Raw genomic sequence first — 54,316 nt, 5'->3', positions numbered from 1 at the left:
GTCGATCGAGCTTTGGGACGAGCCGAAATCGCCGAGCGTGCGGAACGACAGGTTGAAGCCGACATTCTGCGACACTTCCTTGGTGTTGATGTCGCGTGATTCCGAGTACGTCATCAGGTAGGTGAAGCAGGAATCATTGTAGGCAAAGCCGACGCCGTCCTTGACCAGCACGCTTTGTTGCAGGTCGTAGGTGCCGGTGCCGAAGACGCGCCAGTTTTCGGCCAGGTGTGTCGAGGCGCCGAGCGTGACTTCGTGGCGGTCGGTGGTGAAACCATAGAGCGGCTGCGCCTGGATGAAGGCGTATTTGGCGCTCAGCGAAACCGGCAGCCCGGAATAGGCGGCCTTCACCTCGGCACGGCGAACTTCGAAGGTCTGCTCGTCGAAGCGGCCGCTGAGCGAACCGGAGAAGCCGCTCGGGCTGCTGAAGCCGACAAGGCCGACATAGTCGGAGGTCGAAGTCTCCAAGCCGGAATCGGCGCCCGCATTGACCAGATCCGGTGAATCGAACGAGTTGCGCCCGCCCAACTGGTAGGATTGGCCGAAGATCGCGTTGGTGCCCCAGCCACTGTCGTAGGCGCCGGAATAGCGGAACCCGACATTGGCGCGGCTGCCGCCTTCGACGCGGTCGTAGTCGGAGAACTTGTCGCGCTCGAACAGGGTCGTGGCGTCGAAGACGAAGCTCTGTGCATCCTCGTTGGGAACGGCGAGCCCGCCGACATACTGCTCATTCGGGCGCATGAAGACCTGCGCCATCGGCTCGACGATATGGCTGGAGCCGGTCATCGAGAACAGCACCGGCCAGCGCATTTCAAGTCCGGCGGTCGCCATGTACCGGGCGAAGGAAGACCGCATGTCGTCGGCGGCACCGACATTCGTTGCCATCTGGTTTACCGCAGTCAGCGAAGCCGAAGAAGCGTTGAGATAGTCGACGTCGCCCTGCAGAGCCAGAAGGGGCGTCAACTGCAATCCGCCGTCCGTGGTGAAGGTACGCTTCCATTCGGCCTCGGCGGTGAGGCGACCGGATTCGCCCTCGATGCCGCGCACGCGCTGGACGCCTGAGCCCGGCACATAGGGGGTAAAATAGGCCTGATCGAGATCGTCGCGGCGGATGATGCGCGCATTGACGTTGAACGACAGCTGGCCGCCGGCCACCGACATGTCGGGGATGTAGGCATAGTCGAGCGACGGCAACACCCAGGGCTGCTTGTCGCTGCGCGATGCGACGTTGCCGTCCGGTGTGTTCTCCTGAACCTGGAAGCGCATGGCGCGCACATCGAAATAATTGCGGTCGTTTAGGCCGGTCAGGTAGACCGACGATTGATGCACGGCGTCGTTGTAGCCTTCGATCGTATAGGTACGCGAAAAATTCTTGTCGGTCTGAAGCAGGATATCCCAGCCGAAGTCCCAGCGCGGATTGATGGCGAACTGGCCCTTGGTGCCCATCATGCCGCGGAACTTGTTCGGATCGCCTGCTGGCCCCGAATTGACATTGTAGCCGCCGGGGAAAGCCGCGAAATCACGGAAAGCGCCAGGGTCCTGCTGGTTGATTCCGGCAAGCTTCAGCGTGTATTGGCCATTGTTGAAGCGCTGGCGCCACTCGGCCTCGCCGAGGAAACCCTGCTTGGTGTAGCCGCTGCCGGTAACGGTGAGGTCGTAGGTCGGCGACAAAGCGAAGTAGTAGGGGACTTTGACGCCGACGCCGAGACGATTGTTGTAGCCGATGCTGGGGATCAGGAAGCCGCTTTTGCGCTTGACCGTCGGGTCGGCGATCTCGAACGCCGGCAGATAAGCCAGCGGGAAACCGAAGAATTCGAAATTCGCGTTCTCGAAGCGAACCGTTTTCTTTTCGCCGTTCCAGATGATCTTCCTGGCTTTGATCCGCCAGGTCGGCGCCTTGTCCGGCTTGTCTTCGCAAGGCTCGCAGGCCGTATAGACGCCGTTGTGGAACGTTGTCAGCACGCCGCCCATGCGCTCGGCGCTTTCGGCGGCGAAATAGGCTTTTTCGGGCGTTTCGACGCGCAGCGCATTGACGAAACCGTCAGCGAAATCGTCGGTAATATCGATATGCTGCGAGTTGATCTTGGTGCCGTCGCTGTTGACGATCTCGACATTGCCGCTGGCAACCAGCCGCTTGGTGTTTCGATCATAGACGACGCGCTGGGCGACGAGCTTGTTGCCGCCATAGTCGATCTGGACGCCGCCGATGGCGGTGACCGTCTGGTTGTCGTTGTTATAGACGAGCGTGTCGGCCGCCAGCAGCATCTGGGAGCCGGAGGGAACCTTCGTTGCCACGTCGGTAACGTCCTGCGCCAGCGCAGGGCCCGTCAGCACGCCGCAGGCGAGCAGGCATGCCAAGGCGCTCGCCGAATAGAGGCGCGCCAAACCGGCCTGCCTATGGCTGCGCAAAGCCGCCTCCCTCACTAGCCGTCTTCCTTGTATAGCAGGAATGTCACCCCAAAGAACATAGCCACGACAACCGGAACCCATGCAGCCACGGCTGTGGGCACGAATCCCGCAACGCCGAATGCCTTGACCAATACCGAAACGACATAAAGCAGAAAGCCGGCGAGGACGCCACCCAGAATCATCGTTGCCGACTGCCCCATCCTCGCAAATCGCATTGAAACTGTTGCCGCAATCAGCGTCATGGCCACAAGCAGGAACGGTAACGCCACCAGCGAATCGAACTGCATGGCGAAGGCATTTGCCTTGAGGCCGAAGGAGCGGGCAACCTCAATCTTGCCGGGAAGGTCGTAAAACGGGATGGTTTCGGGGCGCGCCAGCCGTTCCTGCACGAATTCCGGCTTGAGGTTGGTCGGCAACTGGTCGGTCGTTTCGGAACGGATGTTGCCGTCCTTGAACACCTTGACGTCCTGCAATTCCCAGTAGCCGTCGCGCAGAAAGGCCCGGGCGGCGTCCTTGCGCTCGACGATATTGCCCTGCGGATCGAGGACGAAGAACACGGTGTCGGCCATTTCCAGGCCCTGGTTCAGGATGGCGCGGGCGCCGATGATGGTATCGCCGGAGTTGGTTTTCTGGCGGATCCACGGCGTGGCATCGGCCGCCACCGCGTTCGAATTGCCGGATCGCAGCTGGTTTTCCATCTGCTCCGACCATGAGAAGCCATGCGCGGCGATCGGATTGAGCACGCCGACCGACAATATGCCGAATAACAGCGCACCGATGCAGCAGGGCAACAGAAACTGCCAGGCCGACACTCCGGCCGAGCGCGCAATCACCAGCTCGTATTTTCGGTTGAGCGAGACCAGCGTCGCCATCGCCGAGAACAGGCCGACGAACGGCACCGTCTGCAGCATGATCATCGGCATCCTCAGCGCCGAGATGGCGACCGCCGTGCCGTAGGTGAAGCCCGGCAGGCCGGTGATGCGGCCGGACAGCTCGGTGAAGTCGATCAGGAACACCAGCGCCAGAAGGCCGATGAAGAACCAGATCGTGATCGACACGTAGCGAAAGAAGAAGTAGCGGCCCAGGGTCCAGCCCATCGTCAGGCTCCCTGGCCGGATGTGTAGCGCCGATTGAGGCGCAGCTTGAGCGCCGTCCAGCCATCGCTGACGCGGCCGGCGAAATTCGTCATCCAGTCGGCCCAGCTGCCGGGCAGTTCCATGCTTCGCGAGGTGACGATGAACCAGATGGCGACCGCCGAGGCGATGACCGGCACGCCATAGACCATATAGGCGTATTGCGGGATCTTGTCGGCCTTGCCGGCGGCAAAGAAGCCCAGCCAGCGCACGAACAGCGCAATGGCGATGGCTGTGATCAGCGGGTGGATGCGCGCCTCGCGGTGTGAGCGCGCATCGCCTGCCACGGCCAGCGCGATCAGCGCGAACACCAGCGAATAGGACCATTCGGAAAAGCGCTGGTCGAGCTCGGCCTTGTAGGCGCCGGGCCTGCGCTGGAAGATCTTGTCGTTCGGATCCGGGTTGAGCAGGTATTGCGTCGTTCGGTCCTTGGGCAGGAGCATGATATCGTTCGCCGCCGACATGAAGGCGGAAAGGTCGAAGGCGTAGGACGTGAAGCGAATGACCGACAGGTCGCCGGTCAGCGTCTTGCGATGAATGACGCCGTCATTCATCATCAGCACCTTCTCGTCACCCTTTTCGACGACGCTGCCGCTCTTGGCATAATAGATCAGATTGGCGCCTTCCTCGCGCGAATCGGCCACGAAGATGCCGCCGAGCCGGTTGTCCGGCAGCCGCTCGCCGATCTGCAGGAACAGCCCGTCGTCGATCTTGCGGAACGTGCCTTCCTGGATGATCAGCGACAAGAGATCGGCGCGCGAGGATGCTATCAGCTGGCGGTTCTTCTGCCTGGCATAGGGTTCGACGCCATTGTCGACCGCGAAGGAAAAGACGCTGGCCGCCAGCGCGATCAGCAGGACCGGCCGCACAATCGTCCAGCGCGAGGCGCCGGCGGCGTTGATGACGGCCAATTCCGAATCGGAGTTCATGACGCTGAGCGTCTGGGCCACCGCCACCACCAGGGCGAATGGCACCACGATCGGGATGATGGTGGGGATGATGAGGCCCGCGACCTCGAAAAAAGTGAGCGCCGATTGGCCACTGTCGGTGACCAGGTCGATGCGGGCAAGCACCTGCGTCGTCCAGACAATGGCCAGCGTCCAGATCAGCGCAGCGAGAAACACCGCCAGTGCGCGACGCATGATGTAGCGTTCAACGACCTTCATGTAAGGCTTTTCTCGATTTGCCGAACGGCATCATGCCCGCCGACAAGGTAGTCGTCCGGCTGCGGCTGTACAACTGGGTGCGTTTGGCCATTTCTTTCAGGCGGTTCGATCCGATTCTCCGTCCCACATCGCCCGTTCCGCAGGCCGGAGTGTCGGCGGCAATGAATAAGAAAGGGAGAACATCAATGGTTAACAAAAGGTTGCGGCAGGAAAGCGGAGCCGTGCCGCGACGAATCGTTATCGATTCCGCTGCGCATATGAGCCCTGATTCCGGCAAAGTCTTGCCAAATCAAGGAAAACGACCAAATGTCGCGCATCTTCCCTGAGAATGCATTTTTCCTGAAAATCTGAGCCGTTTCCCGAAAGCAGGACCTGATGACTTTGAGACCATTGATCGCCTTCGCCAAATTTGCCGCACCCAAAAAGGGCAGCATCATCGTGCTGGCGGCCGACGATGGTGGTCTTGGCGAACCGGCAAAGGCCTGCGACCCCTCAGGAACGCTGGCGCGGGCGTTTCCGGTGGCGGAGTTTTCCGGAAAATTCGCCGGTGTCGTCGAAGTGCTGGCGCCGCAGGGAACATCGCTCGACCGACTGGTGGCGGTCGGCGCCGGCAAGGTCGCCGGCCTCGATGACTTTGCCTGGCTGAAGCTTGGCGGCACCATCGCCGCGTCCCTGCGCAAGGCAGCGGAGGTGGCCGTCATCCTCGATGTGCCGGGCGCAAAGATTGGCGGCAGGCAAGCGGCGAACCTTGCCGCCGGCATCATTCTTCGCAGCTACTCCTTCGACAAATACAAGACCAGGAAAGACAAGGACGATGCCGAGCCGAAGAAACCGGTCAAGGTGACCATCCACACCGCCGATCCTGCCGCGGCGAAAAAGGCCTTCGCCGACGAGGTTGCGGTCATCGACGGCGTGCTTCTGGCGCGCGACCTTGTCAACGAACCGGCCAATACGCTCGGCCCGATCGAATTCGCCGCCCGCGCCAAGGAACTGGAAGCGCTCGGCGTCGAGGTCGAGATCCTCACCGAGAAGGAAATGAAGAAGCTCGGCATGGGCTCGCTCCTCGGTGTCGCGCAGGGTTCGCCGCGCGGCGCCCGGATGGCTGTCATGCAATGGAAGGGCGGCAAGGCCAAGGACGCACCGGTCGCCTTCGTCGGCAAGGGCGTCACCTTCGACACCGGCGGCAATTCTATGAAGCCGGCCTCCGGCATGGAAGACATGAAGGGCGACATGGGCGGTGCCGCGGCCGTCATCGGGCTCATCCAGGCGCTGGCCGCGCGAAAGGCCAAGGCCAATGTCGTCGGCATCGTCGGGCTGGTGGAAAATGCCGTCGACGGCCATGCCCAGCGCCCCGGCGACATCGTCACCTCGATGTCGGGTCAGACCATCGAGGTGCTCAACACCGATGCCGAAGGACGCCTCGTTCTGGCCGACGCGCTGTGGTATTGCAACGACCGCTTCCAGCCGAAATTCATGGTCAATCTGGCGACGCTGACCGGCGCCATCATGGTCGCGCTCGGCCAGCATTATGCCGGCCTGTTCTCCAACAATGACGAACTTTCGGACAGGTTGACGGCGGCCGGCCAGGCGAGTCAGGAGCGGCTGTGGCGCATGCCGCTTGGGCCCGAATACGACAAGCTGATCGATTCCAAGAACGCCGACATGAAGAACATCGGCGGCCGCTATGGCGGCGCCATCATCGCCGCGCAGTTCCTGCAGCGCTTCGTCAAGGAAACGCCGTGGGCGCATCTCGACATCGCCGGCACCGCGATGGGCTCTCCGCCGAGCGAGATCAACCAGTCCTGGGGCTCGGGTTTCGGCGTCAGGCTGCTCGACCGGCTGGTGCGCGACAATTACGAGGGATAAGGCAGGGAATGGCCGATGTCCTGTTCTACCACCTGACCGAATCGACGCTGGAGGATGCGCTTCCCGGCCTGCTCGAGCGCAGCGTCGATCGCGGCTGGCGCGCCGTGGTGCAGACAGGGACCGAGGAGCGGCGCGATGCGCTCGACCTGCATCTGTGGACATTCAGGGACGATTCGTTCCTCGCGCACGCGACCGACCGTGAAGCCCATCCGGCCGAACAGCCAATCCTGCTCACCACGAGCGACGCCAACCCCAACCAGGCGCAGATACGCTTCCTCGTCGATGGCGCCGCACCCGCCGATCTCGCCGGCTACGAACGCGCCGTGTTCCTGTTCGACGGCCATGACGCGGCCCAGGTCGAAGGGGCGCGGACGCATTGGAAGGTGTTGAAAGAAGCGGGCCACGCTGTCACCTACTGGCAGCAGACGCCCGACCGTCGCTGGGAGCGCAAGGCGTAAGTCGCGTTATCGGTCGCTGATCGTAACCTTGTTTATCTTCGCGCCCTGCGGGAGATCTTTCACCTGCCGATGGATTTGGCCGGCGATATGCACCTTCACAACGAAAAACGTCGTTTCCATCTCTCGCAGACTCATTTCGCCGCCAAGCACCGGCGGCTTCTTGAAATCATAGCATTGGCCGGCTGCCGGAATCAGTCCGTTCTTTCGGGCGGCAACGACAAGGCCCGCCAGCAGCAACTCGTCGCGGCGCGCTTCATTCTGCAAGTCGGCCTGAAATTCCGCCCAATGACCCGCAATTCTGGTCAATTTCCCGTCGAGCATATCGAGATGACGAACCGACCCGTCGCCGGCACGGAAAAATATGTCGCCGAAAGCTGACACCGCAGCTGGTTCAAGGCCATCCAGTCCGATCCACTTCCAGCCGTCCAACGCTTCCGCGACTTCGTTCGCAGGTGGTTCGATAAAGAGGAACTGATAGTCATGGGGCCATTCGGCTCTGATCAAGCCCCCTGTATTGGCTCTGTTGGCCTCGGCTTTTCCTTCCTGTCTGGCGTCGGACGCGCCAAAAATTGAAGAAATAAAGCGGAAAAAAGATCTGGCCATAATCGCCCCCGTACGGGTCTTTATACTTGCGAGAGATTCTAGCCGCAATCCACTGAAGGCTCCATAGTTCCCACGCATTCGTCTTGATGATGGCCATCACATTGGATCCGTTTTATGGATTGACTGGATGCAGGCTCATTGGGCGGGCTGAGAATGCGGATCAGGATCATCGGAACCGGGCGGGCCGTGCCGGCTCGATGCGTGACGTCGCGCGCCCTCGATGCGCGGCTGGGGTTTGGCGATGGACATTTCGAGGCCGCGACCGGCGTCATCGAACGCTATGTCTGCGACGCCGAATCGCAGGTCGACCTTGCTTGTGCCGCAGCCCGTCTGGCGCTTGCCGATGCCGAACTTGAGGCAGGCAGTGTCGATCTGGTCATCGGCGGTTGCGGCGTGCCTTACCAGCCGTTGCCGTCGACGGCGCCGCTGGTCATGCAGCGCCTCGGCCTTGCCGATGGGTCGGCGGCCGCTTTCGACGTCAACAGCACCTGCCTGGGCTTCCTCACAGCCTTCGAGACCGCGTCGCGCCTGATCGAGGCCGGGCAATGCCGGACGGCGCTGGTGTTCTCGTCTGAAATCGCCTCGCGCGCGCTGCCGTGGCAGGACCAGCCGGAAATTGCGGCCCTCTTCGGCGATGGCGCGGCGGCCGCCGTGCTGCAACAGGCAGCCCCTGCCGAGGGTCGAGTCGCGGCCAACCTGATGCGCACCTACCCTTCCGCCTATGAGGCCTGCAGCATCGGCTCCGGCGGCACCCGGTTCGACTTTCATCGTGAGCCTGAGGAATTCGCCCGCCACAGCCTGTTCCACATGGAGGGTAAGGAACTGTTTCGCGTCACGTCACGCCATTTCAACGGCTTTGTAGCGGAGTTGCTCGATCGCGCCGGCTGGCGGCACGACGATGTCGACCTCGTCGTGCCGCATCAGGCGAGCCCTTTGGCGCTCGCCCACATGGCGCGCCAGACCGGCTTCGCCAGGGAAAAGCTCGTCGACATCGCGGCGCGCTACGGCAATCAGATCGCCGCTTCCATCCCGTTTGCGCTCGATGTCGCACGCCGCGAACAACGCATTGGGCCGGGCGCCAAGGTGCTGTTCCTCGGCACCTCGGCCGGCGTGTCGTTCGGCGGCATGGCGCTGGAAGCATGACCGTGGGACGCGTCCTCGTCACCGGCGCCAGCGGCTTCCTCGGCGCGCATATTATGGCGCGGCTGGCGGCAGTGGGCACACCGGCGCTGGGTCTTGGCAGGGACGCCAAACGCTGCGCCGCGCTCGAAGCCGCTGGTCATCGGGTCGTTCGGCTGGATTTGTCTCAACCATTCGATGCAGCTGCCGCGCGCGCTCTCGACGGCGTCGATGCGATCATCCACTGCGCGGCACTTTCCGCGCCCTTCGGCAGGTTGGCGGGTTTCCAGACGGCAAATGTCACAGCTACCCGCAACCTCAGCGATTTCGCGCGCGGGCAAGGCGTGCGCCGCTTCGTCCATATCTCCAGCCCGACGGTCTGTTTCGCCTACCGCGATCAGCTCGATGTCAGCGAAGATGCGGCCTTGCCGCCTCCAGTCAACCACTATGCCCGCACCAAGCGGCAGGGCGAGGAGATCGTTCTGGCGGCGCCCGAAACCGGCCCGGTGGTGCTGCGGCCGCGCGGCCTCTACGGTCCCGGCGATCGCACGCTGCTGCCGCGTCTGCTGCAGGTGGCACGGCAGCGCCCGCTGCCGCTGTTTCGCGACGGCAGGGCGCGCATCGATCTCACTTATATAGAGGATGTCGTCGATGCGGTCTTTGCCGCGCTGTCCGCCGGGAGCGCTGCCGAGGGACAGATATTCAACATCTCCGGCGGCGAAGTGGTGCCGGTCCGCCGCATTGCCGAGGCGGCCTGCGCCCGCGCCCTCGTGCAGCCGCGCTGGCGCAGAATGCCGCTCTGGCCCGCCATGCTGACGGCCGGGATAGCGGAGGCGGTAGCGAACATATTGCCCGGCCGCCCGGAACCGCCGGTGACGCGCTACGGTCTTGGCCTGTTCGCCTATGCGCAGAGCCTCGATCTTTCCAAGGCAGGCCGCATCCTCGGCTGGGCGCCGAAAGTGTCGTTCGAGGAAGGGCTCGATCGCACATTCGGCAAGGCGATGGAAAGCAGGAGGGCAGCGTGAAGATCGTCTTCGCCAACAGCGCCTCTGTCAGCGCAGCTGAGCGCCTGATCCTGCGCGGCGGCAGCTGGGCGAAGGTCAGGCTACGTGTCCGCTACGGCCTGATCATGCATCCGCGAGCCGGCCCCGTCCTGATCGACACCGGCTACACGCCGCATGTGACACAAGGCAGTGGGCGCAGCACGGCGCTGCGTCTTTACAGTGCGATCCTCCGGCCTCAGCTCAACGAAGCCGAGCAGCCGCTCGCGGTACTGGCGCGCTTCGGCCTGTCTTTGCAGGATGTGCGCACCGTCATCGTCACGCATTTCCATGCCGACCACATGTCGGGCCTGTCGCTGTTTCCCAACGCTCGGCTTATCGCCAATGACACCGCCTGGGCGCGGGCGAAGGCCAAGACTTCCCTGCAGAATCTGCGCCACGGCCTTTTCAAGGAACTGTTCCCGCCCGATTTCGAGAGCCGGCTCGACGTGCTGTCGTCGAAGCGGCGGATCGAACCTCGCGGCGGCGTGCCAGGCGGCGCCGATCTGTTCGGCGACGGCAGCGTCGTCGCAGTCGATCTGCCCGGCCATGCCGATGGCCAGTTCGGCCTTTTGTTCCCCAATCTGGAGCGGCCACTGCTCTACGCCGTCGATGCGCAATGGCTGATCAGAGCATTGGTGGAAAACCGGACGCCCGGTCTGCCGGCTACTCTGCTGGCCGAGGACGCCACGGCGCTTGAGCCGACCAGCGCAACGCTGCGCCGGTTTATGGCGTCCGGCGGCGAGGTAGTGCTTTGCCATGATCCGGCGTTGACGGCGTATGATCTTGCCGGACGGGGCGCATGAACGGGCCGGCCGAAGCGATCCGCTCGTTTGCGCTGACGCAATGGGTTTCGCGCAAAAGCCGCGAGAGTTTCGAGCGCTGGCAGGCGCAAGCCTTGCGCCGCTTTCTCGACCGCGACCTGCCGCGCGCGCCGTTCTACGGCAAGGCGCCACGTCACCTCGGCGACCTCCAGGTGATCGACAAGGCGACGGTGATGGGCAATTTCGAGCGCTTCAACATTCATGGCGGCTCGGCCGCCGAGGCCTGGAAGGCGCAGGCCGGCGATGGCCGCATTGGCGAACTGACAGTCGGCGCCAGCACCGGCACGTCGGGCAATCGTGGCCTGTTCATCATTTCCGAAGCGGAAAAATACCGCTGGCTGGGCACCATCCTGGCCAAAGCCGTGCCCGATCTGCTCTGGCGCCGGCAGCGCGTTGCGGTGATCCTGCCGCAGAACACCGGGCTCTACGACAGCGCGCGCAAATCGCGGCGTATCGACCTGCGCTTCTTCGATCTGACGCGCGGTCCGGAGAGCTGGCGCGGCGCTCTCGAAGATTTCGCGCCGACGGTGATCATCGCGCCACCGAAGATACTGCGGCACTTCGCGGCCGAGGGCTTTCGGCTCAAGCCGCAGCGTGTCTTCAGCGCCGCCGAAACGCTCGACCCGGTTGACCGGCCGGTCATCGAGGCATTCTTTGGTCGTCAGCTCGACCAGATCTACATGGCGACGGAAGGGCTGTTCGCCGTCACCTGCCGCCAGGGCGGGCTGCATCTGGCCGAGGATTCGGTGTTCTTCGAGTTCGAACCGGCCGGCGACGGCCTGGTCATGCCGCTGATCACCGCCTTTCGCCGCCGGACCCAGATCATGGCGCGCTACCGGATGAACGATCTGCTGCGGCTGTCCGAAAAGCCATGCCGCTGCGGCTCGCCGCTGCGCACGCTGGACGAGATCGTCGGCCGCATGGACGACGCTTTCCGGCTCGCCTCGCCGCACGGGCAGCTCCTCGTCACGCCCGACATACTACGCAATGTGTTGCTCAAGGCCGACCGGCGCATTGACGATTTTCGCCTGGTCCAGACCGCTGAAGATGCAATCGAACTTAGCCTGGCCCCCGGGCTTGCCGACGAAGCCGCCACCGCCGCCCATCAGGCCGTGCGCAATTTGCTGGCGGCGCGCCAGGCGACAGCTTCGGTCAGCCTTGTTCGCAGGGACCTGCCGTTGGAGACCGGCCGCAAACTGCGTCGGGTCGAATGCCACCTGGGAGCGGCATCATGAACCGGCTCGCTATGTTGCCACTCGATCAGACGAACCGGGTAGAAAACAACCCGCGTGAGGTCGAAGCCTTCGTTCAGCTTTTTAACGAGGTGCCGGTGCGCGACCTCGTGCGAAATCTGACGGTCGCCGTCGAGGCCTTCGAGATCGCTGGCCGCTTCTTTCCACTGACGCTGAACGACAGAAGCGAGGCGCCGAACTGCTATATCTGCTGCCCGTCCAGCGCCTATATCGACTACGCCATCGACGAGACCCGCAATTTCGTCTCGTCGCCCATGCTGCAAAGAGCAATCCGCATGTTGATTGGCCTGTGCGCGCCGCTGGTCAGGATGAGCGGCCTCGACCATCAGGTTCAGGTCAACAACTGGCTCTATTCGACCAATCCGGTGCCGCTGCTCGATCGCAACGCGGTCGCTGCGATCCGCGACGATCTCACGGCGCGTTTTCCCGATCGCGCTGTTCTCATCCGCTCCCTGAACGAGATCGCCGATCCCTCGACAATCGCAGCGCTGAAGGCAGAGGGTTTTCGAATGCTGGCGGCGCGGCAAATCTACATCTTCGCCGGCCGCGGTTCGGCTATGACCAACGACATGAAGCGCGACCGCAAGCGGCTGCGCACGACGCCGTTCGAGTGGGTCGGCAATGGCGACTTCACCGAGGCCGACTATGCGCGCGCCGAAGCGCTCTACCGGATGCTCTATCTCGACAAATACACGCCACTCAACCCGCACTACACCGCCCGCTATATCGGCGAGACGCACCGTCGCGGCATCCTGCAACTGGCAGGCCTGCGTCGTCCCGGCGGTGAACTGGTCGCCGTCGCCGCTTTGTCTCAGAACGGCAGGACCTTGACGCAGCCAATCGTTGGCTACGACACAAGTCTTCCAGTGAGCGAAGGGCTCTACCGCATGATGATGGCGATCGCACAGGACCATGCGATGGCGCACGGCCTGTTCTTCAACATGAGCGCCGGTGCCGCCGCCTTCAAACGCTTGCGCGGCGCCGTGGCAACGGTGGAGTACAACGCCGTCTATGCCGGCCATCTTCGGCGCCGCCAGCGCGCTGCAGTGCGTATCATGGAATTTGTGCTCGCGAAGATCGGCATCCCTCTGCTCAGGAGATTTGAACTTTGAGCGAAGCCCAGCAGCAAAAAGACAAAGACTATTGGCAGGCGGTAGTGCGGTCAGTCGATATCAAAGGCAAGCCGAAGCGCATCCTGTTCGATGGCACGCCGCTGGTGCTATTCCGCTCGGCGCAGGGGATTGCAGCCCTCTTCGACCGCTGCGCTCACCGCCTGGTCGAACTCTCGACCGGCAAGGTCGTCGGTGGCGAGATCGAATGTCCCTATCATGGCTGGCGCTACAATGGGGAAGGGCGCTGCACCGCCATTCCCGGCCATGTCGGCGACGTCCCGCATTACCGTATCCGCCGCTACAGCACGATCGAGCGCGACGGCGTCGTCTTCGTCTCGGCAGGCACGCCTGAGGGCGAGCCCTATCTCCATTGCATGCAAGGCAAGGATGTCGTCGTGAAGCGGGTGCGAAGCTCGGCGCGATCGACGGTGCTCGACGCCGCCGAGAACATTCTCGACGCCACTCACACCCACTTCACCCACAAGGGTGTGCTGCGCGGCCTGACCGCAAAGCGCCATCTCGTGCGCGTCGAGGTGACCGGCGGCAAGGGTTGGGTCGAAAGCTGCTACACCGGCGAGGACCGCCAACAGGGGCTGGTCAGCCGGCTGCTGGAAGGCGAGCGCGCCAGGACCATCGGCCGCTACCGCCATCCCGGCATCGTCGAACTCGAATATTGGGGCAAGGGCGGCTTGGCGCTGGCGACCACTTTCCATTTGCGTCAGGCGGACGAACGGACCGTCGAAGGCGTCGGCTGGCTGATCGGCCCGCGACAGGGCCTGTTCGGCGAACTCAAGGCGCTTGCTTTCCGGCCGCTCTTTGCCTTTGCCCTGCAGCAGGATCGCCGTGTGCTGAAATCGGCCAGCGCCAACGCCCGTATATGGCCGCAGGTTCAGCCGGCGATCGGCCCGCTGGATTTCCTGCGCCGCGACATAGCGGCGATCATCGACGGCAAGATGCCACCGACGGCGGCAGAGCCGAGGGTGTACCAGATCGAGCTGTAGGAAAGCGCTCTATTCAGTCCTGCTCCGGCCCATTCCACTCGATATCGCGCGTCGACGCGGCCTGAAGGCTGATGCGCTGGCGCAGTGCTGTGCCGGCGATCTCGGCCAGCGTGCGCCACTGCGCCCGCTTCGGCGCGGGGTCGCCCGGCCAGTCGAGCAGCTCATCGGCATCGTGCATCGCCTGGCGAAAGCTGCCGAGACCACCGGAGCGCAGTGCCGCCGGCATCCCGTAGATCCACATCGCAAGCCTCACCGTCTGCGGCGCCGTCACGTCGGGCTTCACCTCGGCGCCATCCTCCAGGACCGCGTCGGCGAAGCGCCGCGGATCGCGAAAGAAGTGCAGGCCGCTCACGGCGCGCGGATTGCACTCCAGTGGCAGCACCCTGCCGTTGTTCTCGCGCATCAGGTCGAAGGATATCTGGCCGGTCCAGCCGGCGCCGGCGACGAAGGTTTCGACGAAGCGCCGCGCCGCGATATCCTCGACCGGCTCGAAACAGATGCCGGCGCCCTTGCCGGCGCGATAGAGCGAACGGTAGAGCGCCAGCGCTTTGAGTTCACCCTCGATCGCCACCGCATAGGCGCTGATCTCTTCACCGGCGACGTAGCGCTGCGCCACCCAAGGAGCGGCGGGCGAGGGGCGGACGGCGTCGAGTTCGTCCGGCGATGGCCGCAGCAGTACGTCACGGGCAAAACGTGACCACACAGGTTTGAACACCAATTCGCGCGATTGGCCACGAACGCCGTCGAGATCGGCCTCGCTTTGCAGCAGTATCGTTTCCGGCACGTCGAGCCCAAGGCTCTGCGCCAGCCGGATGAAGGCATGCTTGTCGTGAACGCGGGCGAGCATCGCCATCTCGGGTGCGAAGAGGCGGGCCGGCATGGCGCGGTGCTGCCAGAGACGACCGAGATAAAAGACTTCCTCGCAGGTCGGGATAACGAGTTCAATGCCTTCCGCGCGGACAAGCGCTTCCACCGCCTTGGCATAGGCGTCGGCGGCAAAGCGCGGCGGCGGCAGGCGATGGTAGGCGGCGCAGGCCGTGCTCGCTGCGGCGATCGGCCGGGCCGGGCTGTCGGCCAGGATCACCCGGCGACCGGCGCCATGCAGCAGCCGCGCCAGGTGCAGCGCCACCGGCGCGCGGGCACCGGTGATCAGCACGGTGCTATTGGGCATGAGCCACCGGCATCGGTTGGAAAAGACGAGTCGATGCTTCTGCGGAAGGCTTCATTCGCCATAAGTGCCACATGGCTTGCGTGCCGCCAACGCACTCCACAAAGGTGGCTCCGCTGCGTCAGCCATCGCTTTTTGGCCTTCGGGGCGTTATTGGCAATCTGTCGAACACCCGGATCTCCTCAATGCGCTTTCTGTTTGTCCTGATACTGCTTGCCGGCGCCGCCATTGGCTTCGTCTATCCCTGGGCCATGAGCAATTTCTCCGGCCACGAGATCGGCACCTGGCGCGTCTACGACCAGGGACGGTTTAGGCCTGTGACGGTGACGCTGAAAGCTGGCGACGCGCCGGTCAGAGTGCTGGTCGACCTGACGGCAAAGGCCGAGCGCATTGTCTCGCAGCAGCGCACCGTGCTGACGCTGACTGCCGCCACAGCCGGGCGCACGGTGCTTGCCTCGACGCTGCAATTCAACCACGCCGACAATCCGCGCCAGGTCAGCCCGCAACTGCCCGACAAGATCTTTCGCGACGAGGCCGGCGTGATCGAAACCGTCAGTCCAGGCGCCTATCTCTTCACCGCCGGCCCGGGCGACGCCGACGATATCCCGATACGCGCAGTGGATCTGATACTGCGCTCCGGCGCCGGTGAGATCGATCAACGCGCACGGCCGGTTGGCTATGGGCTGATGGCCGTCGGCCTGATCGGCTTCCTGCTTACTCTGGCTTTCGGCGGTCGCCGGCCGGAGAACCCGAACTCGAAGCCGCCACCGCCGCGTTGGGGCAGAGGCTCCTCGACATGAGCGCAGCATGAACTACCGTCACGCCTATCACGCCGGCAATTTCGCCGACGTCGTCAAGCATGTCGTGCTCAGCCTTCTGCTCGACTATCTGAAGCAAAAGGACAAGGCGTTCCGTGTCGTCGACACTCATGCCGGCATTGGCCGCTACGATCTTTCGTCGGCGGAAGCGCAAAAGACCGGCGAATGGCAAGGCGGCATCGGCCGCCTCATCCACGCCCCGATCGAAAAATCGGCGGCTGCGCTGCTTGCCCCCTATCTTGAAGCGGTGCGTTCGCTCAATCCCGATGGCGGGGTGAAGAAATATCCGGGCTCGCCATTGATCGCCAGGTACCTCATGCGAAAGCAGGACCGGTTGTCGGCGATCGAATTGCACGACGCAGATGCTGCCAGGCTGAAGACGCTGTTTGCCGGCGATTTCCAGACAAGGGTGATCGAACTCGACGGCTGGCTGGCGCTTGGCGCGCATCTGCCGCCAAAGGAAAAGCGCGGCCTGGTGCTGATCGATCCGCCGTTCGAAGAAGCCGGCGAATTCGACCGCCTGGTCGACGGAATGCAGAAAGCGCACAGGCGCTGGCCGGGTGGCATCTACGCGCTGTGGTATCCGATCAAGGACCGCAAAGCGATCATCGCCTTCCGCAAGGCGCTCAAGCAATCCGGCGTTCCAAAACTGCTCGACATCGAGTTCGAGATCCGGCCGGCATCGCGTGAACCAAGCCTCGACGGCAGCGGCATGGTGGTGGTCAACCCGCCCTTCACGCTGGAGCGCGAACTGCGCATCGTGCTGCCGGTCCTGCACAGATTGCTGGCGGTCGAAAAGCCGGCGCACTGGTCGCTGGAATGGCTGGCCGGGGAGTAGCGACGCTTCGCAGCGGGCGACGCCCGCGGCAAAGACACAAAGTCGCTAGAAGTTTTGACGGTGGCGCCATCCGCGAATGCTCAGCTGTGTTCAACGAACCGAAACCATGGAGATGCACATCTAATCGGCTTGGCGTTGACGCTAATCCCAGAATCAGATAGATAGATGTCTAATTATTAGATTTCGAATCGAAGCCAAGATCGACAAAAAAGGAACGGGTCAACGCGATAGGCTTCGCGATGTCGCGCTGGCAGGATGCCGTTGAAACGTTCGATGGGACCGTTGCCGAAATCTATGTGCTGAGCGCTGCCGAGCGCCGCTGTCTCGGCGCGATCAGTCACGGCCCGCGGCCGGCAAACGTCGTAGCGAGGGAGACAAATCTCACGCCGGCGGCGGTTACGACGTTGATTGACCGGCTGGAAAAGCGCGGCTTCGTCAGCCGCCAGCCGGATCCCGATGACAGGCGCAAGGTCATGGTCGCGGCGGGCACCGAGGAACTCGTCCGGCGCTGCTACCATCCGATCCTCGAGGCGGGCGACGCATTGCTGGAGAAATATTCGGCGGCCGAGATGCAGTTTTTGCTCGGCTTATCAAGAGGTCGAAGCGATGCAGAAGGCGCAGACCGAGAGGGTGCGCGGCAAAGCAAAACCGGTGCGTTGAGAGAAGGCATCGGAGGATGGTCCGGCGCAACGCCGGTCCGGTTTCAACTGTGTACTGTCAAGGAGACGCTATGCCCCGTATGATCTTCGTCAACTTGCCCGTCGCCGACCTCGCTGCGTCGATGGCCTTCTACAAAGCTCTCGGTTTCGACAACAACCCGCACTTCACCGACGACACCGCAGCCTGCATGGTGCTGAGCGAAACGATCAACGTCATGCTGCTCACCCATGCCAAATGGCGTCAGTTCACCGATCGCCCCATCCCACCGGCCACCTCGAGCGAGGTCATGCTTGCCGTGTCCTGCGACAGCCGCGCGGCGGTCGATGCGATGAATGAGGCGGCGGCTAAAAATGGCGGCGCCGCCGACATCAACGCCCAGCAGGATTATGGCTTCATGTACAATCGCAGCCTGGCCGATCCTGACGGCCACGTCTGGGAAGCGATGTGGATGGACCCGGCCGCCATACCGCAGGGCGACGCCAAGCAAGGCTGAACCGGGTTTCGGCGGCCCGCCGGCCATGGGCAGGCCGCTTTTCCTAATGGGCAAGGCGAGCTTTTTCAAACGTCAGGACGTGGTTTCGCAGCTTCGCACCGGAAAAACCGGTTGCGGAGCGGGAAACCATCGGCAGCGCGACCGCTTGACCGCGCGCCGCCGAATCCGCAAAGTGGGCGCAGTCGACCTTTGAGAGGCTGCCATGACTCGCTTTGCCAAATCCGCTCTTGCTGCCCTGATTTCGCTTTGCACGCCGCTGGCCGCACCCCTCGGCCAGCCAGCGCAGGCCGCCGATCTTTCCGTCTATTCCGACGAGGACAGCGGCGTTTGCGGCGAGGCCTGGGTGCTAAGCAAGATCTCCAGCCGCTTCTCCTACCAGGTGCATCACGTGCCGCATCTGCCGGATGTTTCGATCACCGATTTCCAACGCATCCACCAGCATCGCTATCTCCCGGCCAGCGAAGAATGGCCGATCGGCCGCCGCTATTGCGGCGCCACCGTCAGCCTTTCCGATGGCCGCGCCCGCACCATCTGGTACTTGATCGAGGAAGGCCAGGGTTTTGCCTCGATCGGCGACAATGTCGAATTCTGCGTCTCGGGCTTCGACCGCTGGATGGTCTACAACGGCCGCTGCCGCGTCCTGCGCTAAGGTCGGATAAGAACCGCCGTTGAACCTGCTATCTCCCGCAAGGGGGAGATCTGATGTCGCTCCGGTTTCGCCAATCTCCGAACTGCTGCCGCTGCCTCACATCGCCTTCCCACCAGATACGTAAGCGCAGATCAGCTCGACCAACTGCTTCTGCAGTTCCGGCAAGTCGAGCATGTCTCGCCGCGCGGCATTGTGGATGACGCCCTCGACCGCTGAGGACAGCACCCGGGCCACGGTCTCATTGTCCTTTCTGCGCCTGCGATATTGCGCCACCGCCGCCGTGTAGTGATCAAGATAGCGCGACTGGAACGAGGCATGGGCGGCGCGTGAGCCGCGATCGCCCGGCGCCTCGTCGAGCAGCACCTGATGCAGCGTCGGATGGATGCTGTGCGCATCGATCATGCCGCGCACCAGCTCCTGCGCGAATCGTTTGAGCGGCTTGTCGCCTTCTGTTGATTCGGCGATCACCGACAGCACCTGATCGAAATGTCGCCGGCGAATTGCTTCGACCAGCGACAGCTTGTCGGGAAAATATTGATAGAGCGAGCCGATGCTGACGCCGGCCGCATCGGCCACCTTGTTGGTGGTGAAGCCGGCCCAGCCGAGCGCGCTTAGAACATGAGCACCGGCTTCGATGATCGCCTCGACCGTCGCTCTCGAACGCGCCTGGCGCGGCTGCTTGCGCATGCGTGAGCGCGGCTTTGCAATGCGAGTAGACATGTCTGCTCCAGCAGCCAAGAATATAGATAATATACTCACATTTTTTGCAAAGGATACAGACCATGGACGCGCTGGATTTGCTCCGCAGCCTCTTCGTTTATCAAGCCTGGGCGAATGGTGAATTGCTGCAGAAGCTTGCGGGCCTCGACCAGCAGGAGCATGTCGATCAGCGCCACACGGCGACCCGTCTCATCAACCACAACCTTGTCGTATCGAAGATATTCGCCGCGCATCTTTCCGGCACGCGTCATGGCTATGCGTCCGACAACACCGAGGACACACCGGCACTCGATGAATTGAGCGCTGATGTCGCTGCGGTGGATCGTTGGTATCTCGACTATATCGAAGCCGTCTCGCCAAAGCTCATGTCAGAGCCTGTGCCTTTCACCTTCACCGACGGCGACAGGGCGATGATGTCACGCCAGGAAATGCTGACACATGTCGTCACGCATGGCGGCTATCACCGCGGCGAGATCGGGCGGATCCTGATGCAGATCGGCATTGCGCCGCCGTGGGATACGTTTGCCGTCCACCTCCACCACGCCGAGCCTTCGCGCCGGCTGCAGGTGCGCGAACGGGTTGGCGCTTAGGGGCCCGCACCCGTTGGCTTCCAAGGGACCGCGGCTTCCCGGGAGGAGGATTCCCCGATCTTTCGTTTCCCATTTCCGTTGGGCATCTCTTGCGCCGAAGCTGGCGACCTCCCTTCTCGTCTGGGAAACGTCCAACACAACAGGCTGTCCCTTCAAGTACTGTCTTTCCTGGCTTCCATCCAACCACTTTCGATATACGAGTAAAAAGCTCGCGTTTAGTTTAGTGCTGTTCCTGCAACCGTGGGGATGAAGCAAGATCAGCCTCTGCGGTGCGATGATTGTTGCCATCCAATAGGCCGCCGATGACCGCGTGAGATCGACGGCGTTGCAAGAGAATGTGAGCTTGACGAGAAGAACGTGTGAGTCGCGATATCAGAGATTTCTCTCGCAACAGTTCGCTGCGAAGCGGGAAGATTTCTTGCCGATTTCTGTGCCGATCATTGCGATCATGCTCTCAGCGTAACCGAAACTTAATCTGCGAAATTCTATGTAATGCTTCGCTGGCTAGATACGCACGAGTCAGATATGCATTAGCTCGCCGGGTCACTCACGGCCATCGGCACAAACGCAAGGGGCATCGCATGGCAAAGACCACGACGAAGGCGCCGGCGGCGAAAGCGCCGGCAAAGAAAGCGGCACCGAAAGCTGCCGCGAAACCTGCAGCAGTAAAGAAGGCAGCACCGAAGGCAGCGGCAAAGCCGGCCGCCAAGGCAGCGGCAAAGCCGGCAGCTAAGGCAGTAGCAAAACCCGCCGCCAAGGCAGCAGCGAAACCCGCCGCCAAGAAGCCGGCCGCCAAGGCTGTGGCGAAGCCTGCTGCGAAGGCAGCAGCCAAGCCCGCCGCCAAGAAGCCGGCAGCCAAGGCAGCGGCAAAACCCGCCGCCAAGGCTCCGATGAAGGCCGCCGCCGCCAAGTCGACGGCAGCTGTGAAGAAGGCTGCACCGGCCAAAAAGCCAGCCGCCAAGAAGAAGTAACGACGTTCCATCTCAAAGCTCCCGGGAACTTTGCCGACTGGCAGATTCCCGGGAGCTTTTTTGTGGTGATTTAGGCCTTGTTTTGATCCATGTCGTTCTCTCGAAATTGAGGCCACTTCTGTGAGACATGCATTGGCGATTTCATTGTCGGCGGATTGGCCGCCTGGTTTTGCCCTTCTGGCAGTTGCTCCCTCAGGGAAGATCGGCCAACACTAAGGCGGTCGCATTCGATGGGGTTCAGGCGACGCGCTCTAGACCTTTGTTTTACGCGCGTCGTTCTCAAGACCGGAGCCGCATTGTTGAGCGACATGCACTGGCCGTCCGAAAACAGGGAACCGATCATGCCGAAGCTGCTCTACGCGTCCTCATCCCCCTACAGTTCCAAGGTGCGCATGGCAGCACTCCATGCCGGCATTGCCGTCGAGCTGGTGCCGGTCAAGACCGAGGACAAGCCTGCTGAACTGATGTCAGCCAATCCCCTCGGCAAGATTCCGGTGCTGGTGCTCGACGACGGCCGCTCGATCCACGACAGCCGCGCGATCACTCAGCATCTCAACCGCGCTTCCAAGAGCCTGTTGTTGCCGCGCAATGCCGACAAGCGCCTCAAGGCCGAAGTGCTGGAGGCGCTGGCCGACGGCATATGCGACTGCGCGCTGTCGATGGTCTATGAGCGGCGCACGCGTCCGGAGGAGATGGTCTATCAACCCTGGCTCGATCGCCAGTGGACCAAGATCACCGCCGCACTCGATTTCCTCAACGCCAATCCGCCGAAGCTGCCGAAGAAGATCACGCTTGGCCAGCTGGCGTTGCGTGCCTGCCTCGGCTATCTCTCTCTGCGCTTCGCCGGCAAATGGGAAAAGGGCCGCGGCCGCCTGACCCGCTGGGCAGCGCGTTTCGATGAGAAGTTTCCGGGGCTGAAGGTGGCTGTGCCGGCCTGACGGGCGAAACAAAAAAAGCCGGGCGCGAGGCCCGGCTTTCTTGTGTCGTGGCTTGAACGACAGTTAGAACTTCATACCGACGCCGAAGGTGACGCGGTTGTCGCTCTCTTTGACCTTGGTGCCGACACTGTCGAAGCTCTTGGAACCGAAGTCGGTGTAGCGGTACTCGACACGGCCGAACACATTGTCGGTGATCTTGATGTCGGTGCCGACGCCGGCCGTCCAGCCGAGCATGGTGTTGCTGTCGCTGTCGCCGGGGACCGAGACCTTCTGGTTCTTCAGGGCGCCGCCGCCGGTGCCGTAGAGCAGGATTTCCGGGGTCACGGCGTAACCCAGACGGGCGCGCAGCGAGCCTTCGAAGCCGCCCTTGGAATTGACGCCGCCGCTGTCACCCTTGACGCCATTGTAGCCGAGATCGGCTTCAGCACCGTACACGAAGTTTTCCTGCTGCCACTGGTAGCCGCCGAAAACGCCGCCGACAAAGCCCTTGGTCTTGATGTCGGGGCCGCCGTCCTGGACTTTGGCATGACCGCTGAAGCCGTAGCCGGCGCTGAGACCGGCATACGGGCCGGCCCAGGAAGCGACGGGGAGCTCGGCGATCGGGGCCGGCGCCGGGGGCTCTTCCGAGACGACATCGGCAGCAAAAGCGGTACCGCTGAGGGCGAAGAGCCCGAGCGCAACCGCGAGCGGCGCGAATTTGAGATTGGTTTGCATTGTTGTTTACTCCTTAAGCCACAAGACACGTAGGCCTGTTTGTCCTGAGCGCCATCAACCCGTCCGGGGGGTGAAACGGATCTGGCACTCAACGGTTCCGAATGTCGTGTCAAAATGCGGCGGCAGCGAACCTGAAAATGGGTCATTCCCCGGCACGAATGAGGCCGAAGCTTGACGTTGCATCTTCGCAACAGCGAAATGTCAGTACGCAGGCGATGCTGCACTGCACTCGGCTTGGTGCAACGGGTTCAGCGTCCTATATTGCGGTCCTGCCGACCCGAATCCGGGGCGGTGCCGGCGGCGAAAAAGCCGTTTCGCCACATTCCTGCCCCAGGTGGAAACGGCATTTAACCCCTGGACGCGTCACAATGTGCCGCCAGCCGAATTGAGGCGCAGATTGAGGATTGACAGATGATCGAAGCCGCCGGAACGGCGCTGGTGACGGGCGGGGGGAAGCGGATCGGCAAGGCGATCGTCGAGGATCTGGCCGCGCACGGTTTTGCCGTCGCCATCCACGCCAACCGCTCGACCGCCGAGGCCGACGCGCTGGCTGCGAACATCAGGGACGGAGGCGGCCGCGCCGGCGTGGTAGCCGCCGATCTGACCGACATGGATGCGGTTGGCGATCTCGTCGGCCGCGCCGCGGCAGCGCTCGGCCCGGTCACGCTTCTTGTCAACAATGCGTCGCTGTTCGTCGACGATAGCGTCGAGGACTTCGACTGGGCGGCATGGGACCTTCACTTCGCCATCCATGTGAAGACGCCGGCGCTGTTGGCGCAAAACTTCGCCCGCGCCTTGCCGCCAGGGCAGGAGGGGCTGATCGTCAACATCATCGACCAGCGCGTCTGGCGGCCGACGCCGCGCTATTTCTCCTATGCGCTGTCGAAGTCGGCCTTGTGGACGCAGACCGAAATGCTGGCACAGGCGCTCGGTCCGCGCATCCGCGTCAACGCCATCGGTCCCGGTCCGACGCTGAAGAATGCGCGCCAGGACGATGATGATTTCCAGAAGCAGGTCGACGGCCTGATTCTGAAGCGCGGCCCGCAATTGGCCGAATTCGGCGCCACCATCCGCTATCTCTGGGATGCGCGCTCGGTGACCGGCCAGATGATCGCGCTCGACGGCGGCCAGCATCTTGCATGGCAGACGCCGGATGTGACAGGCATGGTGGAATGAGTCCCGCAGACCAGAAACACAAGACGCGCGCCGGCGCCGCCGACGATATGCCGCCCGAGATCAACCTTGAGGATGAAGCGGTCGAGGAGATCGTCGAGCCCGAGGCCACCGGGCCCGATGTCGCCTTCACAGCGATAGACTGGGCGCCGCATGCCGGCGACGCCGACGGCATGGTCGGCGCCGAGGTCATCCAGACATTGGTCAAGCGGCTGCCCAATGCGCCCGGCGTCTACCGCATGATGAACGCTGCCGGCGACGTGCTTTATGTCGGCAAGGCGCGCAGCCTGAAGAAGCGGGTGACCAACTACGCCCAAGGCCGGTTCCACACCGCCCGCATCGGCCGCATGGTGCGCGAGACATCGACGATGGAGTTCGTCGTCACCCGCACCGAAATCGAAGCGCTGCTGCTCGAGGCCAATCTCATCAAGCGCTTGCGGCCGCGTTTCAATGTGCTGATGCGGGACGACAAGTCGTTCCCTTACATCCTGTTGACCGGCGATCACGTCTCGCCCGGCATCTACAAGCATCGCGGTGCGCGATCGCGCAAGGGCGACTATTTCGGACCTTTTGCGTCGGCCGGCGCGGTCGGGCGCACCATCAATTCGCTGCAGCGCGCCTTCCTGCTCAGGAGCTGCACCAACTCCTTTTACGAAAACCGCACCCGGCCGTGCCTGCTCTACCAGATCAAGCGCTGTGCCGGTCCATGTACCGGGGAGATCTCGCATAGCGACTATGCCGAGCTGGTCAGCGAGGCGAAGGATTTTCTGTCGGGCCGCAGCCAGAAGGTGAAGACCGAAATCTCTGCCGCCATGCAGCAGGCCTCGCAGGAGCTCGATTTCGAGCGCGCCGCCATTTATCGTGATCGGCTGGCAGCGCTGTCGCATGTGCAGAGCCATCAGGGCATCAACCCGGCCACCGTCGACGAGGCCGATGTCTTTGCCATCCATCAGGAGGGCGGCCAGGTCTGTATCCAGGTGTTTTTCTTCCGCACCGGCCAGAACTGGGGCAACCGCGCCTATTTCCCCAAGGCCGATCCGGCACTGGAGGGGGCGGAAGTGCTGGGCTCGTTCCTGGCGCAGTTCTATGACGACAAGCCGACGCCACGGAACATTCTGCTGTCGCGAGGCGTCCAGGATCAGGAACTGCTGGCCGAAGCGCTGTCCACCCGCGCCGGCCGTAAAGTGTCGATCTCGGTGCCGCAGCGCGGCGAGAAGAAGGATTTGACCGACAACGCGCTGCAGAATGCCCGCGAGGCGCTCGGCCGCCGGCTGGCCGAAACCTCCACGCAAGGCCGGCTGCTCGCCGGCTTTGCCGAGACCTTCGGCCTGCCGAAGCCGCCGGTGCGCATCGAGGTCTATGACAATTCGCATATTATGGGCACCAACGCCGTTGGCGCCATGGTCGTCGCCGGGCCGGAAGGGTTTGTGAAGAACCAGTACCGCAAATTCAACATCCGCTCGACCGAGATCACGCCCGGTGACGATTTCGGCATGATGCGCGAGGTGATGGAACGGCGCTTTTCGCGGCTGCTGAAGGAACATGGCGATGTCGTTCCCGACGACGCGGCAGCCGGTGGAGCAGGCGACGACATCGAGGAAGACATCTCCGGCAGCTTCCCGGCCTGGCCGGACGTCATCCTGATCGATGGCGGCCAGGGCCAGATGAGCGCGGTGCGCAAGATCCTCGCCGACCTCGGCATCGAGGATCGCGTGGCGGCCATCGGCATCGCCAAGGGCCAGGACCGCGATGCCGGCCGCGAGCGTTTCTTCGTCAGAGGCAGGGACTCGTTTTCGCTGCCCGTCCGCGATCCCGTGCTCTATTTCGTCCAGCGGCTGCGCGACGAGGTGCATCGCTTCGCCATCGGTTCGCACCGCGCGCGGCGGAAGAAGGAATTGGTCAAGAGCCCGCTCGACGAGATCGCCGGCATCGGTCCCGGCCGCAAGCGCGCGCTGCTGCTGGCCTTCGGCACTGCCAAGGCGGTCAGCCGCGCGGCAGTCGAGGATCTGGTCAAGGTCGACGGTATTTCAGAGCAGGTCGCCAAGCTCGTCTACAATCATTTCCATGAGAGCTGAGCGCCGGTGACGCCGCTGTCCCGATCAAATGGCAGCAGCCGTTCTTTTCTCGCAGGCCACTCGAATCCCGGCAATCGCGCGCTATTTTCGTCTGGCCAATCGAATCTCGCCTGTTGACCCCCTACATCCGGTTCTGATTTGAGTACGCAGGCAGAAAGAGTCCCTGAGATATGGCCAAGCGCGCGTTCAACCTGCCTAACATGCTTACCTATGCCCGCATCGTCGCGGTGCCACTGGTGGTGCTGTGCTTTTTTCTCGAGGGGCATCTGAAATCGAGCGACTTCGCCCGCTGGTCGGCGTTGATCATCTTCCTGCTGGCTTCGATCACCGACTATCTCGACGGCTATCTGGCGCGCGCCTGGCAGCAGACGTCCAACATCGGCAAGATGCTGGATCCGATCGCCGATAAACTGCTGGTCGCCACCTGCCTGCTGCTGCTCGCCGCCGACACCGACCGTCATGCCGGCATCGCAGGCTGGTCGTTGTGGGCGGCAATCATCATCCTGTGCCGCGAAATCCTGGTTTCGGGGCTGCGCGAATATTTGGCGGCATTGAAAGTCTCGGTGCCGGTGACGCAGCTCGCCAAATGGAAGACCGCCATCCAGATGGTCGCCATCGCCTTCCTGCTGGCTGGGCCTGCCGGCGACAAGATCTTCCCGCTGACCACGCAGACCGGACTGGTGCTGCTGTGGATCGCAGCCCTCGTCACGCTCTACACCGGCTACGACTATTTCCGCGCCGGCCTCAAGCACATCATGGACGAGTGAGATGATCACCCGGCTCATTTATTTCGCCTGGGTGCGCGAACGGATCGGCAAGCCGGAAGAGGATGTCGAACTGCCCGCCGGTATCGAGACGGTGGCCGACCTCCTGCGCTGGCTGAAATCGCGTGGCGAGGAATATGAGCACGCGCTGCAATATCCTGATGTGATCCGCGTCGCCATCAACCAGGAACATGTCGAGCATCGCGAGAAGATAGCCGGCGCGCGCGAGATCGCGCTGTTTCCGCCGATGACCGGGGGCTGACACCATGTCCGGCGCGCCGACGGTGCGCATCCAGCGCGACGATTTCGACGTTGCCGCCGAGATCGCGAAACTGACCGGGGGTCGCGCCGACATCGGCGCCGTAGTGTCCTTCTCAGGACTTTGCCGCGACGAGCAGGGCCAGCTGTCGGCGCTGGAACTCGAGCACTATCCAGGCATGGCCGAGGCCGAAATCAGCCGGATCGCCGGCGAGGCGCTTCAGCGCTGGCCGTTGCAAGGCCTGACTGTCATCCACCGCCACGGCAAGATCGCACCGGGCGAAAACATCGTGCTGGTGGTGGCGGCGTCGTCACACCGGCAGGCGGCGTTCGAGGCGGCGAATTTCCTGATGGATTTCCTGAAATCGCGTGCGCCTTTCTGGAAGAAGGAGCACCGCGTGGACGGCAGCGATGGCGGCTGGGTCGAGGCCAAGGACGCCGACGACCAGGCTGCGGCGCGCTGGAAGGCGCGGCCCGAATAAATCTCGGCGCAGCCATGTATTGACCGCATTCCCTTGGCCAAATCGCATCGGCAAAAAGGGAGCAAGGGCATGCTGGACAGGATCGCCGAATTCTTCGTCTTCGGTTTTGTGCCGCTGGTTATCGGCGTTCTGGCCGTTCCCGAGCCTTCCGTCGCCGCCGAGAAAACCCTGAAGGGCGAGGTGATGTATCGCGAGCGCATCGCGCTGCCGCCCAACGCCGTGCTGTCGGTTCAACTTGCCGATGTATCGCTGGCCGATGCGCCGGCCGCCATTGTCGGCGAGCGCAAGGTAGCGCCGGCCGGCCAGGTGCCGATCAAGTTCGAGATCAGCTTCGATCCAACGGTGATCCGGCCCAACATGACCTATGCGCTGCAGGCGCGCATCACCGCCGACGACAAGCTGCTGTTCGTCACGGACTCGCGCTATCAGGTCGATCCGCTCAGCGAGGCGCCGCAGGCCATTGTGCTGAAAATGGTGGCGCCGAGCGACAAGCCGACCTCGGCCTCGCTGTTCGGCCAGAGCTGGCTAGTCGAGTATATCGATGGTATCGGCGTGATTTCGGAGCCGCAGGCGACGTTCCGGGTCAGCGAAGCCGGCAAGGCGGGCGGCAGCGGCCCGTGCAACGCCTATTTCGCCACCGCCAAGGTCGATGGCGAGACCATCGTCATCAGCGACATCGGCTCGACCTACAAGGCCTGCGCGCCGGAGATCATGGCCGAGGAAAAGGCGCTGTTCGAGGCGCTCGCCAAGGCGGCGTCATACCGTGTCGATGGCGGCAAGCTGATCATCGCCGACAAGGACGGCCACGATATCTTGCGCTTCAACGCAGCGAGCTAAGAATCAAGACTGCGGCGGCGGGGGCGCCGGCGTCAGGCCGAACCGGCGCATCAGGTCCATAAGCCTGGCGCGGTCGGGCGGGCCGCCGGTGCTGAAGATGGCGAAGGCCTCGCGAAAATAGTCCGGACCGATCGCCGCCGGCGTCACCACGCACAGCACCTTGGCGGTCTCGGCGGTGTCGTTGTCGAAGCGGTGGACCGCGCCGCGCGGTATGCACAGTGCCTGGCCGAGTCCGATATCGTGCCGTTGTCCGTCGACGGTCAGCGTCAGTACGCCTTCGATCCCGTACATCGTCTCCTCATAGTGATCGTGGCTGTGTGCCGGGGCGAGCAGGCGCTGCGAGCCGGCGACCGTCAGTTCGAAGGCGGCGATGCTGCCGTTCGACTGGTCGCCGGTCAGCAGGAAGCGCACGGCAAGGCCGCCATGGCTGATTGTCTCGTCGGCCGGATTGACGCTGATCTGGCTAGCTCTGTCTAGCATTTCATCCTCCCACGTGGTAAATTGAATTTACCGAAATGAGTAAACTCAATTTACCAGAGTGTCAATGCCATTATCCGCGGAAGAACCGCCAAAGAAGCCACCGCTGATCGGTGCACTGCTGCGCGTTCCGGCCATGGCCATTCACCGCAAGCTGATCAGGGATCTCAGGGCGTCGGGTTTCGAGGACCTCAGCCCGCCGCATATGGCGGTGATCCAATATCCCGGCCCGGATGGCCTTCGGCCGAGCGCGCTCGCCGAGCGCGCCGCGATGAGCAAGCAGGCCATGAATCAACTGCTGAAGACGCTGGAAGCGATGGGTTATATCACTCGCTCGGCGGCACCCGATGAGAGCGGCGGGACCGTCGTCCACTTCACCGACCGCGGGCGCGCCGCATACCAGAAGATGGCCGACATCCTGCTCGACGTCGAACGGGAATGGGCCGAGGAACTGGGCGAGAAGCGTTTCACGGAGCTGAAAACGCTGCTCGGCGACCTCTGGGATACGCCGCTCATCCGTTGAAAGCGGCATGAAGCCGAAGCCGGGACCTGACCAAAGAAAAAGGCCGGCGAAGTGCCGGCCTCTTGCATACATTGGGTCGCGTCGGCTCAGCCGACGATCTCGGTGTCCGAGAACCAGTACTTGATCTCTTCAGCAGCGGTTTCCGGCGCGTCGGAGCCGTGCACGGAATTCTCGCCGATCGACAGCGCGTGGACCTTGCGGATGGTGCCTTCGGCGGCGTTGGCGGGGTTGGTCGCGCCCATAACTTCGCGGTTCCTGGCAATGGCGTTTTCGCCTTCCAGAACTTGCACGATGGTCGGCGCCGACGACATGAATTCCACCAGTTCGCCGAAGAACGGACGATCCTTGTGGACGGCGTAAAAGCCTTCGGCCTCGCGGCGGCTCATCCACACGCGACGTGAGGCGACGACGCGCAGGCCGGCCTCTTCCAGCATCCTGATGATGGCGCCGGTAAGATTGCGCCGGGTCGCGTCCGGCTTGATCATGGAAAAGGTGCGTTCGAGCGCCATGGGGTCGTCCTTGTCTTGAGATGGAAAGTCTTGAGATCGGAATGTGGAGTGGCGGGCTCTATACAAGCCGCCCGGCCCATTGCCAAGGGGAGGCGCCCCGGCAGCGTTATTCGACCGCGACCGCCCGCATGGCTGTTCGCAACGCTGTGGTCAAAGGCAAGGCTTTGCGGGAAAATGGCGATTGCGCAGGCACGCACGGAACGGAAAGACATCGGACCATGTTTGACGGGACGCGCTGGCCCTACCACCACCTCAGGCCGGGCGACATAAAAGGGAGCCTATTGACTATCGGCATTTTTGCTGCCGTGGGCCTTGTTCTGCTGCTCTTTTTGGGTCGCCGCACAAATACGACTTCGGCTTCGGCCCCGAATGGCAATGCACCCCGATGCCGAAGGGCGACCCGATCTGCGTCAAGCTCATCGCCAAGGAAGAGACGAAGTGATCGGCAGCCTTACCGCCTGATCACCACCGGCTGCCGCCGCTGCTCCCAGCCTTCGCGTTCCAGTGTCGGCAGATCATGCTCCTCGCTGGCATAGCCGAGGCAGAAATAGCCGATCAGCGTCCACTCAGGCGGGGTGTCCAGGATTGCGGCCATCTCGGCCGCGTCGAGGATAGACACCCAGCCCATGCCGATGCCTTCCGCCCGCGCCGCCAGCCACAGCGTGTGCACCGCCATGACGGCCGAATAGTCGATGGTTGCCGGCATCGTCATGCGGCCGAGCCCATGGCCCTGTTGCGTCGTGCGGTCGGCGAAAACCGCGAACTGGCAGGGCGCTTCATTGAGACCGGCGAGCTTCAGCCGGGCATAGAGAGCGGCGCGCTCGCCTGAAAAGCATGCCAGCGCCTCGGCATTGCAGCGCTCGAAACAGTCTCTCACCGCGCCCCGCCGCTCGGCGCTGTCGACCACCACGAAGCGCCACGGCTGGCTGAGACCGACGGACGGCGCGACGCTGGCAAGCTCCAGCAGCCGCTCCAGCGTACCCTCGGGCAAAGCCGTCCGCTCGAAGCGCCGCACATCCCGGCGCCAGCGCAGCAGCGTGACCAGCCCGGCGCGAAAATCATCGGTGAAATCGGGGGGTGGTGGCATGGCGATCAGGAGACTTGTGTGGGCAGTAGGCAGTAGGCAGTAGGCAGTAGGCAGTAGGCAGTAGGCAGTAGGCAGTAGGCAGTAGGCAGTACAGCCCTCAGACCCTATTGCCTACTGCCTATTCCCTAAGCTGCGGCCGCCGCCTCCTTCCAGCAAGGCGGGCTGAACGGACGGGTCGCGTCGTGTCCGGCGAGTTCATAGAACAGAATGGTCATTGGCGGCTGCGTCCTCGCGGTCTAATTAGGCGCCTGCGGCTGAAGCGGAACTCGTCGGCGGGAAAAAGATGAAACAGCATTTCATGATGTTCGCGGCATACAATCAATGGGCCAATGGCCGCATCTACGATGCCGTCGCCGCACTTGACGAAGAAGAGTTCAACCGCGATGTCGGCGCATTTTTCGGCTCGATGATGGGCACGCTCAACCATCTGCTGGCCACCGACCGCATCTGGATGAAACGCTTCACCGGCGAGGGCGACGCGCCGGCAAAACTCGACGCCATCCTGCACCGCGCATTGCCTGGCCTAAAGCTGGCGCGTGAGGCCGAGGACAGGCGGATCGTCGACTGGGTCGGCGGTTTGACCGAAAAGGCTTTGTCCGGCCGCTTCTCCTACATGACCGTTTCCGACATGCGCACCGTCTCGCAGCGGCTGGCGCCGGCGCTGGGACACGTCTTCAACCACCAGACCCATCACCGCGGCCAGGCGCATACCATCCTGACCATTCTCGGCCGGCCTTCGGTGCAGCTCGACCTGGCGTTTTTCCAACGCACCGACGAAGGCCGCGCCTACGCCTGATTTCTTGACCGCGGTTTGCGTTTGAAGACGCCGGAGGCGACATCCCTCGGTGCCTTTGTGCCATCCGTCTGCGACCTGGCCGCCGATACCAGTGAAACGCCTCTGGACGCGACGGACAGCGCCAAAGCCTCAACCTCCAGCCTGAATCCCAAGCCGGGTTTTTGAAGCCCGTGGTTTGCACGACGCTGCCCGGTGGCTTGTGCCGCCCTTTGGCGCCGCCCCTTGCTCGGCCGGCCGCTACAACCTGCTCCATTTTTCAGTAGAGTTTCTATTTAATAAATTCAACAAAGTTTAAATATTGAAGCAAAAACATATTTTTTTTTAGAAACCGAGTACACTGATTGAGAACTACAACGGCCTATGTCGAAAAAAATAAAGAAACTATAAGGAAGACTCGTGCGTAGCTGTGAGTGCATAAGCATATGTCTGCTTTGGTTTGCTGGCATGTTGCAATGCACAAAGCAGAACGGCAACAAGGAGAGTGTCATGGTTAATATCACTCAGAAGATCGCTAGAACACTGGCGGCGGGTGCAATTATCGTTATTTTTGCCGCTCCCGCGAATGCAGGAGGCGGAATTGGCGTCGGTGTCGGCGCATCTATCGGCGGTGCTGGCGGCATCAATGCAGGTGCCGGCGCCTCGGTCGGCGGCAGCGGCGGTATCAAGGCGGGTGCTGGCGCAACGGTCGGCGGCAATAGCGGCGTTACTGCGGGCCTCGGCGCCTCAGTCGGCGGTAGCAGCGGCATCAAGGCCGGCGCTGGCGCGACGGTCGGCGGAGCCGGTGGCATCAAGGCCGGTGTTGGGGCCACGGTCGGCGGCAGCGGAGGTATCAAGGCCGGTGTCGGCGTCAACGTCGGCAGCGGCATCAACGTCGGCGTCGGCGTCGGCATTGGCGGAACGCCCGGTACGCCGGGTACGCCCGGCACTCCAGGAACTCCTGGAACACCAGGCACACCTGGGACACCCGGTGTCGTCGCCAGCATGTCGAACAGCCAGCTGACACGTATGAAGAAGCGCTGCGTCGATGTGCTCGCCAGTGAGGGCACCTACGACAGCGATCTGCGGCAGCTATGCCTTATGATCTCGCGTCGCTGAGACAGGTTTCGCCGGGAGTGTCGAACCAGCCGTGAGGCTTTACGGCACTCTCCTACCGCATGGCCCAGACTTCCCGAGGGACATGCGCTGACGAGAAGCCTCCGGCCAGTCGGAAAGCCCGCCGCGCAAGTGGCGGGCTTTTTGTGACCGCCGGCATCTTCACGGCAATCGGTCACACTTTCGATTAACCGTTAACCACATTAGAATTGAAGGCAAGGGTTTAGGGTTTCATTTGTGTTCCCGCTGCAAAATAGCGAACACAGTGGGAGAAATTGGCATGCGGGTCGATCTGTCGCCCACGAGCTGGGGCAGGGTCATAGCAGTCACGGTTGTCGGCACGGCGATCTGCATCGCGGCGGCCTTCCTTGTCGATTCCTACAATTTTCCGTCGCTGTCGCCCGAAGCATTGCGCTGGGCGCAGCTCACCGACCTGTTGCTGCCGCTCGTGCTGGGTGGGTCGTTCTTCTCTTTCCTTATGTACAAGATGCGCCAGCTGGCGATCGCCCAGAAGAATCTGAGCATTGTCGCGGCGACCGACAGCCTGACCGCGGTGTTCAACCGCGGCGCGTTTTCGATGCTGGTCGAGGCCTATCTCGAACAGGCGCGCAGCCAGGCCGTCGTCGATGCCGGCGCCCTGCTGATCGTCGACGCCGATCATTTCAAGACTATCAACGATCGATTGGGCCACGATTGCGGCGATCAAGCGCTCAAGCTGATCGCGCAGACGATCAAGGCTCAGCTGCGCGGCGCCGACATCGTTGGACGCATCGGCGGCGAGGAGTTCGCCATCTTCCTGCCTGGCGCCGACCCGTCGCAGTCCTGGCTGGTTGCTGAGGGGATCCGGCGGCGCATCCGCGAGGTCGAGTTTGCTCCGGGTGGACGGCCCTGTCCGCTCTCGGTGAGCATAGGCGGCGTCGCCTTCACCGGACCGACCACCTATGCCGACATGTTCCTGACGGCCGACCGGCACCTCTACAAGGCCAAGTCCAACGGCCGCGACCAGGTCAGTTTCGAAACGACCGGGCCGCGCGCCCTGCTGGCCGGTGATCCGACGTTGCATTGAAATGCGGGCGCCAGGCGAGGCTCCGGTCGGGCGCAGGCGCTTTTCAAACGGATCGCGGCAATGCGACCTGGAACACGCAGCGGCGCCGTCAGCTTCCATGGTGTCGACTGCAGCAGGCCTCGTTCCTTAACGCAAGTGTTTCGGTCTAATGGTGGCGCTGCGATCCGTTGGCCTGCCGCATCGATATGATGCCTTCAGATGTACCTAAAATAGTCCTCGCTTGCTGCGTCCGCCGCTGCTTGCGGGTTGGCCGTCCATTTCTGCTTCGAGGTGTGGATCAACCCGATGGCGAAACGGTGGCTGCAGCGTCGCTCGCTATCGCGCGTGGTACCCGCCTCGGCGGCTAGTACCGTTATCCACTGCTCATAGATCGGATGAGTCAGTGATCCAGAAGTCGGCCTAAACTGTTGGAACGACAATTACTTAGAGAACAAATAATCCGTAGAGTTTCCGTTGTTCCATCCTTTCATCAAGATCATGATATATTCAATTCCTGATCAGCCATAATGGATTTGTGTCTGACGTCTCAAAGGCCAGTTAATATCTCAGAAATGGGCAAGCATCTGCAAAAACTCAAAGGAATTTTAACACGGCATCTAGGCCGGGGGCCTTTTTCACTCCTCGAGTTCGCCTCAAGGTATGGATGCGTGACGCGGCACCTTGTAAAGGGTGAAGACATCGATCTCGTCAGTTCCGATTATCCACAAGCGATTTCTTTCCTGGCGAACGAATTCAAGGTTAAAGCCATTCAGTCGCGATCGATACCGGAGGAGGCAGTTTTGGCCGGCTCTATGATGCAGTCTTTGCGCTTTCATTCTTTTCCACATGCCGATAACAACTGTCGCGATGGCTGGTTCGTCTGTTCAGCTTTGTGCGGCCTGGTGGCATTCCGATTTCACAACTAACGGCTCGCGAACCCTGCCTTTTCTTCAAATGGAGACGCCACCGAGTGAATTTGGCTTTCGGTTTGCATTTGAACAGTGAACAGGCCGACATCGCGGTTGAGAAATACGGCATGATGGCCATGGATCTTGGGTTCGTGATCAAACTATCTCAAGACGTTTCCAATGCCGAGTTACTCCAAGATGAAGTGGACGCTTGGTGGGATCACCAAGACGTGTTTGTCGTTCGACGTCTACCGGCAAGTCCGAGTGATCTTTTTGCTGGGCAGGCCCTGTCCCGGCCGTCTCAGACGGCGTAGCCGCCATAACCGTGTGCGACCGGCTTGACCGAGACGGCCGGCTGGACCGCGGGCCAGAGGATGCCTGCCGTGACTGCAAAGGTGATCAGGGCATCGCGTGCGGCCTCGGTCGAGATTTCGCCGGCGCGCGCCGCCTTGCAGGCCCTCACGGCCGCGCCATAGCTCAGGCGCCGGCGTGATGGCGGAAATTCGGTCAGGAAATCATGCATGTCGAACAGCGAGGCGAGCATGCGTTTGTGGCCGGCGCCAACGCTAACGGCAACCGGGGTGAAGAACATCGCGTCGTGCATTCTGGCCTCTCTGGATGGGCGGAAAGGCGGCGGTCGCCGCTCTCCGATCGCGGGTTGGACGCCAGAAAACGCGGCCGGCGGCCCGAGGTTCCCTGAGAGATGCCGTGACAGGACGATTTGCTTCTTGAGGTCGCTCCCCGGCCGGCATCCGCGGTTGCGGCGCCTTCTATTTCCACATGCCGCGCATGCGGGCGCCGAGGTCGACGCGGACTTCAGGTCTGTGGCGCGGATCGTCCTTTGCGTGGACGCTCGCCCAAGAGGTCTGCTCGAAAGCGCCGAGAATCGAGGCCGGGATGAAACGGGTTCGCGAGGCATAGACGTGGCGGTCGCCGCGCGCTGCCTGGCCGTGAGTGAAGAAGCGCTGCGGCGTCACCAGATGCAGGCCGTCCTTGGCCCGCGTCATGGCGACGTAAAGCAGCCGGCGCTCCTCCTCGATGTCTTCCTTGGTGCCGACGCCGAGATCGGCCGGGATGCAGCCATCGACGGTGTTGAGCACGAAGACGTTCTTCCATTCCTGGCCCTTGGCCGAATGAATGGTCGACAGGATCAGATAGTCCTCGTCGCGGTGCGGCGGCCCGGCCTGGTCGCTGGTCGCATCCGGTGGATCCAGCGTCAGCTCGGTCAGGAAGCGCTCGCGCGAAGCATAGCCGGAACCGATCTGCTCGAGCTGCATGAGGTCGGCCCGCCGCGTCGTCGCATCCTCGTGGATGCGCTCGAGATGCGGCTCGTACCACAGCCTGACCTGTTCGAGATCGGCCGGCCATTTCCCCGACCGGGCGCGCAGGCCGGAATAAAGCGCAACGAAGGCTGGCCAGTCCTCAGCCGCGCGTTGCGGCGGCCGGTAGCGGGCCAGCCCCATTTCCTCATCGAGCGATGTCGCCATGGTCTCGACGATGGTGCTCGCCGCCGAAGGGCCGATGCCGGGCAGGAGCTGCAGCACGCGGAAGCCGGCGACGCGGTCGCGCGGGTTCTCGGCAAAACGCAGCACCGAAAGCACGTCCTTGACATGGGCGGCGTCGAGGAATTTGAGCCCGCCGAACTTGACGAAGGGGATGTTGCGGCGCGTCAGTTCGATCTCCAGCGGGCCGCTGTGGTGCGAGGCGCGAAACAGCACCGCCTGCGATTTCAGCACCGTGCCGGCCTCGCGCTCGGCCAGGATGGCCTGGCAGACATAGTTCGCCTGCTCGGCCTCGTCGCGCACGCTGACCAGTTTCGGCCTTTGCGAGGATTTGCGCTCCGACCAGAGGTTCTTGGTGAAGCGCTCCGACGCCTCCGAGATGACCGCGTTGGCTGCCGCCAAAATAGTCACGGTCGAGCGGTAGTTGCGCTCCAGCATGATGACATCGGCGGCTCGCGCGAATTGTTGCGGGAAATCGAGGATGTTGCGCACTTCCGCGGCGCGAAACGAATAGATCGACTGCGCGTCGTCGCCCACCACCGTCAGTCCGGCGCCGTCCGGCTTCAGCGCCGAAAGGATCGAGGCCTGCAGCCGGTTGGTGTCCTGGTATTCGTCGACCAGCACATGGTCGAAGCGCGAGCCCAGATGCGCCGCGATCTCCGGCTCGGCGGCCATTTGCGCCCAGTAGAGCAGGAGGTCGTCGTAATCGAGCACGTTCTGCGCCTGCTTGGCCTCGACATATCGGGCGAACAGCGCCTTCAGCTGTTCGGCCCAGCCGGCACACCAGGGAAAGGCCGAACCCAGCACCTCGCCGAGCGGCGCCTGAGCGTTGACGGCGCGCGAATAGATCGCCAGGCAGGTGCCCTTGGTCGGAAACCGGCTTTCGGTCTTCGAGAATCCAAGCTCATGCCGGGCAAGATTCATCAGGTCGGCGGAATCCTCGCGGTCATGGATGGTAAAGGCGGGGTCAAGGCCGATCGTCAGCGCATAGTCGCGCAGCAGCCTGGCGCCGATGCCGTGAAACGTACCGGCCCAGGCCAGCGCGTCGGCGATGACGGACGCGTCTCGGCCCAGGACCTCGCCGGCGATGCGTTCGACCCGCCTGGCCATTTCGGTGGCGGCGCGGCGCGAGAATGTCATAAGCAGAATGCGTCTGGGATCAGCGCCCTTGACGATCAGATGCGCAACCCGGTGGGCGAGCGTGTTGGTCTTGCCGGAGCCGGCGCCGGCGATCACCAGCAGCGGCCCGGCGATCTGGCCGTCGCCATGTTCGACAGCGAGCCGCTGCTCGGCGTTGAGCTTCGCCAGATAGGCGGGCCGCAAGGACGAATCATTGATGGCGATGGTCATCGCCTATCAAGCATCGTTTCCGCTTTGTTCGCAACGGGCGGAAGTCGCCCTTACCGCCGTGGCGCGACACCCGTTGCCGCCGACTGGCGCCGCAAGGCGGCGCGTTCGTCGCCAGGCACCGGCAACGGATCGAAATTGTCGGGCACGTCCTTGATGATCTCCTTGGCGATGCGATAGGTCGCGTAAGCGAAAAGGCCGGTAATGAGCAGACGGATCATGGCGCGATCTCCCTTTGGGCAACCAACCTCAGAGCCGCCGTTTGGTTCCAGCCGACGCGGCGTCGTTTGCGAGCGTGCAACCAAAGCCGAACCACCTCGTTGCCTTATGAAGGAGAGGGCAGACCTAGGAGGTCGCCATGAAGAGGCTTCTGATTCTGTTGGCCGCCAGCTTGGCGCTCGCCGCCTGCGACGGCGACATCCAGCCAACCAAAGCCCCGGTGCTCGACCAAACCCCGCAGACGGATTCGGCGCCAAAGCCGGCGGCCAGCGGCGATCAGCCGGCGCAATGATCGTTTTCCGGCGGGAGACGAGAAACGGCTTTCAGGAGAAGAAGGCCGGCGCCGCTTGGGAGGTGAGCTGATAGCGCCGGCCAGGCGGATATCAGGTCCGCCGCAACAACCGAAGATAGCTGAGTCTCTCGCCTGCGTCATGAGGTGGGCCGCATCGACCTGCTTCATGACGGCGCTTCTGCACAAAACAACTTCGATGTCAGATGGCGTGCGGAACGAAACTCGACGGGAGGACCTCAGGCAATGGCCTTGCGCAGCACCGGGCCGCCGGCAATCCCGGCGTCCAGCTGGCACTGCGTCAGCGCCGCCTCGGCCATTATCCACTGCTTGAACAGTTCCACCTTGCGCGTGTAGGGCGCGGTGACCGGGCAGACGAAATACCAGCCGGCGGTGTTGGGGTGATGCACGGCAAACGGCGCCACCAGTCTCTCTGCGCGGATCTCGCTCGCCATATAGGCGCGGTTGGCGACTGCAAAGCCCATGCCGGCATTGGCCGCCTCATAGGACATCATGCAGGAATCGAAATAGATGCTCTTGGTCTCGCCGAGCACGGAACTCGCGCCGGCAAAACCCAGCCACGACTGCCAGTTCTGCGTGCAGGTGTCGGAATGCAGCAGCGTGAAATGCCTGAGGTCGTCGGGCGTCACCTGTGACGGCGGCGTGTCGCCGAGAACCTCGTGGAACAGCTTCCTGCTGCACACCGGCGTCAAATCCTCCTTGAACAGCAGGTCCGCTTTGAGGTCGGGAAAGCTGCCGTCGCCATAGCGGATCTCGAGGTCGAACTCGGAGGTGGCGAACTCATTGGTGGCGTAGGAGGTCGAGACCCGCATTTCGATTTCGGGATATTGCCGCTGGAACAGCGGCAGGCGGGCAAACAGCCAGCGCGCTGCGAACGTCGGCAGTACCGAAATCTTCAGCACATGCGCCTGCGACTGTCCGGTCGCCTCCATGCTGGCCGCCACGATGCGCTCCAGCGCCTCGCGAACGCGCGACACATAGGTCTCGCCTTCGGGTGTCAGCGACACCGCATTGCCGCCGCGCTGGAAGATCTTGAAGCGCAGCTGGTCCTCGAGGCTTTTGACGCGCTGGCTGACGGCGGAAGCAGTAATAAACTGCTCTTCGCCCGCGCGCGTGAAGTTACGGTGCCGGGCGGCACTTTCGACAATCTTCAGCGAATTGAGGTTGACCTGACTGAGCAGACGCACGCGTTTCGACCTTAAGCTGGGCTTACACTAGCACCAGCATTCCTAATTTTACAGGGGTGGGGAAATTAATCGACAGTTTACCAAGTGATGCCCCCATCCTGGAGAAGTAGAATGAACGCCCATACCATACCTGAACTGCGCTACGCGATGAGCCGAGAAGCCATTATCGGCCATGAGACGGCCTGGAAAGTGTCGGGTTTCGGCGTTGCGCAGTATCTGCATGGCTACGACCCGGCGCTGCTGGCGGCGATCGAAGAGGCGGCGTTGAAGCTCAAGGCCAGCCACGCCGTGCACAAGCACCTCGACCTTACCTTCATCACCGGCGCCGACCGTTTTATCCCGGAGATCAAGGAACTGCTGCATGACAAGCTGCGCCTGGAACGTCTGTCCGACATGATGGGCACCAAGCTCGAGCCCTATCCGCTGTCGATCGTCGGCTCGACCGTCACTTTCATGAATCCCAAGGACGGCGCCGTCGATTGGCATTGCGACGGTGTCCCGGTCACCGAACTCATTCCGCTGTCGATCAGCAATCCGCTGGTCGGCGGCCATCTCGAAATCTACTGCGACGATTCCGAGACCGGCCGCGCCATCCTTGAATCCGGCCGCGAGATTCCGCGCAACCAGGTCATGCGCATCGACCACAAGATGAACTACGCCACGCTCGGCCAGTTTCTCGGTGTGCTGCACCGCACCGCGCCGATACAGCTCGGCTCGCGCGTCACGCTGGTCCTCAACCAGCGCTCTGTGGCCAAGCCCTACGTCGACGACAATCGCATGTTCTATCTCGCAGCCGACAATGATCACGATCGCGAATGGGTCAACGAACTGGCCGAAGACGTCTGGACGAACCAGCTGCCGGCCTATCGCCGCTTCGAGGAAGAACGTCCGGTTGCGGCGGCGGCCGATGCGCCGGTCCCGGGCGGGTCAAGGGATTCATGGTAGCCAGAGCATAGAAGTGGACGCCGGTTTGGTCGTCGGTAACATCATGGTCGGCGATAAGGACAAGGCACCGTCGCGCCGATTCCGGGATGGATCCGGCTCGCCATCGGCCCTGGTCTTCGCCGCCGGCGCGGTCGCCCTGTGGTCGACCAACGCGCTGGTCGGCAAATCCCTGCTGGCCAGCCATCCAGTGTCGCTCGTGCAGTTGCTGCAATTTTGTGGAGCGGCTCTGGTGTTCGCCGTCATCCATCTGGCGAGCCGGAAGGGGGACACGCAAGACGCAGCCTTTTCCAAGGGTGCTGACGGCACCCTGGCGCCGGTCGCGGTCGGCTTTATTGGCCTGGTCGGCACCATGGTGCTGCAATACATCGCCTTTGCCTCCATGCCGGTGATCGAGGCCAATCTCGTCGCCTACACCTGGCCGCTGATGGTCGCGGCGGCGGTCATCGTGCTGGGCAAGCGGCAACGCCCCGTGCTGCTGGGGTTGACTGCCGTGCTCGGCTTTGTCGGCGTGGCGCTGGTGATCTCGGGTGGTCGCGGCCAGCCTTTTCTCCAAGGCAGCATCGTCGGCTATCTCGCTGCCTTCGGCTCGGCGCTGTGCATGGCCTTCTATTCGATTGCGGTCGCCCGCCTGGCCACACCGTCGGAGCGTTTGCTTTTGCCTTCGGCGTTGGTCGGCGTCGGCCTGACCTTGCTGTGGTGTATTCACGACGGCGCTGCCTGGCCATCCATTGAGCACCTCCTGCTTGGCCTCTATCTCGGTGCCGGCCCGATGGGGCTGGGATATTATTTCTGGTCGCGCGCCTTGAAGCTTGAAGGCGGCGGCAAGGTTGCGGTCATCGCCTATCTGACGCCGATCGCATCGACGCTGCTGCTGACACTTTCGGGCGAAAGGCTGACGCTTACCGCGATAGCCGGTGCGGTCCTCGTCATCGGCAGCTGTATTGCGGTGGGCATAGAACGCTCGGAGGCTGAACATGCTTGACGACGATGAACGCCTCGCCAGACAGGAAGCATTCTGGCTGCTCAAGGAGTTCGGCGCCGAGGCGCCGCTCTACGCCGCCATGAAGGCCGAAAAGGCGATAGAGCAAAAAGATTTCGGCCGGTGCGCCCGCTGGAAGCGCATTCTGGACATACTGGCCGACTCTAAACCTGCGGCGTCCGTGCAGTTGAAATCTGCTGGCGCGAAGTCGGCCGTTTCCAAGTATTAGATTTTCTAATTTGCAACGTTGCAACCTGTTGTGGAAACATCCTCCTGTTCCGATTCTTGATCGTTTATTGAGACTTTAGCGACCCGTTGGGGGGTGCAGCTAGGTCGATACATCAAGAGAAGTCTTAAAAAAAGCCGGCAACTTCATGACCGGCGGGAGAAACAGAATTGCACACCATCGACAGCAAGACCGCTATTGAACTGACTGCTGACATCGTCTCGGCCTATGTCGGCAACAATCCTCTCCCTGCGTCTGGCCTGCCGGATCTGATCGCCAGCGTCAGCGCATCGGTGCGCAAGCTGGGCAGCATTGCCGCCGTGGAAAGCCCCGCGCTGAACCCCGCTGTCAATCCGAAGCGGTCGGTGTTTCCCGATCACATCGTCTGTCTTGAGGACGGCAAGAAATTCAAGTCGCTGAAGCGCCACCTGATGACCGACCATGGTCTGAGCCCGGAGGAATATCGTGGCAAATGGGGCTTGCCGTCGGACTATCCGATGGTGGCGCCGAACTACTCCGCGACCCGTTCGGCACTGGCCAAGTCCTCGGGCCTCGGCCGCAAGCCGGCCGTTCCGGCCGCCGCGGCCAAGGTGACGAAGCGCAAACCCAAAGCCTGAACCAGGCAGCCTCTGAAAAGTCAGTCTGCTGTTTGCAATGGACGGCGCGCTTAAGGCGCGCCGTCTTCATGCCTTATGCCCCCGCCAGCGCCCAGGCCCTTGCGAAGCGCCGCCCTCCCGTGCAAAAGCCCCGGCATGCTTATCATCAACGATCTTTCGCTCCGCATGGCCGGACGCTTGCTTCTCGATCATGCCTCGCTGACCTTGCCGGCCGGCACCAAGGCCGGCCTCGTCGGCCGCAACGGCACCGGCAAGACGACGCTGTTCAAGGCCATCACCGGCGACTTTCCCTCCGAGACCGGCTCGATAAGCCTGCCCAAGAACACCCGCATCGGCCAGGTGGCGCAGGAAGCGCCCGGCACCGAGGACCCACTGATCGAGATCGTGCTCAAGGCCGACCTGGAGCGCAGCGCATTGCTCGAGGAAGAAAAGACCGCCACCGATGCGCACCGCATCGCCGACATCCACATGCGGCTGGCCGACATCGACGCGCATTCGGCGGAATCCCGTGCCGCGACCATCCTGGCCGGCCTGGGCTTCGACGATGCCGCGCAGCGCCGCCCGGCCTCGTCCTTCTCCGGTGGCTGGCGCATGCGCGTGGCGCTTGCCGCCGTGCTGTTTGCCGAGCCAGACCTTCTGCTGCTCGACGAGCCGACCAACTATCTCGATCTCGAAGGCACGCTGTGGCTGGAAAACTATGTTTCGAAATACCCGCACACGGTGCTTCTGATTTCGCACGATCGCGACCTGCTCAACCGCGCCGTCAATTCCATCGTTCATCTCGACCAGAAGAAGCTGACCTTCTGGCGCGGCGGCTACGACCAGTTCGAGCGCCAGTACACCGAGCAGAAGGAGTTGCAGGAGAAGGGCCGTGTCAAGCAGGAAGCCGCGCGCAAACACATGGAGTCCTTCGTCGAACGCTTCCGCGCCAAGGCTTCGAAGGCGAGACAGGCGCAGTCGCGCATCAAGGCGCTGGAGAAGATGAAGCCGATCGCGGCGATCGTGAACGACACGGTGAGGCCGTTCTCTTTCCCGGAGCCGGTGAAAACGGTGGCGTCGCCGATCATTGCCTTGAACAACGTCAATGTCGGCTACACCGAGGGCCAGCCGATCCTGAAGAAGATGACGCTGCGCATCGATGCCGACGACCGCATCGCGCTGCTCGGCGCCAACGGCAACGGCAAGTCGACCTTCGCCAAGCTTCTGTCGGGCCGGTTGAAGCAGGAGAGCGGCACCATGACGGTCGCGCCGGGCCTGAAAGTGGCTATCTTCGCGCAGCATCAGCTCGACGATCTCAGGCCTGATGAAAACGCCTATGAGCATGTCCGCCGGCTGATGCCGGAGGCGCCGGAATCCAAGGTACGTGGCCGCGTCGCCCAGTTCGGTCTCACCACCGAGAAGATGAACACCGCCGCCAAGGACCTGTCCGGCGGCGAGAAGGCGCGCCTGCTGATGGGCCTGTCGGCCTTCGAAGGCCCGAACCTGTTCATCCTCGACGAGCCGACCAACCATCTCGACATCGACAGTCGCGAATCGCTGATCCATGCATTGAACGAGTTTCCCGGCGCCGTCATCCTGATCTCGCATGACCGCCATCTGCTGGAAGCGACCGCCGACCGGCTGTGGCTGGTCAAGGACGGGGCGGTCAACCCGTATGACGGCGACCTTGAGGACTACAAGACGCTGGTCACCGGCGTGTCCGGCGACCGACGCGGCAAGCGCGAGGCCGAGAAGGCATCAAAGGCCGATCGCCGCCGCGATGCAGCCGCGCGCCGCGCCGCCTTTGAGCCGCTGGCCAAGGAAATACGCGCCACCGAAGCGCTGATGGACCGCATCCGCAAGCGCATCGACCTGATCGAGGACGAGCTCGCCAACCCGGCCGTCTACGAAAAGGATCCCTCGACCGCGACCCGGCTGGCCAAGGAGCGCTCGCAACTGGCACAGCAGCTTGCCGGTCACGAGGAAAAGTGGCTGACCATGTCGGCCGAGTATGAGGAAGGCACGGCGGAGTGATTTACCCTCCCCCTTGTGGGGAGGGTCGATCCGCAAAGCCGAGCGGGGCGGGGGTCTGCGCCGCACCCCACCCCGGCGCTGCGCGCCGACCCTCCCCATCAAGGGGAGGGTAAGATCTGGCCCTACACGCCGCCTGCGAAACCCGCTAAAAACGCCGCATGAACCAGCACGCCAAGCTCAGAATCGGCCACTCCGCCTGTCCGCATGATTGCCCTTCGACCTGCGCGCTCGAGGTCGAGCTGCTCGATGGCAACCGCATCGGCCGTGTCCATGGCGCCAAGTCCAATACGTATACGGCTGGCGTCGTCTGCGCCAAGGTCGCGCGCTATGCCGATCGTGTCCATCATCCGGACCGACTGCTGAAGCCGCTGATGCGCGCCGGCGCCAAGGGCGACGGCGTCTGGAAGGAATCCAGCTGGGAAGCGGCACTCGACGTCGTCGCCGAGAACTTCATCGCGGCCGAGGAAAAATACGGCTCCGAGACCGTCTGGCCTTATTTCTATGCCGGCACGATGGGGCTGGTGCAGCGCGACGGCATCGACCGGCTGCGCCATGCGAAAAAATACTCCGGCTTCTTCGGCTCGATCTGCACCAATCTGGCCTGGACCGGCTGGATGATGGGAGCGGGCGCCTTGCGCGGTCCCGATCCGCGCGAGATGGCGAAGTCCGACTGCGTGGTGATCTGGGGCACCAATGCCGTGGTCACGCAGGTCAATGTCATGACCCACGCCATCAAGGCGCGGAAGGAGCGTGGCGCCAGGATCGTCGTCATCGATGTCTACGAGAACGCGACGATGAAGCAGGCCGATATAGGCCTTGTGCTGAAGCCCGGCACCGATGGCGCGCTGGCCTGCGCGGTCATGCATGTGCTGTTCAGGGAAGGCATGGCCGACCGCGCCTATCTCGAAAGATACACCGACGATCCGAAGGGGCTGGAAGCGCATCTGGAGACGCGCACGCCGGAATGGGCTTCCGCCATCACCGGTCTTGCCGTCACCGAGATCGAGGCTTTCGCCCGCCTCGTCGGCACGACGAGGAAAACCTATTTCCGCCTCGGCTATGGCTTTGGGCGTCAGCGCAATGGTTCGGTCAACATGCACGCGGCGTCCTGCATCGCCGCCGTCACCGGCGCCTGGCAATATGAGGGTGGCGGTGCCTTCCATTCCAATTCCGGCATCTTCAAGCTCAACCAGGATGTGCTGGAAGGCACCGCGATGCGCGATCCCAATATTCGCCATCTCGACCAGTCGCGCATCGGTCCGGTGCTGACCGGCGCAGCGGACGCGCTTTACGGTGGCCCGCCGGTGACGGCGATGCTGATCCAGAACACCAACCCGGTGAATGTCGCACCCGAGCAGCGGCTGGTGAAACATGGTTTTCTGCGTGATGACCTGTTCACCTGCGTGCACGAACAGTTCATGACCGACACGGCAAAGCTTGCCGATGTCGTTTTGCCGGCAACGATGTTTCTCGAGCATGACGACGTCTACAAGGGCGGTGGCAACCAGCACATCACGCTCGGTCCCAAGCTGATCGAACCGCCGGAAGGGCCGCGCACCAACCATTTCGTCATCGAGCAATTGGCGCAGCGTCTCGGCGTCGCCGACCGGCCGGGCTTTGGCCTGACCGAGCAGCAGCATATCGACATCATCCTCGGCAAGCGCGGGCTGGGCTCCTTCGCCAGCCTCAAGGAAGACAAATGGGTCGACCTGCAGCCGGATTTCGAGGCGGCGCATTTTATCGATGGTTTCGGCCATGCCGACAAGAAATTTCACTTCCGCGCCAACTGGAGCGGGCAGGCGGCGCCCAACCGGCCGCCGAAAAGCATGGGCCTGTTCGGGCCGGTGGCGGAACTCCCCGAATTCCCCGACCATGTCGACCTGATCGAGGTCGCGGATGCGGAGCATCCGTTCCGGCTGACGACATCACCGGCGCGCAACTTCCTCAATTCGACCTTCTCGGAAACGCCGGTGTCGAAGGCCAAGGAAGGCCGGCCGGAATTGTTGTTGCATCCGGACGACGCTGCCGCGCTTGGCTTGGGCGACGGCGACCGTATCGAGGTCGGCAACCGGCGCGGCGAGGTGGTGCTGCACGCAAAGCTGTTCGAAGGCCTCAAGCGCGGCGTGGTGATCGCCGAGGGCATCTGGCCAAACAGCGCCCATGAGCGTGGCGAAGGCATCAATGTGCTCACCGGCGCCGACGCACCAGCGCCCTATGGCGGTGCGGCCTTCCACGACAACAAGGTCTGGCTGCGGCCGGCTGGCTGAAGCAATTCCAGGAAAAGTGTGAGCGGTTTTCCGTCCGGAATTGCGTAAAAGTGACTGGCTATCCCGGCAGAGGCACCGTCAGCCCCACCCTGACACGGTCCATGGCAACGAAGGTGCGGAATTTTCGGACATTCTTGCTGTCGAAGAACAGTCTGCGCGTCAGGGCCTCATAGGCCCCCATGTCGGCCGCGGTGATGACTAGGATGAAGTCGGCCTCGCCGGTGACGTAGTAGCATTGCTGCACTTCGGGCTCTGCCGAGAATTGCCGCTTGGCCGCGTCGATCAGGTCCGAGCGTTCGCTCTCCAGTTCCACTTCGACGAAGATGGTGATGGGATGGCCGACCGCCGCCGGGTCGACCACGGCGACATTGCCCGCAATGACGCCGGACTGTTCCATGCGCTTGATGCGCCGCTGCACCGCCGGCGCCGACAGGTTGACGGCTTCGCCGATCAGCCGCTGCGGCGTCGTGTTGTCCCGCTGCAGGATGGCAAGGATGGCGAGGTCGAAACTGTCGAGCGAAGGCGATCGAGGCAAAGCGCTATCCTGGCGAAACAAACTTGCATTTCGAAGCGCCAATAACAGCGCTATTTGCGCCTCGGCTGCAATATGATTTCGTCACACCCAAAGGAGGCCACCCGTGTTCCTGCTCAACAGCAATGCCTTGCACCGTCGGCCGCTCGATCCGGTCGAGGCCGAAACGCTGGGGAATGCCGGCGCCGATACGGTCGAGCGCTTTCTGGCCCATCGCGACAATCACCTGGCAACTCCGTTGCATGCATTGCCGACGCTGGCCGGCGAACTCGGCCTCGGCGCCGTCCACATCAAGGATGAAGGCTTTCGCCTCGGTCTCGGCAGTTTCAAGGCGCTCGGCGGCGCCTATGCCGTTTTTCGACTGGTGCTGGAGGAGGCGAGCCGATCGCTTCATCGGCCCGTTGACGTGGCCGATCTCAACCGGTTCGACGTCCGGGCGGTCGCTGCCGGCATGACGGTTGCCTGCGCCACCGACGGCAATCATGGCCGCTCGGTCGCGCAAGGTGCACAGTTGGTTGGCGCGAAAGCGGCAATCTTCGTTCACGCCGGCGTCAGCGAGGCGCGCATTGCAGCAATAGCCCGCTATGGCGCCGAGATGATCCGCGTCGACGGCAATTATGACGACTCGGTCAGGCAGGCCGCCGAGGTTTCAGCGGAGCAAGGCTGGACCGTGGTGTCCGACACCTCCTGGCCGGGCTACGAGCGCATCCCCGGTCTGGTCATGCAGGGCTATACGGCGATCGTGCGCGAAGCGTTGGGCCAGTTGCCGCAGCCGCCGACCCATGTCTTCGTGCAGGCCGGTGTCGGCGGTATTGCCGCCGCCCTGGCCGGCCATCTCGCCATCGTGCTCGGTGACGCCAGGCCGACCTTCATCGTCGTCGAGCCGGCCCGCGCCGCCTGCGTTGTCGCAGCCGCCCGGGCGGGCCACGTGGTCAAGGTCGCACACGATCAGCCGACGGTGATGGCGATGCTCGAATGCTACGAGGCCTCGCAAGTTGCCTGGCGCGTTCTGGCGCGGGTTGCCGATGCCTTCATGACAGTGGATGAGGAGGAGGCGGTCGCGGTGATGCGGCGGCTGGCACGGCCGGCTGGCAATGATCCAGTGATCGTCGCCGGCGAAAGCGGCGGCGTCGGTCTGGCCGGGCTGATCCGGGCGGTGGCCGACCACAAGGCCGCGCTCGGGCTCGACGACAAATCCCGCGTGCTGCTGATCAACACCGAAGGCGCCACAGACCCGCATCGCTATACCGAGCTGGTCGGGCAGAGCCCCGCCGATGTGCTGGCCGGCAAGCTGAAGGCCGAGGCATAGCCATGATCGGGATCGATGCACAGCGTCTGCTTGGCCGCATCCGGGAACTCGGCGCCGTTGGCCGCGACAGTGAGGATAGGCTGATCCGGCTCGCCGCCTCCGACACAGACAGACAGGGCCGTGACCTCTTTGTCGGCTGGCTCAGGCAGGCCGGGCTGGAAGTCGCCATCGACCGGGTCGGTAATATCTTCGGCATCTGGCAAAGCCCCGACAATGCCGGGCAGGCGCCGCTGCTCATCGGTTCGCACATCGACACCGTTATCGATGCCGGCATCTATGATGGCTGCTACGGCGTGCTGGCCGGGCTGGAGGTGATCGAGACGCTGCAGGCTTCGGGCTTTTCGCCGTCGCGCCCGGTCGCGGTCGCCGCTTTCACCAATGAGGAAGGCGTGCGCTACACGCCTGACATGATGGGCTCGCTATGCCATGCCGGTGGCGTCAGCGCCGAGGCCGTGCTGGCCGCCATCGGCACGGATGGCAGCGTGCTCGGCCAGGAGCTCGCCCGCATCGGCTATGCCGGCGACCGCGAACCCGGCTTCCTCAAGCCGCATGCCTATCTCGAACTTCATATCGAGCAAGGGCCGGTGCTGGAGCGTGAAGGCGTGCCGATCGGCGCGGTCGAGAATTTGCAAGGCATTTCCTGGCAGCGCATCACCATCGACGGCGCCGCCAACCATGCCGGCACCACGCCGATGTCGATGCGCAGCGACGCCGGCCACGCCGCCGCCCGCATCATCACCTTCCTGCACGATCGGGCCAGGGCTTCAAATGGGCCAACCGTGGCCACGGTCGGCACGATGCGCTTCGAACCCAACGCCATCAACGTCATTCCCGCGCGCGCCGTCTTCACCATCGACCTGCGCGATCCCGACGAACAGCGCCTGCAGGCGCATGAGGCGGCCCTTGCTGCCTATCTCGAGGAGCTTGAGGTTTCGGAGAACGTATCGATCTCGGTCGAGCGGCTCGCCCGCTTCGAACCGGTGCTGTTCGACATCGGCATCGTCGAACTGATCGAGGCGGCCGCGAAGAACCGCGGTCTCGGCGTCAGGCGCATGACATCGGGCGCCGGCCATGACGCGCAGATGATGGCCCGCCTCGCGCCGGCGGCAATGATCTTCGTGCCGAGCGCCGGTGGCATCAGCCACAATTCGCGCGAACACACTGAAGATGCCGAGCTTGTCGCCGGCGCCAACATCCTGCTTGATGTCGCCAGTGAGCTTGCAAAAGAGGTCGGGGAGAAAAATGGCTGAACTCGATCGTGATGCGCTGAAGCGGGAGATGACGGGCTGGCGGCGCGATTTGCACGCGCACCCCGAGTTCGGTTTCGAGGAAAAGCGCACCGCTGGCTTTGTCGCCGCGAAGCTGCGCGAATTCGGGCTGGACGACGTTGCAGAGGGGGGTCGGCGGCACCGGCATCGTCGGCACGTTGAAGCGCGGCAGCGGCAACCGGGCGATTGCGCTCAGGGCCGACATGGATGCGCTGCGGATCACCGAGCAGTCCGCGACAGCCTATGGCTCGCAGAACCCCGGCATCATGCATGCCTGCGGCCATGACGGCCACACCACCATGCTGCTCGGCGCGGCAAAGCTGCTCGCCGCCGAGGGCGGTTTCGACGGCACCGTGCGTTTCGTTTTCCAGCCGGCCGAGGAGTGGGGCAAGGGCGCGCTGGCAATGCTCGATGACGGGCTGCTGCAGCGCTTCCCCTTCGACGAGATCTTTGGCCTGCACAACATGCCGGGCCTGCCCATTGGACATTTCGAGACCCGTGCCGGCCCGTTCATGTCGGCGGAGGACAATTTCGAGATCGTGCTCAAGGGGATCGGCGGCCATGCGGCGCGGCCACATTCCGGGAACGAGACGCTGGTCGCCGCCTGCGCGCTGGTCACCAATCTGCAGACCATCGTCTCGCGCCGGCTGAGCCCGGCCGACATTTCGGTGGTTTCGGTGACCGAACTGATCACCGACGGCACCCGCAACGCATTGCCCGGCCTCGCCCGCATCCTCGGTGACGCCCGCAGTTTTCGTCCCGAGGTCAGCGCCGAGATCGAGCGCCAGATGCGGGTCATCACAGCGGGTACCGCCGCCGCCTACAATGTCACCGCCGACGTGACCTATAGCAGGGAATTCGTGCCGCTGCAGAACGATGCCGACCTGGTGGACGCGGCCTTTGTCGCCGCAAGGCGCGTGCTGGCCTATGGCGCCGCCAGCATCGCGGCGGAGCCGATGACCGCCTCGGAGGATTTCGCCCGCTTCCTCGATCACGTACCGGGCTGCTTCGTCTTTCTCGGCAATGGCGAGACCTCGCCGCCGCTGCACAATTCCAGCTACGACTTCAACGATGACGGGCTGTTGCACGGCACGGATTTCCATATCGCGATCGTCAGGCAAAGACTGGGCGGCGCGATCGGGAAGTGACGCCTGATCGCCTTCGCAACTGGCCCAAGCGGCACTGCTATCGCCAGCCAGATGCCGGGTTTAGGGAGATTGCCTGTTGCCGGAGATCGCACGCCGATGACCAGGGTTTCGCTTCTGGGAATACCACATGACGAGAACTCGTCCTATCTCAAGGGCGCGGCTGCAGCGCCGGCCCTGATCCGGCGCGAACTCAAAAGCGACGCGCACAGCTCGTGGAGCGAAACCGGCTTCGATGTGGCGGACAGTTTCGTCGACCACGGCGACATCGACTTTTCAGGCGCCGGCGATCCGTGGGAGCGAATCGAGGCCGAGGTCGGCCGCGCGCTGGATGCCGGCCACCCGTTGATCAGCCTCGGCGGCGATCATGCCATCGCCTGGCCGGTGCTGCGTGCCGTGCGCCGCCGCCATGCCAGGCTAACGATCGTCCAGATCGACGCCCATCCCGACATCTACGATGCCTATCAGGGCAACAGGCGGTCCCACACCTCGTCCTTCGCGCGCATCCTGGAGGAGGGGCTGGCTGACCGGCTGATCCAGATCGGCTTGCGCACCCTCAATGATGAGCTTCGTGACCAGCTCAAGCGCTTCGGCGTCGAAATGATCGAGGCGCGGCATTTCAGCGAGGATCTGCAGCTCGATCTCAAGACGCCGGTCTATCTCTCGATCGATCTCGACGGCCTCGACCCGGCTTGTGCGCCCGGCGTGTCGCACCGCGAACCCGGTGGTCTTACAACCCGGCAAGTGATCAACCTGATCCAGCGGATCGACCAGCCCATCGTCGGCGCCGATGTCGTCGAATACAATGCAAGCCAGGACGTCTCCAATCTCACCGCGCTGGTTGCCGCCAAGCTGGTCAAGGAGATCGCCGGCATGATGCTCAAGACGCATGGCGCCGGCTGAATCAATCTGGCAGGGCGGCATGGTAGATCATTGTTGCGACTCGCATTTCCAGTGAAAGCCGCCATGCCGCATCCATTGAAAATAGCCATAGCCGGTGCGCTCGGCCGCATGGGCAGGGAGATGGCGCTGGCCGTCGAGACCGATCCCAGGCTGGCGCTCGTCGCCCGCTTTCACAGGCCGGGCAGCATCGGTGAGGGGCTGGTCGAGCGCGACGAAGCACTGGCGCTTGCGGATGTCGTCATCGATTTCACCACGCCTGCGGCCTCCGTCGATCTTGCACAAGCTTGCGCGGCCCGCGGCGGCCCGGCGCTGGTCATCGGCTCGACCGGCTTCGAGCCGGCCGATCTCGCCGCCATCGCTACTGCTTCGAACTCCGTCGCCATCGTTCGCTCCGGCAGCTACTCGCTCGGGCTCAGCATGCTGACCGGGCTGGTCGAGCAGGCGGCGCGAGCACTTGGTCCCGACACCGACATCGAAATCCTGGAAGCGCATCACCGCATGAAGGTCGACGCACCGTCGGGCACGGCGCTGATACTGGGCGAGGCGGCCGCTCGCGGACATGGCGTCAGGCTGGACGATGTGGCGAAACGCATCCGCGACGGCGTTACAGGTCCACGCCCTGCCGGCGAGATCGGCTTTGCCGTGCTGCGCGGCGGCAGCATCGTCGGCGAGCACAGCGTGAGCTTGCTGGCCGAGGGCGAGACGCTCACGCTTTCCCATTCGGCCGCCGACCGCTCGATGTTCGCGCGCGGCGCCATTGCGGCAGCACGCTGGGTCGCCGTCCGGCCGCCCCGCGAATACGACATGCGCGACGTACTGGGCTTCACGACCTTTTGAGATGCAAGCGTAACGCAACGAGGGGCGTTGCGAGGTCGGAGCCGTATAGAGAATAGAATATAGCAACAACTACGCCATTTCGCGCCTTCCTAGACCGAACCGAACGGTTCGGTTCGCACATTTTTGTGATTGGCAATGGCAGCAACGCACACCCATTTCGGGGTGGTCCGAGCGACGCGAATTCCTCCCAAGGCACGCCACTTGACGGACAGAACTGAAAAATCTGGATTACCTGAAATGACCAAGATCGCACTTACCGCTGCTGCCATCCTCCTTGCCACCGGCACCGCTTTCGCAGGCAGCGACCACTACGGCTCCGACAGCGTCAACCAGCCTGCTGTAACAGCGCCCGCCGGCAACATCGATCACAATTATACCGCCTCGATCCGCAAGCCGGCCAGCCTCGGCGATTTCACGATCAAGGGCGACTCGAACCAGCCGGAATCCGGCCAGGGCATCTGGGGTCGTTGATTTTCTGAGAAATCTACGACCACAAAGAGCGGTGGGCCCGGCCCACCGCTCTTGTTTTTATGCAATCGACTCGGGGCCGCAAAGATCTTGAATCAATCCGCCAGCAATTGGTCCTATCTCCTTGTTTGACCGTGGTCTTTTCAAAACACGGTTTGCGGCTGTCACCTGCGGCTAGCCCGTTAGGCAGCTTGGTCTAGCTTAGATCCTTCGGCTTGATGCAATGCGTCAACCGGGCCGCGCCGAAGCCGAGATCCGCCCAGTCGCCGTCGATGACAAAGCGGGCAAGGGCGCCGGTCGGGAATTTCTCTTCAAGTTTCCTGAGAGCAGCCACACCCGATCGCGGACCGGCGAGCCGGCGGGCAAAGTCCTCCAGGCCGGGATTATGGCCGAGCACCAGGAGACAGCTAGCCGATGCGACTGCCTGCTGCAGCTCGGCCAGAATGTCGCCAGCCGTGGCTTCGAAAAGCGCCTCGGCGAACTCCACCGTTACGCTCGCCGACAGTTCCGCCGAGACCAGCCGCCATGTCTCGCGCGTACGCAGCGCCGGCGACACCAGCGCCAGGTCAGGCAGCCAACTGCGCCGGGCCAGTTCGCGCCCCATCAGCGGCGCCGTCTTCAGCCCGCGCGGCCCGAGCGGCCGGTCGAAATCAGCAAGCGCCGGGTCGTCCCAGCTCGACTTGGCGTGGCGCAGCAGGAGCAATTGTCTCGGTGTCGCCATGTCGGCCTACGGCGTGATCCGCGCCAGATGTTCGAGATCGCGTTCTTCGCGCAGCGGGTCGGGCGCCATCACCACGGAAGTTCCGTTTTCGGCATCGTCGGCGAAATGCGCCAGCACGGTGCGGCCGCCTTCCATGTGCGCCTTGCCGTCGGCGACCAGCCCGAGTGCCAGCGCATAAAGCCGGTGCTCGGCCTTCAGCACTCTGGCGGCCAGCGTGTCTTCGTTGTCGCCGACCATCACCGGCACCGCTGCCTGCGCGATGATCGGGCCGTCATCCATCTCTGATGTGACGAAATGCACCGTGCAGCCATGAATGCGAATGCCGGCGCGCAGGGCGCGCGCATGCGTATCGAGCCCTTTGAAGGCCGGCAGCAGGGCAGGGTGGATGTTGAGCATGCGCCCTTGCCACTTCTCGACCAGGCCGCGGGAGAGAATGCGCAGATAGCCGGCCAGCGCCACGATCTCGGCATTGAACGCAATCAGCGCGGCGTCGATCGCCGCATCATGGGCTTCCTTGCTGGCATGGTCGGCGCGCACGATGACCTTGGTCGGGATACCGCGCGCGGCCGCGATGCCGAGGCCGGCGGCGTTGGCCCGGTCGGAAATGACGCCAACGATCTCGGCGGGATAGGCCGGGTCGCTCGCCGCCGCGATTAGCGCCGTCATGTTCGAGCCGCGTCCCGAGATCAAAACAACCGTGCGTTTCCTGCTCATAGGCCGATCGAGCCCCGATAGATAACGCCGGCGTCGCGGCGCGGCACGATGCGGCCGATCGGCGTCACCGTCTCGCCGGCCTCCTGCAGCACGGCTGCGACCTGTGCGGCCTGGCCGGAGGCGACGACGAGGATCATGCCGATACCGCAGTTGAAGGTGCGCATCATCTCCTCCGGCGCCACGCCGCCAGTCTTCGCCAGCCAGGAAAACACCTGCGGCACATCGATGGCATTGAGATCGA

Annotated in this window: 59 protein-coding genes and 1 pseudogene (2 of these 60 only partly in view); 42 read left to right on the top strand and 18 right to left on the bottom strand. The window is 63.1% G+C overall.

Translation table 11 applies throughout. The features are described from left to right. The 3 genes in view from NKI15_RS09805 to lptF are tightly spaced (at most 2 nt apart) and all read right to left on the bottom strand, a layout consistent with a single transcriptional unit that may run on beyond the window. Positions 1–2,421, bottom strand: the 5' portion of a protein-coding gene (locus tag NKI15_RS09805; protein ID WP_352886057.1) for an LPS-assembly protein LptD. It extends 12 nt beyond the left edge of the window; only the first 2,421 of its 2,433 coding nucleotides appear in the window; it begins with the start codon at positions 2,419–2,421; the stop codon falls past the left edge of the window. Further along, entirely contained in the window at positions 2,421–3,503 is a 1,083-nt protein-coding gene (gene lptG, locus NKI15_RS09800; RefSeq protein WP_023695591.1) for an LPS export ABC transporter permease LptG, read from the bottom strand. Before lptG ends, NKI15_RS09805 begins: the two co-directional genes overlap by 1 nt. Before the next feature lie 2 nt (positions 3,504–3,505). Further along, positions 3,506–4,705 (bottom strand): LPS export ABC transporter permease LptF, encoded by a 1,200-nt coding sequence (gene lptF / locus NKI15_RS09795; RefSeq protein ID WP_023672737.1) that lies wholly within the window; start codon positions 4,703–4,705, stop codon positions 3,506–3,508. Positions 4,706–4,737: 32 nt separating this feature from the next. Between lptF and NKI15_RS09790 the strand changes: the two genes are divergently transcribed. Genes NKI15_RS09790 through NKI15_RS09780 form a run of 3 tightly spaced genes read left to right on the top strand, consistent with a single transcriptional unit; the run spans position 4,738 to position 7,029 of the window. Further along, positions 4,738–5,031, top strand: a complete 294-nt coding sequence (locus NKI15_RS09790) for a hypothetical protein (protein ID WP_155921583.1) — start codon at positions 4,738–4,740, stop codon at positions 5,029–5,031. Positions 5,032–5,080: 49 nt separating this feature from the next. Further along, the gene (locus tag NKI15_RS09785) at positions 5,081–6,571 is read left to right on the top strand and encodes a leucyl aminopeptidase (RefSeq protein WP_023695590.1); all 1,491 of its coding nucleotides are present in this window, start codon (positions 5,081–5,083) and stop codon (positions 6,569–6,571) included. A gap of 8 nt (positions 6,572–6,579) precedes the next feature. Beyond that, the gene (locus NKI15_RS09780) at positions 6,580–7,029 is read left to right on the top strand and encodes a DNA polymerase III subunit chi (RefSeq protein ID WP_023672739.1); all 450 of its coding nucleotides are present in this window, start codon (positions 6,580–6,582) and stop codon (positions 7,027–7,029) included. 6 nt (positions 7,030–7,035) lie between these two features. Here NKI15_RS09780 and NKI15_RS09775 read toward each other — a convergent pair whose 3' ends face one another. Beyond that, the gene (locus NKI15_RS09775) at positions 7,036–7,632 is read right to left on the bottom strand and encodes a T6SS immunity protein Tdi1 domain-containing protein (RefSeq protein WP_023685696.1); all 597 of its coding nucleotides are present in this window, start codon (positions 7,630–7,632) and stop codon (positions 7,036–7,038) included. A gap of 201 nt (positions 7,633–7,833) precedes the next feature. Between NKI15_RS09775 and NKI15_RS09770 the strand changes: the two genes are divergently transcribed. Genes NKI15_RS09770 through NKI15_RS09745 form a run of 6 tightly spaced genes read left to right on the top strand, consistent with a single transcriptional unit; the run spans position 7,834 to position 13,981 of the window. After that, positions 7,834–8,775, top strand: a complete 942-nt coding sequence (locus NKI15_RS09770; protein ID WP_245261185.1) for a 3-oxoacyl-[acyl-carrier-protein] synthase III C-terminal domain-containing protein — start codon at positions 7,834–7,836, stop codon at positions 8,773–8,775. Further along, positions 8,772–9,776 (top strand): NAD-dependent epimerase/dehydratase family protein, encoded by a 1,005-nt coding sequence (locus tag NKI15_RS09765; RefSeq protein ID WP_031196565.1) that lies wholly within the window; start codon positions 8,772–8,774, stop codon positions 9,774–9,776. Before NKI15_RS09770 ends, NKI15_RS09765 begins: the two co-directional genes overlap by 4 nt. Next, the gene (locus NKI15_RS09760; RefSeq protein WP_023705349.1) at positions 9,773–10,597 is read left to right on the top strand and encodes an MBL fold metallo-hydrolase; all 825 of its coding nucleotides are present in this window, start codon (positions 9,773–9,775) and stop codon (positions 10,595–10,597) included. The genes NKI15_RS09765 and NKI15_RS09760 overlap by 4 nt, the downstream gene beginning before the upstream one ends. Next, entirely contained in the window at positions 10,594–11,850 is a 1,257-nt protein-coding gene (locus tag NKI15_RS09755) for a F390 synthetase-related protein (RefSeq protein WP_023705348.1), read from the top strand. Before NKI15_RS09760 ends, NKI15_RS09755 begins: the two co-directional genes overlap by 4 nt. Next, on the top strand, positions 11,847–12,980 hold the full coding sequence (locus tag NKI15_RS09750) for a GNAT family N-acetyltransferase (protein ID WP_023705347.1): 1,134 nt from the start codon (positions 11,847–11,849) through the stop codon (positions 12,978–12,980). Before NKI15_RS09755 ends, NKI15_RS09750 begins: the two co-directional genes overlap by 4 nt. Next, the gene (locus NKI15_RS09745) at positions 12,977–13,981 is read left to right on the top strand and encodes a Rieske 2Fe-2S domain-containing protein (RefSeq protein ID WP_023705346.1); all 1,005 of its coding nucleotides are present in this window, start codon (positions 12,977–12,979) and stop codon (positions 13,979–13,981) included. The genes NKI15_RS09750 and NKI15_RS09745 overlap by 4 nt, the downstream gene beginning before the upstream one ends. A 13-nt stretch (positions 13,982–13,994) precedes the next feature. On the opposite strand, the gene NKI15_RS09740 is transcribed toward NKI15_RS09745, so the two are convergent. After that, the gene (locus NKI15_RS09740) at positions 13,995–15,152 is read right to left on the bottom strand and encodes an ATP-grasp domain-containing protein (RefSeq protein WP_027048820.1); all 1,158 of its coding nucleotides are present in this window, start codon (positions 15,150–15,152) and stop codon (positions 13,995–13,997) included. 182 nt (positions 15,153–15,334) lie between these two features. Here NKI15_RS09740 and NKI15_RS09735 point away from each other — a divergent pair, with 182 nt between their 5' ends. From NKI15_RS09735 to NKI15_RS09715, 5 genes are all read left to right on the top strand, one after another. After that, a complete protein-coding gene (locus tag NKI15_RS09735) occupies positions 15,335–15,949 on the top strand; it encodes a hypothetical protein (RefSeq protein ID WP_023684715.1) in 615 nt (204 codons plus the stop codon). A gap of 7 nt (positions 15,950–15,956) precedes the next feature. Continuing rightward, complete coding sequence (locus NKI15_RS09730) at positions 15,957–16,805, top strand: 23S rRNA (adenine(2030)-N(6))-methyltransferase RlmJ (protein ID WP_023705344.1); 849 nt, start codon at positions 15,957–15,959, stop codon at positions 16,803–16,805. Between the two features lie 239 nt (positions 16,806–17,044). Further along, positions 17,045–17,548 carry a MarR family winged helix-turn-helix transcriptional regulator gene (locus NKI15_RS09725; protein ID WP_023705343.1) on the top strand — a complete coding sequence of 168 codons (504 nt, stop codon included), beginning with the start codon at positions 17,045–17,047 and terminating at the stop codon, positions 17,546–17,548. Further along, complete coding sequence (locus NKI15_RS09720; RefSeq protein WP_023684718.1) at positions 17,536–17,958, top strand: VOC family protein; 423 nt, start codon at positions 17,536–17,538, stop codon at positions 17,956–17,958. Before NKI15_RS09725 ends, NKI15_RS09720 begins: the two co-directional genes overlap by 13 nt. A 202-nt stretch (positions 17,959–18,160) precedes the next feature. Continuing rightward, on the top strand, positions 18,161–18,607 hold the full coding sequence (locus NKI15_RS09715) for a hypothetical protein (protein ID WP_023673457.1): 447 nt from the start codon (positions 18,161–18,163) through the stop codon (positions 18,605–18,607). Positions 18,608–18,703: 96 nt separating this feature from the next. Here the strand turns inward: NKI15_RS09715 and NKI15_RS09710 are convergent, their stop codons facing one another. Further along, positions 18,704–19,327 carry a TetR/AcrR family transcriptional regulator gene (locus tag NKI15_RS09710; RefSeq protein WP_027048822.1) on the bottom strand — a complete coding sequence of 208 codons (624 nt, stop codon included), beginning with the start codon at positions 19,325–19,327 and terminating at the stop codon, positions 18,704–18,706. A 62-nt stretch (positions 19,328–19,389) separates the two neighbouring features. Between NKI15_RS09710 and NKI15_RS09705 the strand changes: the two genes are divergently transcribed. The 3 genes from NKI15_RS09705 to NKI15_RS09695 all read left to right on the top strand — a co-directional run bounded on the left by NKI15_RS09705 (position 19,390) and on the right by NKI15_RS09695 (position 21,826). After that, positions 19,390–19,917 carry a DinB family protein gene (locus tag NKI15_RS09705; protein ID WP_023705340.1) on the top strand — a complete coding sequence of 176 codons (528 nt, stop codon included), beginning with the start codon at positions 19,390–19,392 and terminating at the stop codon, positions 19,915–19,917. A 581-nt stretch (positions 19,918–20,498) separates the two neighbouring features. Next, positions 20,499–20,888 (top strand): hypothetical protein, encoded by a 390-nt coding sequence (locus tag NKI15_RS09700; RefSeq protein ID WP_023673454.1) that lies wholly within the window; start codon positions 20,499–20,501, stop codon positions 20,886–20,888. 341 nt (positions 20,889–21,229) lie between these two features. Continuing rightward, the gene (locus NKI15_RS09695) at positions 21,230–21,826 is read left to right on the top strand and encodes a glutathione S-transferase family protein (protein ID WP_023705339.1); all 597 of its coding nucleotides are present in this window, start codon (positions 21,230–21,232) and stop codon (positions 21,824–21,826) included. A gap of 63 nt (positions 21,827–21,889) precedes the next feature. On the opposite strand, the gene NKI15_RS09690 is transcribed toward NKI15_RS09695, so the two are convergent. Then, complete coding sequence (locus NKI15_RS09690; protein ID WP_023673452.1) at positions 21,890–22,540, bottom strand: outer membrane protein; 651 nt, start codon at positions 22,538–22,540, stop codon at positions 21,890–21,892. Between the two features lie 411 nt (positions 22,541–22,951). On the opposite strand from NKI15_RS09690, the gene NKI15_RS09685 reads away from it, so the two are divergent. From NKI15_RS09685 to NKI15_RS09660, 6 genes are all read left to right on the top strand, one after another. Beyond that, positions 22,952–23,716, top strand: a complete 765-nt coding sequence (locus NKI15_RS09685; protein WP_023705338.1) for an SDR family oxidoreductase — start codon at positions 22,952–22,954, stop codon at positions 23,714–23,716. Then, positions 23,713–25,788: an excinuclease ABC subunit UvrC gene (gene uvrC, locus NKI15_RS09680; RefSeq protein WP_023705337.1), complete on the top strand. Its 2,076-nt coding sequence runs from the start codon at positions 23,713–23,715 to the stop codon at positions 25,786–25,788. Before NKI15_RS09685 ends, uvrC begins: the two co-directional genes overlap by 4 nt. Positions 25,789–25,958: 170 nt before the next feature. After that, positions 25,959–26,555 carry a CDP-diacylglycerol--glycerol-3-phosphate 3-phosphatidyltransferase gene (gene pgsA, locus NKI15_RS09675; protein ID WP_023673449.1) on the top strand — a complete coding sequence of 199 codons (597 nt, stop codon included), beginning with the start codon at positions 25,959–25,961 and terminating at the stop codon, positions 26,553–26,555. Between the two features lies 1 nt (position 26,556). Further along, entirely contained in the window at positions 26,557–26,814 is a 258-nt protein-coding gene (moaD, locus tag NKI15_RS09670) for a molybdopterin converting factor subunit 1 (protein WP_023673448.1), read from the top strand. 4 nt (positions 26,815–26,818) lie between these two features. Continuing rightward, the gene (locus NKI15_RS09665; protein ID WP_023742333.1) at positions 26,819–27,292 is read left to right on the top strand and encodes a molybdenum cofactor biosynthesis protein MoaE; all 474 of its coding nucleotides are present in this window, start codon (positions 26,819–26,821) and stop codon (positions 27,290–27,292) included. A 69-nt stretch (positions 27,293–27,361) separates the two neighbouring features. Then, complete coding sequence (locus tag NKI15_RS09660; protein ID WP_023814922.1) at positions 27,362–28,129, top strand: YbaY family lipoprotein; 768 nt, start codon at positions 27,362–27,364, stop codon at positions 28,127–28,129. A 3-nt stretch (positions 28,130–28,132) separates the two neighbouring features. Here the strand turns inward: NKI15_RS09660 and NKI15_RS09655 are convergent, their stop codons facing one another. Next, positions 28,133–28,609, bottom strand: coding sequence for a cupin domain-containing protein (locus NKI15_RS09655; protein ID WP_352538099.1), 477 nt, complete (start codon positions 28,607–28,609; stop codon positions 28,133–28,135). A 64-nt stretch (positions 28,610–28,673) separates the two neighbouring features. Here NKI15_RS09655 and NKI15_RS09650 point away from each other — a divergent pair, with 64 nt between their 5' ends. After that, complete coding sequence (locus NKI15_RS09650) at positions 28,674–29,129, top strand: MarR family winged helix-turn-helix transcriptional regulator (RefSeq protein ID WP_023701901.1); 456 nt, start codon at positions 28,674–28,676, stop codon at positions 29,127–29,129. 86 nt (positions 29,130–29,215) lie between these two features. Here the strand turns inward: NKI15_RS09650 and ndk are convergent, their stop codons facing one another. Together ndk and bluB are read right to left on the bottom strand one after the other, a co-directional pair. Then, on the bottom strand, positions 29,216–29,638 hold the full coding sequence (gene ndk, locus NKI15_RS09645) for a nucleoside-diphosphate kinase (protein WP_352538100.1): 423 nt from the start codon (positions 29,636–29,638) through the stop codon (positions 29,216–29,218). A gap of 451 nt (positions 29,639–30,089) precedes the next feature. Further along, positions 30,090–30,725: a 5,6-dimethylbenzimidazole synthase gene (gene bluB, locus NKI15_RS09640; protein WP_352886055.1), complete on the bottom strand. Its 636-nt coding sequence runs from the start codon at positions 30,723–30,725 to the stop codon at positions 30,090–30,092. 283 nt (positions 30,726–31,008) lie between these two features. Between bluB and NKI15_RS09635 the strand changes: the two genes are divergently transcribed. The 5 genes from NKI15_RS09635 to NKI15_RS09615 all read left to right on the top strand — a co-directional run bounded on the left by NKI15_RS09635 (position 31,009) and on the right by NKI15_RS09615 (position 34,880). Beyond that, a complete protein-coding gene (locus NKI15_RS09635; protein WP_023673440.1) occupies positions 31,009–31,521 on the top strand; it encodes a DinB family protein in 513 nt (170 codons plus the stop codon). Between the two features lie 486 nt (positions 31,522–32,007). Further along, positions 32,008–32,616 carry a hypothetical protein gene (locus tag NKI15_RS09630; protein WP_352538102.1) on the top strand — a complete coding sequence of 203 codons (609 nt, stop codon included), beginning with the start codon at positions 32,008–32,010 and terminating at the stop codon, positions 32,614–32,616. A gap of 277 nt (positions 32,617–32,893) precedes the next feature. Next, on the top strand, positions 32,894–33,679 hold the full coding sequence (locus NKI15_RS09625) for a GGDEF domain-containing protein (protein ID WP_352538103.1): 786 nt from the start codon (positions 32,894–32,896) through the stop codon (positions 33,677–33,679). 551 nt (positions 33,680–34,230) lie between these two features. Continuing rightward, entirely contained in the window at positions 34,231–34,584 is a 354-nt protein-coding gene (locus NKI15_RS09620) for a hypothetical protein (protein WP_352654475.1), read from the top strand. Between the two features lie 44 nt (positions 34,585–34,628). Continuing rightward, positions 34,629–34,880 carry a hypothetical protein gene (locus NKI15_RS09615; RefSeq protein WP_352654477.1) on the top strand — a complete coding sequence of 84 codons (252 nt, stop codon included), beginning with the start codon at positions 34,629–34,631 and terminating at the stop codon, positions 34,878–34,880. On the opposite strand, the gene NKI15_RS09610 is transcribed toward NKI15_RS09615, so the two are convergent. The 3 genes from NKI15_RS09610 to NKI15_RS09600 all read right to left on the bottom strand — a co-directional run bounded on the left by NKI15_RS09610 (position 34,868) and on the right by NKI15_RS09600 (position 37,636). Further along, on the bottom strand, positions 34,868–35,170 hold the full coding sequence (locus NKI15_RS09610) for a DUF982 domain-containing protein (RefSeq protein WP_352673800.1): 303 nt from the start codon (positions 35,168–35,170) through the stop codon (positions 34,868–34,870). The genes NKI15_RS09615 and NKI15_RS09610 overlap by 13 nt on opposite strands. A 166-nt stretch (positions 35,171–35,336) precedes the next feature. Then, the gene (locus tag NKI15_RS09605; RefSeq protein WP_023684744.1) at positions 35,337–37,418 is read right to left on the bottom strand and encodes an ATP-dependent helicase; all 2,082 of its coding nucleotides are present in this window, start codon (positions 37,416–37,418) and stop codon (positions 35,337–35,339) included. Positions 37,419–37,468: 50 nt separating this feature from the next. Then, the gene (locus NKI15_RS09600; RefSeq protein WP_023684745.1) at positions 37,469–37,636 is read right to left on the bottom strand and encodes a hypothetical protein; all 168 of its coding nucleotides are present in this window, start codon (positions 37,634–37,636) and stop codon (positions 37,469–37,471) included. 137 nt (positions 37,637–37,773) lie between these two features. Here NKI15_RS09600 and NKI15_RS09595 point away from each other — a divergent pair, with 137 nt between their 5' ends. Further along, positions 37,774–37,926 carry a hypothetical protein gene (locus NKI15_RS09595; protein ID WP_023693936.1) on the top strand — a complete coding sequence of 51 codons (153 nt, stop codon included), beginning with the start codon at positions 37,774–37,776 and terminating at the stop codon, positions 37,924–37,926. 236 nt (positions 37,927–38,162) lie between these two features. Here the strand turns inward: NKI15_RS09595 and NKI15_RS09590 are convergent, their stop codons facing one another. After that, on the bottom strand, positions 38,163–39,131 hold the full coding sequence (locus NKI15_RS09590) for a LysR substrate-binding domain-containing protein (RefSeq protein WP_023743821.1): 969 nt from the start codon (positions 39,129–39,131) through the stop codon (positions 38,163–38,165). Between the two features lie 111 nt (positions 39,132–39,242). Between NKI15_RS09590 and NKI15_RS09585 the strand changes: the two genes are divergently transcribed. The 6 genes from NKI15_RS09585 (at position 39,243) to NKI15_RS09560 (ending at position 46,178) form a co-directional block, all read left to right on the top strand. Then, entirely contained in the window at positions 39,243–40,076 is an 834-nt protein-coding gene (locus NKI15_RS09585; RefSeq protein WP_023743822.1) for a hypothetical protein, read from the top strand. A 13-nt stretch (positions 40,077–40,089) separates the two neighbouring features. Further along, on the top strand, positions 40,090–41,058 hold the full coding sequence (locus NKI15_RS09580) for a DMT family transporter (RefSeq protein WP_352886051.1): 969 nt from the start codon (positions 40,090–40,092) through the stop codon (positions 41,056–41,058). After that, on the top strand, positions 41,051–41,284 hold the full coding sequence (locus NKI15_RS09575; protein ID WP_023684750.1) for a hypothetical protein: 234 nt from the start codon (positions 41,051–41,053) through the stop codon (positions 41,282–41,284). Before NKI15_RS09580 ends, NKI15_RS09575 begins: the two co-directional genes overlap by 8 nt. 167 nt (positions 41,285–41,451) lie before the next feature. Next, entirely contained in the window at positions 41,452–41,898 is a 447-nt protein-coding gene (locus NKI15_RS09570) for a Ros/MucR family transcriptional regulator (RefSeq protein WP_023670270.1), read from the top strand. Positions 41,899–42,033: 135 nt separating this feature from the next. After that, entirely contained in the window at positions 42,034–43,911 is a 1,878-nt protein-coding gene (locus tag NKI15_RS09565) for an ABC-F family ATP-binding cassette domain-containing protein (RefSeq protein ID WP_352886049.1), read from the top strand. Positions 43,912–44,069: 158 nt separating this feature from the next. Further along, a complete protein-coding gene (locus NKI15_RS09560) occupies positions 44,070–46,178 on the top strand; it encodes a molybdopterin-containing oxidoreductase family protein (protein ID WP_023695559.1) in 2,109 nt (702 codons plus the stop codon). A gap of 58 nt (positions 46,179–46,236) precedes the next feature. On the opposite strand, the gene NKI15_RS09555 is transcribed toward NKI15_RS09560, so the two are convergent. Next, on the bottom strand, positions 46,237–46,713 hold the full coding sequence (locus NKI15_RS09555; RefSeq protein ID WP_023705324.1) for an Lrp/AsnC family transcriptional regulator: 477 nt from the start codon (positions 46,711–46,713) through the stop codon (positions 46,237–46,239). 103 nt (positions 46,714–46,816) lie between these two features. Here NKI15_RS09555 and NKI15_RS09550 point away from each other — a divergent pair, with 103 nt between their 5' ends. The 6 genes and pseudogenes from NKI15_RS09550 (at position 46,817) to NKI15_RS09525 (ending at position 52,643) form a co-directional block, all read left to right on the top strand. Then, on the top strand, positions 46,817–48,019 hold the full coding sequence (locus tag NKI15_RS09550) for a diaminopropionate ammonia-lyase (RefSeq protein ID WP_023705323.1): 1,203 nt from the start codon (positions 46,817–46,819) through the stop codon (positions 48,017–48,019). Between the two features lie 2 nt (positions 48,020–48,021). After that, the gene (locus tag NKI15_RS09545; protein ID WP_031196559.1) at positions 48,022–49,269 is read left to right on the top strand and encodes a Zn-dependent hydrolase; all 1,248 of its coding nucleotides are present in this window, start codon (positions 48,022–48,024) and stop codon (positions 49,267–49,269) included. Beyond that, positions 49,262–50,435 (top strand): annotated as a pseudogene (locus NKI15_RS09540) (amidohydrolase). The gene NKI15_RS09545 and the pseudogene NKI15_RS09540 overlap by 8 nt, the downstream one beginning before the upstream one ends. A 96-nt stretch (positions 50,436–50,531) precedes the next feature. Continuing rightward, positions 50,532–51,335 (top strand): agmatinase, encoded by an 804-nt coding sequence (gene speB / locus NKI15_RS09535; RefSeq protein WP_023689064.1) that lies wholly within the window; start codon positions 50,532–50,534, stop codon positions 51,333–51,335. Positions 51,336–51,398: 63 nt separating this feature from the next. Beyond that, positions 51,399–52,172 (top strand): 4-hydroxy-tetrahydrodipicolinate reductase, encoded by a 774-nt coding sequence (gene dapB, locus NKI15_RS09530; RefSeq protein WP_023689063.1) that lies wholly within the window; start codon positions 51,399–51,401, stop codon positions 52,170–52,172. Positions 52,173–52,409: 237 nt separating this feature from the next. Next, positions 52,410–52,643, top strand: a complete 234-nt coding sequence (locus tag NKI15_RS09525; protein ID WP_023689062.1) for a DUF680 domain-containing protein — start codon at positions 52,410–52,412, stop codon at positions 52,641–52,643. Positions 52,644–52,836: 193 nt separating this feature from the next. Here NKI15_RS09525 and NKI15_RS09520 read toward each other — a convergent pair whose 3' ends face one another. The 3 genes in view from NKI15_RS09520 to purM are tightly spaced (at most 6 nt apart) and all read right to left on the bottom strand, a layout consistent with a single transcriptional unit that may run on beyond the window. After that, positions 52,837–53,361, bottom strand: a complete 525-nt coding sequence (locus NKI15_RS09520; RefSeq protein ID WP_023705321.1) for a SixA phosphatase family protein — start codon at positions 53,359–53,361, stop codon at positions 52,837–52,839. 6 nt (positions 53,362–53,367) lie between these two features. Continuing rightward, positions 53,368–54,075 carry a phosphoribosylglycinamide formyltransferase gene (gene purN, locus NKI15_RS09515; protein WP_023689060.1) on the bottom strand — a complete coding sequence of 236 codons (708 nt, stop codon included), beginning with the start codon at positions 54,073–54,075 and terminating at the stop codon, positions 53,368–53,370. After that, positions 54,072–54,316 carry the 3' portion of a phosphoribosylformylglycinamidine cyclo-ligase gene (gene purM / locus NKI15_RS09510; protein ID WP_023689059.1) on the bottom strand. It continues 835 nt past the right edge of the window, so 245 of the gene's 1,080 nt are visible here — the last part of the coding sequence; its start codon lies beyond the right edge, outside the window; its stop codon occupies positions 54,072–54,074. Before purM ends, purN begins: the two co-directional genes overlap by 4 nt.

It is taken from the genome of Mesorhizobium sp. M0862 (assembly GCF_040319795.1).
GTDB lineage: Bacteria > Pseudomonadota > Alphaproteobacteria > Rhizobiales > Rhizobiaceae > Mesorhizobium.
Note: the sequence above shows the minus strand (reverse complement) of the source record. Positions and strands in the feature narration are given on the sequence as shown.

What these genes read in the sequence shown, in the direction of transcription:
- lptG (WP_023695591.1), bottom strand. Translation starts at nt 3,503, where the DNA reads ATGGGCTGGACCCTGGGCCGCTACTTCTTCTTTCGCTACGTGTCGATC.
- lptF (WP_023672737.1), bottom strand. Translation starts at nt 4,705, where the DNA reads ATGAAGGTCGTTGAACGCTACATCATGCGTCGCGCACTGGCGGTGTTT.
- NKI15_RS09790 (WP_155921583.1), top strand. Translation starts at nt 4,738, where the DNA reads ATGCCCGCCGACAAGGTAGTCGTCCGGCTGCGGCTGTACAACTGGGTG.
- NKI15_RS09785 (WP_023695590.1), top strand. Translation starts at nt 5,081, where the DNA reads ATGACTTTGAGACCATTGATCGCCTTCGCCAAATTTGCCGCACCCAAA.
- NKI15_RS09780 (WP_023672739.1), top strand. Translation starts at nt 6,580, where the DNA reads ATGGCCGATGTCCTGTTCTACCACCTGACCGAATCGACGCTGGAGGAT.
- NKI15_RS09775 (WP_023685696.1), bottom strand. Translation starts at nt 7,632, where the DNA reads ATGGCCAGATCTTTTTTCCGCTTTATTTCTTCAATTTTTGGCGCGTCC.
- NKI15_RS09765 (WP_031196565.1), top strand. Translation starts at nt 8,772, where the DNA reads ATGACCGTGGGACGCGTCCTCGTCACCGGCGCCAGCGGCTTCCTCGGC.
- NKI15_RS09755 (WP_023705348.1), top strand. Translation starts at nt 10,594, where the DNA reads ATGAACGGGCCGGCCGAAGCGATCCGCTCGTTTGCGCTGACGCAATGG.
- NKI15_RS09750 (WP_023705347.1), top strand. Translation starts at nt 11,847, where the DNA reads ATGAACCGGCTCGCTATGTTGCCACTCGATCAGACGAACCGGGTAGAA.
- NKI15_RS09740 (WP_027048820.1), bottom strand. Translation starts at nt 15,152, where the DNA reads ATGCCCAATAGCACCGTGCTGATCACCGGTGCCCGCGCGCCGGTGGCG.
- NKI15_RS09735 (WP_023684715.1), top strand. Translation starts at nt 15,335, where the DNA reads ATGCGCTTTCTGTTTGTCCTGATACTGCTTGCCGGCGCCGCCATTGGC.
- NKI15_RS09730 (WP_023705344.1), top strand. Translation starts at nt 15,957, where the DNA reads ATGAACTACCGTCACGCCTATCACGCCGGCAATTTCGCCGACGTCGTC.
- NKI15_RS09725 (WP_023705343.1), top strand. Translation starts at nt 17,045, where the DNA reads ATGTCGCGCTGGCAGGATGCCGTTGAAACGTTCGATGGGACCGTTGCC.
- NKI15_RS09720 (WP_023684718.1), top strand. Translation starts at nt 17,536, where the DNA reads ATGCCCCGTATGATCTTCGTCAACTTGCCCGTCGCCGACCTCGCTGCG.
- NKI15_RS09715 (WP_023673457.1), top strand. Translation starts at nt 18,161, where the DNA reads ATGACTCGCTTTGCCAAATCCGCTCTTGCTGCCCTGATTTCGCTTTGC.
- NKI15_RS09710 (WP_027048822.1), bottom strand. Translation starts at nt 19,327, where the DNA reads ATGTCTACTCGCATTGCAAAGCCGCGCTCACGCATGCGCAAGCAGCCG.
- NKI15_RS09705 (WP_023705340.1), top strand. Translation starts at nt 19,390, where the DNA reads ATGGACGCGCTGGATTTGCTCCGCAGCCTCTTCGTTTATCAAGCCTGG.
- NKI15_RS09700 (WP_023673454.1), top strand. Translation starts at nt 20,499, where the DNA reads ATGGCAAAGACCACGACGAAGGCGCCGGCGGCGAAAGCGCCGGCAAAG.
- NKI15_RS09695 (WP_023705339.1), top strand. Translation starts at nt 21,230, where the DNA reads ATGCCGAAGCTGCTCTACGCGTCCTCATCCCCCTACAGTTCCAAGGTG.
- NKI15_RS09690 (WP_023673452.1), bottom strand. Translation starts at nt 22,540, where the DNA reads ATGCAAACCAATCTCAAATTCGCGCCGCTCGCGGTTGCGCTCGGGCTC.
- NKI15_RS09685 (WP_023705338.1), top strand. Translation starts at nt 22,952, where the DNA reads ATGATCGAAGCCGCCGGAACGGCGCTGGTGACGGGCGGGGGGAAGCGG.
- uvrC (WP_023705337.1), top strand. Translation starts at nt 23,713, where the DNA reads ATGAGTCCCGCAGACCAGAAACACAAGACGCGCGCCGGCGCCGCCGAC.
- pgsA (WP_023673449.1), top strand. Translation starts at nt 25,959, where the DNA reads ATGGCCAAGCGCGCGTTCAACCTGCCTAACATGCTTACCTATGCCCGC.
- moaD (WP_023673448.1), top strand. Translation starts at nt 26,557, where the DNA reads ATGATCACCCGGCTCATTTATTTCGCCTGGGTGCGCGAACGGATCGGC.
- NKI15_RS09665 (WP_023742333.1), top strand. Translation starts at nt 26,819, where the DNA reads ATGTCCGGCGCGCCGACGGTGCGCATCCAGCGCGACGATTTCGACGTT.
- NKI15_RS09660 (WP_023814922.1), top strand. Translation starts at nt 27,362, where the DNA reads ATGCTGGACAGGATCGCCGAATTCTTCGTCTTCGGTTTTGTGCCGCTG.
- NKI15_RS09655 (WP_352538099.1), bottom strand. Translation starts at nt 28,609, where the DNA reads ATGCTAGACAGAGCTAGCCAGATCAGCGTCAATCCGGCCGACGAGACA.
- NKI15_RS09650 (WP_023701901.1), top strand. Translation starts at nt 28,674, where the DNA reads ATGCCATTATCCGCGGAAGAACCGCCAAAGAAGCCACCGCTGATCGGT.
- ndk (WP_352538100.1), bottom strand. Translation starts at nt 29,638, where the DNA reads ATGGCGCTCGAACGCACCTTTTCCATGATCAAGCCGGACGCGACCCGG.
- bluB (WP_352886055.1), bottom strand. Translation starts at nt 30,725, where the DNA reads ATGCCACCACCCCCCGATTTCACCGATGATTTTCGCGCCGGGCTGGTC.
- NKI15_RS09635 (WP_023673440.1), top strand. Translation starts at nt 31,009, where the DNA reads ATGAAACAGCATTTCATGATGTTCGCGGCATACAATCAATGGGCCAAT.
- NKI15_RS09630 (WP_352538102.1), top strand. Translation starts at nt 32,008, where the DNA reads ATGGTTAATATCACTCAGAAGATCGCTAGAACACTGGCGGCGGGTGCA.
- NKI15_RS09625 (WP_352538103.1), top strand. Translation starts at nt 32,894, where the DNA reads ATGCGGGTCGATCTGTCGCCCACGAGCTGGGGCAGGGTCATAGCAGTC.
- NKI15_RS09620 (WP_352654475.1), top strand. Translation starts at nt 34,231, where the DNA reads ATGGGCAAGCATCTGCAAAAACTCAAAGGAATTTTAACACGGCATCTA.
- NKI15_RS09610 (WP_352673800.1), bottom strand. Translation starts at nt 35,170, where the DNA reads ATGCACGACGCGATGTTCTTCACCCCGGTTGCCGTTAGCGTTGGCGCC.
- NKI15_RS09605 (WP_023684744.1), bottom strand. Translation starts at nt 37,418, where the DNA reads ATGACCATCGCCATCAATGATTCGTCCTTGCGGCCCGCCTATCTGGCG.
- NKI15_RS09600 (WP_023684745.1), bottom strand. Translation starts at nt 37,636, where the DNA reads ATGATCCGTCTGCTCATTACCGGCCTTTTCGCTTACGCGACCTATCGC.
- NKI15_RS09595 (WP_023693936.1), top strand. Translation starts at nt 37,774, where the DNA reads ATGAAGAGGCTTCTGATTCTGTTGGCCGCCAGCTTGGCGCTCGCCGCC.
- NKI15_RS09585 (WP_023743822.1), top strand. Translation starts at nt 39,243, where the DNA reads ATGAACGCCCATACCATACCTGAACTGCGCTACGCGATGAGCCGAGAA.
- NKI15_RS09575 (WP_023684750.1), top strand. Translation starts at nt 41,051, where the DNA reads ATGCTTGACGACGATGAACGCCTCGCCAGACAGGAAGCATTCTGGCTG.
- NKI15_RS09565 (WP_352886049.1), top strand. Translation starts at nt 42,034, where the DNA reads ATGCTTATCATCAACGATCTTTCGCTCCGCATGGCCGGACGCTTGCTT.
- NKI15_RS09560 (WP_023695559.1), top strand. Translation starts at nt 44,070, where the DNA reads ATGAACCAGCACGCCAAGCTCAGAATCGGCCACTCCGCCTGTCCGCAT.
- NKI15_RS09545 (WP_031196559.1), top strand. Translation starts at nt 48,022, where the DNA reads ATGATCGGGATCGATGCACAGCGTCTGCTTGGCCGCATCCGGGAACTC.
- speB (WP_023689064.1), top strand. Translation starts at nt 50,532, where the DNA reads ATGACCAGGGTTTCGCTTCTGGGAATACCACATGACGAGAACTCGTCC.
- dapB (WP_023689063.1), top strand. Translation starts at nt 51,399, where the DNA reads ATGCCGCATCCATTGAAAATAGCCATAGCCGGTGCGCTCGGCCGCATG.
- NKI15_RS09525 (WP_023689062.1), top strand. Translation starts at nt 52,410, where the DNA reads ATGACCAAGATCGCACTTACCGCTGCTGCCATCCTCCTTGCCACCGGC.
- NKI15_RS09520 (WP_023705321.1), bottom strand. Translation starts at nt 53,361, where the DNA reads ATGGCGACACCGAGACAATTGCTCCTGCTGCGCCACGCCAAGTCGAGC.
- purN (WP_023689060.1), bottom strand. Translation starts at nt 54,075, where the DNA reads ATGAGCAGGAAACGCACGGTTGTTTTGATCTCGGGACGCGGCTCGAAC.